Origin of the sequence: Streptomyces sp. NPDC005266, assembly GCF_040607655.1 — a bacterium.
In the GTDB taxonomy this organism is placed as follows: domain Bacteria; phylum Actinomycetota; class Actinomycetes; order Streptomycetales; family Streptomycetaceae; genus Streptomyces.
Window position 1 is genome coordinate 1 of sequence record NZ_JBEXHC010000007.1, and the last position, 57,124, is coordinate 57,124.

At 70.5% G+C, this 57,124-nt stretch carries 49 protein-coding genes and 4 pseudogenes (1 of these 53 cut by a window edge); 24 read left to right on the forward strand and 29 right to left on the reverse strand.

Annotation, left to right across the window (positions count from 1 at the left end; translation table 11 throughout):
- A partial coding sequence (locus ABZU99_RS15635; RefSeq protein ID WP_356047505.1) for a biotin/lipoyl-containing protein occupies positions 1-393 on the forward strand: 393 nt, incomplete at its 5' end.
- A 75-nt stretch (positions 394-468) separates the two neighbouring features.
- On the opposite strand, the gene ABZU99_RS15640 is transcribed toward ABZU99_RS15635, so the two are convergent.
- Positions 469-1,647, reverse strand: a complete 1,179-nt coding sequence (locus ABZU99_RS15640) for an alpha/beta hydrolase-fold protein (protein ID WP_356047507.1) — start codon at positions 1,645-1,647, stop codon at positions 469-471.
- Positions 1,648-1,897: 250 nt separating this feature from the next.
- Here ABZU99_RS15640 and ABZU99_RS15645 point away from each other — a divergent pair, with 250 nt between their 5' ends.
- A complete protein-coding gene (locus ABZU99_RS15645) occupies positions 1,898-2,491 on the forward strand; it encodes a helix-turn-helix domain-containing protein (RefSeq protein ID WP_355946690.1) in 594 nt (197 codons plus the stop codon).
- Between the two features lie 99 nt (positions 2,492-2,590).
- Here ABZU99_RS15645 and ABZU99_RS15650 read toward each other — a convergent pair whose 3' ends face one another.
- Positions 2,591-3,574: a DeoR/GlpR family DNA-binding transcription regulator gene (locus ABZU99_RS15650; protein WP_356047636.1), complete on the reverse strand. Its 984-nt coding sequence runs from the start codon at positions 3,572-3,574 to the stop codon at positions 2,591-2,593.
- Positions 3,575-3,698: 124 nt separating this feature from the next.
- On the reverse strand, positions 3,699-5,297 hold the full coding sequence (locus ABZU99_RS15655; RefSeq protein ID WP_356047510.1) for an NAD(P)H-quinone dehydrogenase: 1,599 nt from the start codon (positions 5,295-5,297) through the stop codon (positions 3,699-3,701).
- Between ABZU99_RS15655 and ABZU99_RS15660 the strand changes: the two genes are divergently transcribed.
- The 4 genes from ABZU99_RS15660 (at position 5,296) to ABZU99_RS15675 (ending at position 10,493) form a co-directional block, all read left to right on the forward strand.
- Positions 5,296-5,733 carry a gamma-glutamylcyclotransferase gene (locus ABZU99_RS15660; protein ID WP_355946684.1) on the forward strand — a complete coding sequence of 146 codons (438 nt, stop codon included), beginning with the start codon at positions 5,296-5,298 and terminating at the stop codon, positions 5,731-5,733. The genes ABZU99_RS15655 and ABZU99_RS15660 overlap by 2 nt on opposite strands.
- A gap of 82 nt (positions 5,734-5,815) precedes the next feature.
- On the forward strand, positions 5,816-6,637 hold the full coding sequence (locus ABZU99_RS15665; RefSeq protein ID WP_355946681.1) for a purine-nucleoside phosphorylase: 822 nt from the start codon (positions 5,816-5,818) through the stop codon (positions 6,635-6,637).
- Between the two features lie 641 nt (positions 6,638-7,278).
- On the forward strand, positions 7,279-8,979 hold the full coding sequence (locus tag ABZU99_RS15670; protein ID WP_355946678.1) for a phospho-sugar mutase: 1,701 nt from the start codon (positions 7,279-7,281) through the stop codon (positions 8,977-8,979).
- 347 nt (positions 8,980-9,326) lie between these two features.
- Positions 9,327-10,493 carry a mannosyltransferase family protein gene (locus tag ABZU99_RS15675; protein ID WP_355946733.1) on the forward strand — a complete coding sequence of 389 codons (1,167 nt, stop codon included), beginning with the start codon at positions 9,327-9,329 and terminating at the stop codon, positions 10,491-10,493.
- Positions 10,494-10,592: 99 nt separating this feature from the next.
- On the opposite strand, the gene ABZU99_RS15680 is transcribed toward ABZU99_RS15675, so the two are convergent.
- A complete protein-coding gene (locus ABZU99_RS15680) occupies positions 10,593-11,333 on the reverse strand; it encodes a PH domain-containing protein (RefSeq protein WP_356047513.1) in 741 nt (246 codons plus the stop codon).
- Positions 11,334-11,447: 114 nt separating this feature from the next.
- On the opposite strand from ABZU99_RS15680, the gene deoC reads away from it, so the two are divergent.
- The 3 genes from deoC to ABZU99_RS15695 are packed head-to-tail and all read left to right on the forward strand — an operon-like array spanning position 11,448 to position 14,775.
- Positions 11,448-12,458 carry a deoxyribose-phosphate aldolase gene (gene deoC, locus ABZU99_RS15685; protein ID WP_355946731.1) on the forward strand — a complete coding sequence of 337 codons (1,011 nt, stop codon included), beginning with the start codon at positions 11,448-11,450 and terminating at the stop codon, positions 12,456-12,458.
- A gap of 6 nt (positions 12,459-12,464) precedes the next feature.
- Entirely contained in the window at positions 12,465-13,898 is a 1,434-nt protein-coding gene (locus tag ABZU99_RS15690) for an aldehyde dehydrogenase family protein (protein WP_355946672.1), read from the forward strand.
- Complete coding sequence (locus ABZU99_RS15695; protein WP_355946670.1) at positions 13,891-14,775, forward strand: aldehyde dehydrogenase family protein; 885 nt, start codon at positions 13,891-13,893, stop codon at positions 14,773-14,775. Before ABZU99_RS15690 ends, ABZU99_RS15695 begins: the two co-directional genes overlap by 8 nt.
- Before the next feature lie 503 nt (positions 14,776-15,278).
- On the opposite strand, the gene ABZU99_RS15700 is transcribed toward ABZU99_RS15695, so the two are convergent.
- Positions 15,279-15,431 carry a hypothetical protein gene (locus tag ABZU99_RS15700; protein ID WP_355946668.1) on the reverse strand — a complete coding sequence of 51 codons (153 nt, stop codon included), beginning with the start codon at positions 15,429-15,431 and terminating at the stop codon, positions 15,279-15,281.
- Between the two features lie 104 nt (positions 15,432-15,535).
- A complete protein-coding gene (locus ABZU99_RS15705) occupies positions 15,536-15,907 on the reverse strand; it encodes a helix-turn-helix domain-containing protein (RefSeq protein ID WP_356047516.1) in 372 nt (123 codons plus the stop codon).
- Between the two features lie 76 nt (positions 15,908-15,983).
- On the opposite strand from ABZU99_RS15705, the gene ABZU99_RS15710 reads away from it, so the two are divergent.
- Positions 15,984-16,901: an NAD(P)-binding domain-containing protein gene (locus ABZU99_RS15710; protein WP_355946664.1), complete on the forward strand. Its 918-nt coding sequence runs from the start codon at positions 15,984-15,986 to the stop codon at positions 16,899-16,901.
- 128 nt (positions 16,902-17,029) lie between these two features.
- On the opposite strand, the gene ABZU99_RS15715 is transcribed toward ABZU99_RS15710, so the two are convergent.
- From ABZU99_RS15715 to ABZU99_RS15730, 4 genes and pseudogenes are all read right to left on the reverse strand, one after another.
- Complete coding sequence (locus ABZU99_RS15715; RefSeq protein ID WP_356047639.1) at positions 17,030-19,369, reverse strand: Tn3 family transposase; 2,340 nt, start codon at positions 19,367-19,369, stop codon at positions 17,030-17,032.
- Positions 19,370-19,604: 235 nt separating this feature from the next.
- A pseudogene (locus ABZU99_RS15720) lies at positions 19,605-20,054 on the reverse strand (DUF4158 domain-containing protein); the annotation flags it as partial.
- 248 nt (positions 20,055-20,302) lie between these two features.
- Positions 20,303-20,707, reverse strand: a complete 405-nt coding sequence (locus tag ABZU99_RS15725; protein WP_355946661.1) for a hypothetical protein — start codon at positions 20,705-20,707, stop codon at positions 20,303-20,305.
- A gap of 55 nt (positions 20,708-20,762) precedes the next feature.
- Entirely contained in the window at positions 20,763-21,992 is a 1,230-nt protein-coding gene (locus ABZU99_RS15730; RefSeq protein WP_356047518.1) for a helix-turn-helix transcriptional regulator, read from the reverse strand.
- A gap of 189 nt (positions 21,993-22,181) precedes the next feature.
- Between ABZU99_RS15730 and ABZU99_RS15735 the strand changes: the two genes are divergently transcribed.
- Positions 22,182-22,808: an ATP-binding protein gene (locus ABZU99_RS15735; RefSeq protein WP_355946655.1), complete on the forward strand. Its 627-nt coding sequence runs from the start codon at positions 22,182-22,184 to the stop codon at positions 22,806-22,808.
- 136 nt (positions 22,809-22,944) lie between these two features.
- Here ABZU99_RS15735 and ABZU99_RS15740 read toward each other — a convergent pair whose 3' ends face one another.
- Positions 22,945-23,751: a SigE family RNA polymerase sigma factor gene (locus ABZU99_RS15740; protein WP_356047520.1), complete on the reverse strand. Its 807-nt coding sequence runs from the start codon at positions 23,749-23,751 to the stop codon at positions 22,945-22,947.
- Between the two features lie 197 nt (positions 23,752-23,948).
- Here ABZU99_RS15740 and afsQ1 point away from each other — a divergent pair, with 197 nt between their 5' ends.
- From afsQ1 to ABZU99_RS15765, 5 genes are all read left to right on the forward strand, one after another.
- Positions 23,949-24,626 (forward strand): two-component system response regulator AfsQ1, encoded by a 678-nt coding sequence (gene afsQ1 / locus ABZU99_RS15745; protein WP_355946649.1) that lies wholly within the window; start codon positions 23,949-23,951, stop codon positions 24,624-24,626.
- A 115-nt stretch (positions 24,627-24,741) separates the two neighbouring features.
- The gene (locus ABZU99_RS15750) at positions 24,742-26,373 is read left to right on the forward strand and encodes a HAMP domain-containing sensor histidine kinase (RefSeq protein WP_356047640.1); all 1,632 of its coding nucleotides are present in this window, start codon (positions 24,742-24,744) and stop codon (positions 26,371-26,373) included.
- Positions 26,370-26,993: a hypothetical protein gene (locus ABZU99_RS15755; RefSeq protein WP_356047523.1), complete on the forward strand. Its 624-nt coding sequence runs from the start codon at positions 26,370-26,372 to the stop codon at positions 26,991-26,993. Before ABZU99_RS15750 ends, ABZU99_RS15755 begins: the two co-directional genes overlap by 4 nt.
- Before the next feature lie 112 nt (positions 26,994-27,105).
- Positions 27,106-27,681: a VanZ family protein gene (locus ABZU99_RS15760; RefSeq protein WP_355946643.1), complete on the forward strand. Its 576-nt coding sequence runs from the start codon at positions 27,106-27,108 to the stop codon at positions 27,679-27,681.
- Between the two features lie 504 nt (positions 27,682-28,185).
- Entirely contained in the window at positions 28,186-28,389 is a 204-nt protein-coding gene (locus ABZU99_RS15765) for a PspC domain-containing protein (RefSeq protein WP_355946641.1), read from the forward strand.
- Between the two features lies 1 nt (position 28,390).
- Here ABZU99_RS15765 and ABZU99_RS15770 read toward each other — a convergent pair whose 3' ends face one another.
- The 3 genes from ABZU99_RS15770 to ABZU99_RS15780 form a co-directional block, all read right to left on the reverse strand.
- On the reverse strand, positions 28,391-29,113 hold the full coding sequence (locus tag ABZU99_RS15770) for a hypothetical protein (RefSeq protein ID WP_356047525.1): 723 nt from the start codon (positions 29,111-29,113) through the stop codon (positions 28,391-28,393).
- 141 nt (positions 29,114-29,254) lie between these two features.
- The gene (locus ABZU99_RS15775) at positions 29,255-29,530 is read right to left on the reverse strand and encodes a hypothetical protein (RefSeq protein ID WP_355946635.1); all 276 of its coding nucleotides are present in this window, start codon (positions 29,528-29,530) and stop codon (positions 29,255-29,257) included.
- A gap of 124 nt (positions 29,531-29,654) precedes the next feature.
- Complete coding sequence (locus ABZU99_RS15780; RefSeq protein WP_355946632.1) at positions 29,655-30,821, reverse strand: adenosine deaminase; 1,167 nt, start codon at positions 30,819-30,821, stop codon at positions 29,655-29,657.
- A 115-nt stretch (positions 30,822-30,936) separates the two neighbouring features.
- Between ABZU99_RS15780 and ABZU99_RS15785 the strand changes: the two genes are divergently transcribed.
- Complete coding sequence (locus ABZU99_RS15785; protein ID WP_356047528.1) at positions 30,937-31,701, forward strand: alpha/beta hydrolase; 765 nt, start codon at positions 30,937-30,939, stop codon at positions 31,699-31,701.
- 169 nt (positions 31,702-31,870) lie between these two features.
- Here the strand turns inward: ABZU99_RS15785 and ABZU99_RS15790 are convergent, their stop codons facing one another.
- The gene (locus tag ABZU99_RS15790; protein ID WP_356047642.1) at positions 31,871-32,797 is read right to left on the reverse strand and encodes a LysR family transcriptional regulator; all 927 of its coding nucleotides are present in this window, start codon (positions 32,795-32,797) and stop codon (positions 31,871-31,873) included.
- 119 nt (positions 32,798-32,916) lie between these two features.
- Here ABZU99_RS15790 and ABZU99_RS15795 point away from each other — a divergent pair, with 119 nt between their 5' ends.
- The 3 genes and pseudogenes from ABZU99_RS15795 (at position 32,917) to ABZU99_RS15805 (ending at position 36,873) form a co-directional block, all read left to right on the forward strand.
- The gene (locus tag ABZU99_RS15795; protein WP_356047530.1) at positions 32,917-34,239 is read left to right on the forward strand and encodes an MFS transporter; all 1,323 of its coding nucleotides are present in this window, start codon (positions 32,917-32,919) and stop codon (positions 34,237-34,239) included.
- A gap of 270 nt (positions 34,240-34,509) precedes the next feature.
- Complete coding sequence (locus tag ABZU99_RS15800) at positions 34,510-35,373, forward strand: hypothetical protein (RefSeq protein ID WP_356047532.1); 864 nt, start codon at positions 34,510-34,512, stop codon at positions 35,371-35,373.
- Positions 35,374-35,533: 160 nt separating this feature from the next.
- Positions 35,534-36,873, forward strand: a pseudogene (locus ABZU99_RS15805) (tetratricopeptide repeat protein).
- Between the two features lie 160 nt (positions 36,874-37,033).
- On the opposite strand, the pseudogene ABZU99_RS15810 reads toward ABZU99_RS15805, so the two are convergent.
- Together ABZU99_RS15810 and ABZU99_RS15815 are read right to left on the reverse strand one after the other, a co-directional pair.
- A pseudogene (locus ABZU99_RS15810) lies at positions 37,034-38,271 on the reverse strand (IS701 family transposase).
- 615 nt (positions 38,272-38,886) lie between these two features.
- Positions 38,887-39,026: pseudogene (locus ABZU99_RS15815) on the reverse strand (ferredoxin).
- A 40-nt stretch (positions 39,027-39,066) separates the two neighbouring features.
- Between ABZU99_RS15815 and ABZU99_RS15820 the strand changes: the two are divergent.
- Positions 39,067-39,369, forward strand: coding sequence for a hypothetical protein (locus ABZU99_RS15820; RefSeq protein WP_356047534.1), 303 nt, complete (start codon positions 39,067-39,069; stop codon positions 39,367-39,369).
- 76 nt (positions 39,370-39,445) lie between these two features.
- Here the strand turns inward: ABZU99_RS15820 and ABZU99_RS15825 are convergent, their stop codons facing one another.
- Positions 39,446-40,120, reverse strand: coding sequence for a GNAT family N-acetyltransferase (locus ABZU99_RS15825; protein ID WP_356047536.1), 675 nt, complete (start codon positions 40,118-40,120; stop codon positions 39,446-39,448).
- A gap of 123 nt (positions 40,121-40,243) precedes the next feature.
- On the opposite strand from ABZU99_RS15825, the gene ABZU99_RS15830 reads away from it, so the two are divergent.
- The gene (locus ABZU99_RS15830) at positions 40,244-41,101 is read left to right on the forward strand and encodes a DUF5707 domain-containing protein (protein WP_356047538.1); all 858 of its coding nucleotides are present in this window, start codon (positions 40,244-40,246) and stop codon (positions 41,099-41,101) included.
- Between the two features lie 84 nt (positions 41,102-41,185).
- Here the strand turns inward: ABZU99_RS15830 and ABZU99_RS15835 are convergent, their stop codons facing one another.
- The 11 genes from ABZU99_RS15835 to ABZU99_RS15885 all read right to left on the reverse strand — a co-directional run bounded on the left by ABZU99_RS15835 (position 41,186) and on the right by ABZU99_RS15885 (position 54,722).
- Positions 41,186-42,463: a thymidine phosphorylase gene (locus tag ABZU99_RS15835; protein ID WP_356047644.1), complete on the reverse strand. Its 1,278-nt coding sequence runs from the start codon at positions 42,461-42,463 to the stop codon at positions 41,186-41,188.
- Positions 42,464-42,530: 67 nt separating this feature from the next.
- Positions 42,531-42,953: a cytidine deaminase gene (locus ABZU99_RS15840; protein WP_355946615.1), complete on the reverse strand. Its 423-nt coding sequence runs from the start codon at positions 42,951-42,953 to the stop codon at positions 42,531-42,533.
- On the reverse strand, positions 42,950-44,245 hold the full coding sequence (locus ABZU99_RS15845) for an ABC transporter permease (protein ID WP_356047540.1): 1,296 nt from the start codon (positions 44,243-44,245) through the stop codon (positions 42,950-42,952). The genes ABZU99_RS15840 and ABZU99_RS15845 overlap by 4 nt, the downstream gene beginning before the upstream one ends.
- An 88-nt stretch (positions 44,246-44,333) precedes the next feature.
- Positions 44,334-45,473: an ABC transporter permease gene (locus ABZU99_RS15850; RefSeq protein WP_356047542.1), complete on the reverse strand. Its 1,140-nt coding sequence runs from the start codon at positions 45,471-45,473 to the stop codon at positions 44,334-44,336.
- The gene (locus tag ABZU99_RS15855) at positions 45,470-47,116 is read right to left on the reverse strand and encodes an ABC transporter ATP-binding protein (protein ID WP_356047646.1); all 1,647 of its coding nucleotides are present in this window, start codon (positions 47,114-47,116) and stop codon (positions 45,470-45,472) included. The genes ABZU99_RS15850 and ABZU99_RS15855 overlap by 4 nt, the downstream gene beginning before the upstream one ends.
- Before the next feature lie 92 nt (positions 47,117-47,208).
- Complete coding sequence (locus tag ABZU99_RS15860) at positions 47,209-48,243, reverse strand: BMP family ABC transporter substrate-binding protein (protein ID WP_356047544.1); 1,035 nt, start codon at positions 48,241-48,243, stop codon at positions 47,209-47,211.
- Positions 48,244-48,374: 131 nt separating this feature from the next.
- Positions 48,375-49,598, reverse strand: a complete 1,224-nt coding sequence (locus tag ABZU99_RS15865; RefSeq protein ID WP_355946713.1) for an amidohydrolase — start codon at positions 49,596-49,598, stop codon at positions 48,375-48,377.
- A gap of 179 nt (positions 49,599-49,777) precedes the next feature.
- Positions 49,778-51,022, reverse strand: a complete 1,245-nt coding sequence (locus tag ABZU99_RS15870; RefSeq protein ID WP_356047546.1) for a hypothetical protein — start codon at positions 51,020-51,022, stop codon at positions 49,778-49,780.
- A 116-nt stretch (positions 51,023-51,138) separates the two neighbouring features.
- Entirely contained in the window at positions 51,139-52,071 is a 933-nt protein-coding gene (locus tag ABZU99_RS15875) for an N-acetylneuraminate synthase family protein (RefSeq protein WP_355946600.1), read from the reverse strand.
- Positions 52,072-53,274, reverse strand: a complete 1,203-nt coding sequence (locus ABZU99_RS15880) for an acylneuraminate cytidylyltransferase (RefSeq protein ID WP_355946597.1) — start codon at positions 53,272-53,274, stop codon at positions 52,072-52,074.
- Positions 53,275-53,405: 131 nt separating this feature from the next.
- Positions 53,406-54,722 carry a DUF6716 putative glycosyltransferase gene (locus ABZU99_RS15885; protein WP_355946710.1) on the reverse strand — a complete coding sequence of 439 codons (1,317 nt, stop codon included), beginning with the start codon at positions 54,720-54,722 and terminating at the stop codon, positions 53,406-53,408.
- A gap of 223 nt (positions 54,723-54,945) precedes the next feature.
- Between ABZU99_RS15885 and ABZU99_RS15890 the strand changes: the two genes are divergently transcribed.
- Complete coding sequence (locus ABZU99_RS15890; RefSeq protein WP_356047549.1) at positions 54,946-55,923, forward strand: glycosyltransferase family 2 protein; 978 nt, start codon at positions 54,946-54,948, stop codon at positions 55,921-55,923.
- Positions 55,923-57,124 carry the 5' portion of a polysialyltransferase family glycosyltransferase gene (locus ABZU99_RS15895; RefSeq protein WP_355946593.1) on the forward strand. It continues 211 nt past the right edge of the window, so only the first 1,202 of its 1,413 coding nucleotides appear in the window; its start codon is at positions 55,923-55,925; the stop codon falls past the right edge of the window. Before ABZU99_RS15890 ends, ABZU99_RS15895 begins: the two co-directional genes overlap by 1 nt.

Sequence of the window (57,124 nt, forward strand, 5' to 3'; positions counted from 1 at the left end):
CCCACCGGCGCCGACGAAGCCGAAGACACCGGCGCCCGCGAGACCGTCGTCGTCGAGGTCGGCGGAAAGCGCCTGGAGGTCTCCCTCCCCGCCTCGCTGGGAGTGGCCGCCGCACCGGCTGCCGCCTCGAAGAAGCCCAAGCGCAAGGCATCCAAGAAGTCCGGCTCCGCCGCCTCCGGTGACGCTCTGGCCTCCCCGATGCAGGGCACCATCGTCAAGGTCGCCGTCTCCGAGGGCGACACCGTGGCCGAGGGCGACCTCATCGTCGTCCTGGAGGCCATGAAGATGGAACAGCCGCTCAACGCCCACCGCGCGGGCACCATCAAGGGCCTGACGGCCGAGGTCGGTGCCTCCCTCACCTCCGGCGCGGTCATCTGCGAGATCAAGGACTGACGCTCCACCACCGCATGCGGCGGGGCCCCGGCGGGACGATCCGGCCGGGGCCCCGCCGCGTCGCGTCGGCTCGCCTCAGCGGCCCCTCACCACGTCCTGCGGGAAGGTCAGTCGGCCGCTCATCCACCGCAGGGCCGCGGGCAGCTCACGCCGCCAGGTACGGAAGTTGTGACTGCCCTTGTCCAGGATGATCGACTCCGCGCTCATCGGCGGCCGGACCGCGCCCAGGAACGCCCGGGTGGCACCGTAGTCCGACTCGCCGTGACGGCTGGAGGCCACCAGCACCGACACCTGCGGCTGGGGCAGGTTCCGCAGCCGCCACATCAGATCGTGCTCCCGCTTCCTGCGCTCCCCCTCCGGACCGCCGCCGAACAGATCGCCGGTGGTCGGGTCGTTGACCACCCGGTAGTCGGGCGACAGGGCCGCCGCGGCGCTGTAGACCCGCGGATGGCGCAGGGTCAGCTGGAGGGCGCAGGTGCCGCCCGAGGAGTAGCCCAGCACCCCCCAGGCGCTGGGGTCGTGGCCCACCCGGTAATGGTTCTCCAGCGCCTCGGGGAGGTCCCGGGCGAAGTACGTCTCGGCCTGCGGCCCACCGGGGACGTCCACGCACTCGGTGTCGCGCGGCGGGGCGATGGTGGGACGCACCATCACGATGATCGAGGGCTGCGTCGCCCCGGTGCGGATCAGCCCGCCGGCGGTCCGGGGCACCCGCAGATGCTGCGCCAGCAGATAGGACCCGCCGGGGTAGCCGCTGATCGCCACGATGACCGGGAAGCGCTGCCGGCCGTACTGGCGCTGGAAGTACTGCGGCGGCAGATAGACGTAAGCGGGGTTGGCCACCTGGCTGCGGCGGCCCAGGATCCGTACGGACTCGACCTTCCCGGCCGTCTCGGGGCGGCCACTGGGCAGCCCGCGCACCTTGTCCAGCCCCTGCGGCGGCGCGGACTGCACCAGCCCGCCCGACACGTTCGCCGCCTGCGCTCCGCCGCCGCCCAGGTCGGAGAGGGCGGCGGGAGCCTCCTCGCCCCCGCCCAGCAGCTCGTCCCAGGACCCGTAGAACTGGAAGTTGGCATTGACCGCGAGGGCCAGCGCGGCGACGATCGCGCCCTGCGTCACGGCGAGGGAGCCGAGCCGGCCCAGCCAGGCCCGCACGGTGCGACCGGCGAAGCGCGGCCACAGCCAGGCCGTGAGCGCCACGCACACCACGGCGACGGCGATCATCACATACTCGAGCGATCGACTGGTCAGTCCCATTGGTTCTTCCACTCCCGGGCACACCGCAACGCACGGTGCCTGCGCCGTGTTGGATGGCGATTGCGTGAAACGGCGTTGCCCGGCAAGGACGTTGTTTTCCGTTCCGTTCCCTGAATCGCGCCTGTCGTTACCCCCTTCGCTACCGTCCCGACATCCAGCCGCCCGGAGACCGCCCAGGACACCCCCCGGTCACGTAATGGCATGCTTGACCTACAGGCAGGTACGGCCGGGCACGACAGGGAGGACCGCGATGGCGATCGAGACAGCCACGGCGCAGACGCCACCGCGCCCCATGCGCGCCGACGCGCGCCGCAACTACGAGCGGCTGCTGGCGGAGGCCCGTACGGCCTTCACCCAGCACGGCACCGACGCCTCGCTGGAGGACATCGCGCGCCGCGCTGGCGTCGGCATCGGCACGCTCTACCGGCACTTCCCCAACCGCACCGCGCTGATGGGCGCGGTCTTCCAGGGCGAGATGTGCGCCCTGCTGGCGCACTCGCGCGAGCTGGCCAAGGCACCGCAGCCGTGTCATGCGCTGGTCGACTGGCTGCGGGCGATCGTCCACCACGCGAGTACGTACCGGGGGCTCGCCCAGGCCCTGATGGCGTGCTCGGCGGACGAGAGCTCCGAGCTGTCCCGCGGCTGCGGTCTGCCGCTGCGCGAGGCGGGCAGCGAGCTGCTCGCCCGCGCTCAGCGGGCCGGGGCGGTGCGGCCCGATGTGGTCATCGCCGATCTGATGCAGCTGACCAACGCGATCGCGCTGGCCGTGGAGCAGTCGCCGGACGACCCGGAGCTGGCCGACCGGCTGCTCGCCCTGACCTTCACCGGACTCAAGGCCCGCTGACCCACGGGCCGCACGGCACGGCCGACCGACCGCACGGTGCGACCCACCGACCGCACGGCCCACCGGCCCGAGGGCCGCTTCCCGCGCCCGCACGCCCTGTCAGCGGCGGCGTGGCGCCAGATCCGCCACCCGGCCCGGCTGTTGCTCCGTCAGCGGCGCCGCGCCGCGCAGCTGGGCGGTGCCGGGGCCGGGCGGATGCGGATGGTTACGGCGCGGCCCCGGCAGTGGCAGTCCCTCCTCGCTGCCGCGCGGCTGGGGCGGGCCGAGCCGCCCCGCCTGCCGCCCCGCCGAGCCGGCCTCGCCGCCGGCCGGGCCGGACCCCGCGCCCGGCCCGGCCACGGCGATCTGAACCCCTTGGTCCGCGAGGGCCTGGAGCTCGGTCAGGGCACGGTCGTCATGGGCGGGCGGCTCATCGGTGACCAGCCGGGTGATCACATCGGTGGGCACCGTCTGGAACATGGTGTCGGTGCCCAGCTTCGTATGGTCGGCGAGCACGACCACCTCCGCCGCGGCCTGGACCAGCGCCCGGTCGACGCTGGCCGAGAGCATGTTGGACGTGGACAGCCCGCGCTCGGCGGTCAGCCCACTGCCGGACAGGAAGGCGCGCGAGACGCGCAGCCCCTGCAGGGACTGCTCGGCGCCGCTGCCGACCAGGGCGTAGTTGGAGCCGCGCAGAGTGCCGCCGGTCATCACGACTTCGACCCGGTTGGCATGGGCCAACGCCTGTGCGACCAGCAGGGAATTGGTGACCACCGTCAGCCCCGGGACCCGCGCGAGCCGGCGGGCCAGCTCCTGCGTGGTCGTCCCGGCGCCGACCACGACGGCCTCGCCCTCGTCGACGAAACCGGCCGCGAGATCGGCGATGGCCGTCTTCTCGGCGGTCGCTAGATGGGATTTCTGCGGGAAGCCGGACTCCCTGGTGAATCCGCCCGGCAGCACCGCACCGCCGTGCCGGCGGTCGAGCAGTCCTTCTGCCTCCAGCGCCCGCACATCACGCCGTACGGTCACTTCGGAGGTCTGGACGACACGGGCGAGCTCCCGGAGCGACACGGCTCCGTTCGCACGCACCATTTCAAGGATCAATTGACGACGTTCAGCAGCGAACACGAAACTGACAGTAACGGCAACGACTGTCTGTTTTCAGCAGCTTGCACTAATTAGCAGAAGTTGTTCATCTGCGAGGCCGCAAGCTGCTATAAGGGCAGACCTACGCCTCTTCCTGGATCTTCCGGGTGTGCAACTGCCGCGCCACCTCGGCGATCGACCCGGACAGCGACGGGTAGACGGTGAACGCCTTGGCGATCTGCTCGACCGTCAGGTTGTTGTCCACCGCGATCGAGATGGGGTGGATGAGCTCGCTCGCCCGCGGCGCGACCACGACGCCGCCGACCACGATGCCGGTGCCCGGGCGGCAGAAGATCTTCACAAAGCCGTCCCGGATGCCCTGCATCTTCGCCCGCGGGTTGCGCAGCAGCGGCAGCTTCACCACCCGGGCGTCGATCTTCCCGCAGTCCACGTCGGCCTGGGAGTAGCCGACCGTGGCGATCTCCGGATCCGTGAAGACGTTCGCGGACACCGTCTTCAGATTCAGCGGGGTGACCGCGTCACCGAGGAAGTGGTACATCGCGATCCGGCCCTGCATCGCCGCCACCGACGCCAGCGCGAACACCCCGGTGCAGTCACCGGCCGCGTAGACGCCCGGCGCGCTGGTGCGCGACACCTTGTCGGCGATGATGTGCCCCGACTCCCTGAGCCTGACCCCGGCCTCCTCCAGACCGATGCCCTCCGTGTTCGGGATCGAGCCGACCGCCATCAGACAGTGGCTGCCGGTGATGACCCGCCCGTCGGACAGCGTGACCTCCACCCGGTCGCCCACCCGTCCCTCCTCGCCCGCCTTCGGCGAGGAGGGTCCCTGTTCCGATGCGGGTCCGGGGACTCGCTTGACGGCCGCCGCCCGCGACCGGGACATCACATTCATGCCCCGCCGCCGGAAGACGTCTTCCAGCACAGCCGCCGCGTCCGGGTCCTCACCCGGCAGCACCCGGTCCCGGCTCGACACCAGCGTGACCTTCGACCCCAGCGCCTGATACGCGCCCGCGAACTCCGCGCCCGTGACACCGGAGCCGACCACGATCAGCTCCTCGGGGAGCTCGTCGAGGTCGTACACCTGCGTCCAGTTCAGGATCCGCTCACCGTCCGGCAGCGCGTCCGGGATCTCCCGCGGATGGGCGCCGGTCGCCACCAGCACCGCGTCCGCGACCAGCGTCTCCTCGGTCCCGTCCACTGCCCGGACGATCACCTTCCGCGACCCGTCCGGCGCCTGCGACGGCTCCAGCCGCCCGTGCCCGCGCATCACCCGGCCGCCGGCGCGCGTCACCGAGGCAGTGATGTCATGCGACTGCGCCAGCGCGAGCCGCTTCACCCGGCGGTTGACCTTGCCCAGGTCCACGCCCACCACCTGGGCCGCCTGCTCCAGCGGCGGAGTGTCATCGGCGACAATGATCCCCAACTCCTCGTACGAAGAGTCGAACGTCGTCATCACCTCCGCGGTGGCGATCAACGTCTTCGACGGCACACAGTCGGTGAGCACCGACGCCCCGCCCAGACCGTCGGTGTCGACGACGGTCACCTCCGCGCCGAGCTGCGCGGCGACCAGCGCCGCCTCATAGCCGCCGGGTCCGCCACCAATGATCACGATCCGAGTCACATGCTCCATTGTCCCGCACCGGACGGATACCCTTCCCCCGGGGGTTCGGGACGCCACCCCCGGGGTCGCTCCACCCCTCTCCCGTACCCTCTGATCCATGTCGCTCTACGCCGCGTACGCCGGCAACCTCGACGCGCGGCTGATGTCCCGCCGCGCACCGCACTCACCGCTGCGCGGCACGGGCTGGATCACCGGCTGGCGCCTCACCTTCGGCGGCGAGCAGATGGGCTGGGAGGGAGCCCTCGCCACCATCGTGGAGGCCCCGCGCTCCCAGGTCTTCGTCGCCCTCTACGACATCGCCCCCATGGACGAGGACTCCATGGACCGGTGGGAGGGCGTCGGGCTCGACATATACCGCCGGATGCGGATCCGCGTCCACACTCTGGACGGCGAGGAGCCGGCCTGGCTCTACGTCCTCAACGGCTACGAGGGCGGCCTCCCCTCCGCCCGCTACCTCGGCGAGATCGCCGACGCCGCCGAATCCGCCGGGGCGCCCCACGACTACGTCATGGAACTGCGCAAACGCCCCTGCTAGCGCCGGCCGAATCACAACGATCCGAACACCGCCGACCGGGTCCGTCTACGCGCGTAGGCCGTTTCCGGCTACCCTCGTGCGCGTGAACGCATCAGTTACTTGGGACAACCAGGGCGACCCCCACGCCGCCGCCGACGCCGCCGCCACGCGCCTGCGCGAGCTGACCGGTGCGGAGACCCATGACGTCGCCGTGGTCCTGGGCTCCGGCTGGGTCCCCGCCACCGACGCCCTCGGAACCCCGGAACACGAGTTCCCCGTCACCGAGCTGCCCGGCTTCCCGCCGCCCGCCGTCGAGGGCCACGCCGGCAAGATCCGCTCGTACAAGAGCAACGACAAGCGAGCGCTGGTCTTCCTCGGCCGTACGCACTACTACGAAGGCCGCGGCGTCGCCGCCGTCGCCCACGGCGTCCGCACCGCCGTCGCCGCCGGCTGCAAGACCATCGTCCTCACCAACGGCTGCGGCGGCCTCCGCGAAGGCATGCGGCCCGGCCAGCCGGTGCTGATCAGCGACCACATCAACCTCACGGCCACCTCCCCCATCGTCGGCGCCAACTTCGTCGACCTCACCGACCTCTACTCACCCCGGCTTCGGGCCCTCTGCCAGCAGATCGACGCGACCCTGGAAGAAGGCGTCTACGCCCAGTTCCCCGGCCCGCACTACGAGACGCCGGCCGAGATCAACATGGTCCGTACCCTCGGGGCCGACCTCGTCGGCATGTCCACCACCCTGGAGGCCATCGCCGCCCGTGAGGCGGGCGCCGAGGTCCTGGGCATCTCGCTCGTCACCAACCTCGCCGCCGGAATGACCGGCGAGCCCCTCAACCACGAAGAGGTCCTGCAGGCCGGGCGCGACTCCGCCGCGCGGATGGGCAGCCTCCTCGCGCAGGTCCTCGACCGCCTGTGACCAAGGGCCCGCCCGTGGGGGCGGGCCCCCTGACGGCATCACCCCGTCCTGCGCGGGTACCCAGGGGGTGGCCGCCAACTGAACAGTGCGCGGGCCGTGGGCGCCTGCGGGGGCAGGGCCCCCAAGCGCCGGAGAGGCTGGGTGTTCGGGCATCCCGATGCCCTGCGGGCCTGCCCTCAATCGCCGGACGGGCTGGAATGCGGGCGATCCCCGGACCACAGAGGCCACCAGGGAACCGTGCACCGGGCCGGGGCGACGGGCCGGAGGCAGGGGCCCAGACCCCCAGCCGGAGGCCGCCCACCCGCCGAGTCCCGGACCTGGCGGGGCCTGGCCACCGGCCCGGAGGCCGCCGACGATACGGGAGGGGGCGGGGGTGCAGGGTGGGGGGCGTGGACGCTGACGTGTATTTGTGGCGCCGATCTCCGGCCCACCTCACGCTCCGCGGCACCGGGCGGAGGGCGCGGCGCTGCGCGTTCGTCGCCGAGCCGCCGTGAAGATACGGTCCAGGCCCCCGCCCCGGAGGCCGCCCCGCACCCGCACCCCGTACCAACCGACAGCGCACCCCCACCCCACCCGCACCCGGCAGCCACCGCAGCCACCGCAGCCACCCCAGCGACCGCAGCCACCCCCAGGAGGCCACCATGGAGCCCGACCTCATCTCCCAGGCCCGCACCTGGCTCGCCGAGGACCCCGACCCCGAGACTCGCGACGAGCTCCGCGCCCTGCTCGACGCCGAGGCGCTCGACGAGCTCGCCGAGCGGTTCTCCGGCACCCTTCAGTTCGGCACCGCCGGCCTCCGCGGTGAGCTCGGCGCCGGCCCCATGCGCATGAATCGCGCCGTCGTCATCCGCGCCGCCGCCGGTCTCGCCGCCTACCTCGCCCAGCAGGACGACACCCGGGGCGGCCTCGTCGTCATCGGCTACGACGCCCGCTACAAGAGCGCCGACTTCGCCCGCGACACCGCCGCCGTCATGACCGGCGTCGGCTTCCGCGCGGCCCTGCTCCCCCGGCCCCTCCCCACCCCCGTCCTCGCCTTCGCGATCCGCCACCTCGGCGCCGTCGCGGGCATCGAGGTCACGGCGAGCCACAACCCGCCGCGCGACAACGGCTACAAGGTCTACCTGGGCGACGGCTCCCAGATCGTTCCGCCCGCCGACGCCGAGATCGCCGCCGAGATCGCCGCGGTCGGCAGCCTGAACGACGTTCCCCGCCCGGACACCGGCTGGGAGACCCTGGACGACGGCATCCTCGACGCGTACCTGGCCCGCACCGACGCCGTCCTCACCCCCGGCTCGCCGCGCAACGCCCATGTCGTCTACACCCCGATGCACGGCGTCGGCCGCGACACCCTCACCGCCGCCTTCGCCCGCGCCGGCTTCCCGCCCCCCACGGTGGTCGCCGAGCAGGCCGAGCCGGACCCGGCCTTCCCGACGGTCGCGTTCCCCAACCCGGAGGAGCCGGGCGCGATGGACCTGGCGTTCGCGACCGCCCGCGAGCTGGCGCGGGACGCCGACGGCGACGGCGTGGACATCATCATCGCCAACGACCCGGACGCCGACCGCTGTGCGGTAGCCGTACCGACGGCCTCCGTGGGCGCCACCGCGACCACCGACGCGGGGTGGCGCATGCTCCGCGGGGACGAGGTAGGGGCCCTCCTCGCGACCCACCTCGTCCACAAGCGGGCCCGCGGCACGTTCGCGACGACGATCGTCTCCTCGTCCCTGCTCTCCCGGATCGCGGAGGACGCCCACCTGCCGTACGAGGAGACGCTGACCGGCTTCAAGTGGCTGGCGCGCGTGGACGGGCTGCGCTACGCCTACGAGGAGGCGCTGGGGTACTGCGTGGACCCGGGGGGCGTCCGCGACAAGGACGGCATCACGGCGGCGCTGCTGGTCGCCGAGCTGACGTCCGAGCTCAAGGAGCAGGGCCGTACCCTCTCGGACCTGCTGGACGACATCGCCGTGGCCCACGGTCTGCACGCCACCGACCAGCTGTCCGTACGCGTCGAGGACCTGTCCCTGATCGGCACGGCGATGAAGCGGCTGCGCGAACAGCCGCCGACCGAGCTCGCGGGCCTGGAGGTCATGTCCACGGAGGACCTGTCGCGGGGCAGCGGGAGCCTCCCCCCGACGGACGGGCTGCGCTACCACCTCTCCGGCGACGGAACCGTCCGCTCGGCCCGCGTGATCGTCCGCCCGAGCGGCACCGAGCCGAAGCTGAAGTGCTACCTGGAGGTGGTGATCGACGTCCCGGGGGCGGACGCGCTCACCACAGCCCGTACGACGGCGGACCGGGTGCTGGCGACACTCACAACGGATCTCTCCACGGCGGCGGGGATCTGACCGAGCGGGGTCCTGACCAAGCGGGGATCCGACCGAGCGGGGTCCTGACCAAGCGGGGATCCGACCGAGCGGGCATCCGACCGAGCGGGCATCCGACCGAGCGGGGATCCGACCAAGCGGGGATCCGACCGAGCGGGACCCATCCCCACCGCACGGGTGAATCACCTACTGCACCCGTCGCAACCGCCCACGGCACTCGCTCCCGGGCCGGGACAACCTGGTCATCTGAGTCCTCTGGCCCGGGAGTTGCCGCAGTGTCACCGAACGCGTCCTTGGCAGCAGCAACACCGCCCCCAGACGAAACGGCCGGCCCATCGGCCCCCGCCCCCGCACCCCCGCGCTCACCGCTGCGCCACGCCGCGCCGGCCATCCTCGGCTACGCCGCCGTCCGCCTCCTCGGCATCGCCGTGCTCACCAAATGGGCGCACCTCAAGGGCCACGGCGTCTGGCCGCAGTTGGCATACCAGTGGGACTCCAAGTGGTATCTGGGGATCGCCGACGACGGCTACGCCCATGTCCTGACGAGCCTGCACAGCAATCTGGCGTTCTTCCCGCTCTATCCGATGCTGGTCAAGGCCATCGCGGCGGTCACCCCCGGCTCCAGCGCCAGCGTCGGCCTGCTGCTCTCGCTCACCGCGTCGCTCATCGCCGCCTGGGGGATCTTCGCGGTCGGCGACCGGCTCCACGGCCGCCGGGTGGGCGTGGTCCTCGCGGTGCTGTGGGGGGCGACGCCGGTGGCGATCGTGCAGTCGATGGGCTACACGGAGTCGCTGTTCACGGCGCTGACGGCCTGGTCGCTGTACGCCGTGCTGACCGAGCGCTGGGTGTGGGCGGGGTGGCTGGCGTTGCTCGCCGGGCTCACCCGGCCGACCGGCGTCGCGGTCGCCGCGGCGGTCTCGATCACGGCGATGGTGGCACTCATCGCCCGCCGGCGCGCCAAGAACGGCGGCACATCCAGGAAGGAGAACGACGGCCCCCCGGCCAACGGCAAAGGCCCAGCCCCCACCGCACACCCCGCCCGCATCGCCCTGGGCGGCCTCCTCGCGCCCCTGGGCTGGCTCGGCTACCTCGGCTGGGTGGGCCACCGCCTGGGCCGCTGGGACGGCTATTTCGCGGCCCAGCGGACCTGGACGAACGAGTGGGACGGCGGCGCGGACACCCTCCGCGCGCTCCGCTGGATCCTCGCCTATGAGCCGCGTCCGCAGATGTTCCTGATCGTCGTCTCGCTCTGTCTGGTCGCCGCGCCGGTGCTGTACGCGCTGTCGCTCGCCGCGCGGCAGCCGCTGCCGCTCCTCGTCTTCACCGGGGTGCTGCTGCTGATCGTGCTGGGCAGCGGCGGTGTCTACTTTCCGCGCGCCCGCTTTCTGCTGCCTGGCTTCCCGCTGTTGCTGCCGGCCGCCGTGGCGATCGTACGGGCCTCCGCGAGGACGCGGGCGCTGGTGCTGGGCGGGGTGGTGCTGTCCTCGGCGTACCTGGGCGCCTATATGGCCCTGGTCTGGCCGAGCGCTCCTTGAGGGACCACGCGGCGCAAGGAGCTGCGCGGCGCAAGGAGCTGCGCGGCCTCAAGGAGCTACGCCTCAAGGAGGTACGCGGCCTCAAGGAGGTGCGCGGCCTCACCCCATGGCCAGCATGACCACCAACAGCACCGCACCGGCCAGCGTCGGGGCGATGACCTCGAACGCCCACCGCACCTCGGGAGCGCCCTGCGCGCCCGCCCGCCCGGCGTTGGTCTCGGCGAGCTCGCGCAGATTGCCGATCGCCGCGTCGGACGGGGCCAGCCGGTCCTCGTCGGCGTCCACCGCGACCCGCGTGGACGTACGGCCGAAGGGGTCCTCGGTGGCCGCCCGGGCCTGCCGCCGCGCGGCCCGCTTGCGCTGCCGCAGTGAGACCGGGATGGCCCACAGCTGGTACTTCGCCCCGCCCGCCAGCACCTCGCTGGTGTAGCCGGCGCGCAGCGCGTCGACCGAGGCCCAGGGCAGCGCGATGGTGCGGAAGGGGTTGCGTACGAGCAGCCGGTCCGCGCCCGCGTACACCGCCGGTCGTACGGTGAAGGCGATGACCACCGGCACCGCGAACAGCAGCCCGGCCAGCGCCAGCCAGGGGGTCCGCCCCTCGCCGCCGAGGATCGCGTCGATGCCGAGCCAGGCCCCGAGGGCCAGCAGCAGCACACCGCCCGCGATCCCGGCCGGGGACCGGTAGACGCGATCGGAGAATGTGTTCTCCTGGTCGGGTGCGGGCTCGGGCTCCTGGCCGGGCTCCTGGGCAGACCCCTGACCGGGCTCCTGGGCAGACCCCTGACCGGGCTCCCGCTCGGGCCGGTGGGAGGAGGAGGCTGAGTCGTCCGGGCTCGTCATGACGCAGATTGTGCACCACGTCCGGCGCAAAGGATTCCGGAGCGTCCGCGGTGAAGGATTCCGAGACCGGGGGATGACAGCCGCTACGCGCGTAGATATGCTCGTGTGGTGACCATGCCCACCAAAGTTCCCGCACACGGCAAAGAGGCCGCGGAGCGAATCGCGTCGATGGCCGACGTGACCGCCACCGATGGCGCGCTGCGCCGCTTCCTGCACGGCCTGCCGGGCGTCGACGCGGTCGGCCTGCAGGCCCGAGCCGCGACCCTCGGCACCCGCTCGATCAAGACCACGGCGAAGGCGTACGCCATCGACCTGGCCATCTCGATGATCGACCTGACGACCCTGGAAGGCGCGGACACCCCGGGCAAGGTCCGGGCGCTGTGCGCCAAGGGCGTCCACCCCGACCCCACCGACCGCACGGTCCCCAAGGTCGCGGCGATCTGCGTCTACGGTGACATGGTGGCCACCGCCAAGAAGGCCCTGGCCGACAGCGGCGGCTCCGACATCCAGGTGGCGGCCGTTGCGACGGCCTTCCCCTCCGGCCGGGCCGCGCTGCCGGTCAAGCTCGCCGACACCCGTGACGCGGTGGCCGCCGGGGCCGACGAGATCGACATGGTGATCGATCGCGGCGCCTTCCTCTCCGGGCGCTACATGGAGGTCTTCGAGGAGATCCGGAAGGTGAAGGAGGCGTGCGTCCGCGAGGACGGCAGCGGCACCGCCGCACACCTCAAGGTCATCTTCGAGACCGGTGAGCTCCAGACGTACGACAATGTGCGCCGTGCGTCCTGGCTGGCCATGCTCGCGGGAGCCGACTTCATCAAGACCTCCACCGGCAAGGTGGCCGTCAACGCGACCCCGCCCGTCACGCTCGTCCTGCTGGAGGCGGTCCGCGACTTCCGCGCCGCGACCGGCGTGCAGGTGGGGGTGAAGCCCGCGGGCGGCATCCGCACCTCGAAGGACGCGATCAAGTACCTGGTAATGGTCAATGAGACGCTGGGCGAGGAGTGGCTGTCCGCGGACTGGTTCCGCTTCGGCGCCTCCAGCCTGCTCAACGATCTGCTGATGCAGCGCCAGAAGTTGAGCACCGGCCGGTACTCCGGTCCCGACTATGTGACGGTGGACTGATTCGCCATGCCAGTTTTCGAGTACGCACCCGCGCCCGAGTCACGCGCGGTCGTCGACATCGCACCGTCCTACGGCCTGTTCATCGACGGCGAGTTCAGCGAGGCGGGCGACGGCAAGGTCTTCAAGACGCTCTCCCCCTCCTCCGAAGAGGTCCTGTCCGAGGTCGCCCAGGCCAACGCCGAGGACGTCGACCGGGCCGTCAAGGCCGCCCGTAAGGCCTTCGAGGGCTGGTCGGCCCTCCCCGGCTCCGAGCGCGCCAAGTACCTCTTCCGGATCGCCCGGATCATCCAGGAGCGCTCCCGCGAACTGGCCGTCCTGGAGTCGCTGGACAACGGCAAGCCGATCCGCGAGTCCCGTGACGCCGACCTCCCGCTGGTCGCCGCGCACTTCTTCTACTACGCGGGCTGGGCCGACAAGCTGGCGTACGCCGGCTGGGGCCCCAACCCCCGGCCGCTGGGCGTCGCGGGCCAGATCATCCCGTGGAACTTCCCCCTCCTGATGCTGGCCTGGAAGATCGCCCCAGCCCTGGCGGCCGGCAACACGGTCGTCCTCAAGCCCGCCGAGACCACCCCGCTCTCCGCGCTCTTCTTCGCGGACATCTGCCGCCAGGCGGGGCTCCCCAAGGGCGTCGTCAACATCATCACCGGTGACGGTTCGACCGGCGCCGAGCTGGTCGCCCACCCCGGCATCGACAAGGTGGCCTTCACCGGCTCGACCGAGGTCGGCAAGGCCATCGCCCGCACCGTCGCCGGCACGGACAAGAAGGTCACCCTCGAACTCGGGGGCAAGGCCGCGAACATCGTCTTCGACGACGCGCCCCTCGACCAGGCCGTCGAGGGCATCATCGGCGGGATCTTCTTCAACCAGGGCCATGTCTGCTGCGCGGGCTCCCGCCTCCTGGTCCAGGAATCCATCCAGGACGAGCTCCTCGACGCCCTCAAGCGCCGGATGCGCACCCTGCGCGTCGGCGACCCGCTGGACAAGAACACCGACATCGGCGCCATCAACTCCGCCGAGCAACTGGCCCGTATCCGCTCGCTGGCCGACGCGGGCGAGGCCGAGGGTGCCGAGCGCTGGGCGCCGGAGTGCGAACTGCCCAGTTCCGGCTACTGGTTCGTGCCGACCCTGTTCACCGGGGTCACCCAGGCCCACCGGATCGCCCGCGAGGAGATCTTCGGCCCGGTGCTGTCCGTCCTCACCTTCCGTACCCCGGAAGAGGCGGTCGCCAAGGCGAACAACACCCCGTACGGCCTCTCCGCCGGCATCTGGACGGAGAAGGGTTCGCGGATCCTGTGGATGGCGAACAAGCTCCGGGCGGGTGTCGTGTGGTCCAACACGTTCAACAAGTTCGATCCCGCCTCGCCCTTCGGTGGCTACAAGGAGTCGGGTTACGGCCGCGAGGGCGGCCGCCACGGCCTGGAGGCATATCTCGATGTCTGATCGACTCTCCGTGCTCAAGACCTACAAGCTGTTCGTGGGGGGCAAGTTCCCCCGGTCCGAGAGCGGGCGGGTGTACGAGGTGACCGCAGCTTCATCAGCCGCCGGCGCGGCGGGCAAGGGCCGCTGGCTGGCCAACGCCCCCCTGGCCTCCCGCAAGGACGCCCGGGACGCGGTGGTCGCCGCCCGTAAGGCCGTCGGCGGCTGGTCCGGCGCCACCGCCCACAACCGCGGCCAGATCCTCTACCGCGTCGCGGAGATGCTGGAGGGCCGCCGCGAGCAGTTCATCCACGAGGTCGCCGCCGGCGAGGGGCTGAGCAAGGCCAAGGCGGCCGCCCAGGTGGACGCGGCGATCGACCGCTGGGTCTGGTACGCGGGCTGGTCCGACAAGGTCGCCCAGATCGCCGGATCGGCGAACCCCGTCGCGGGCCCGTACTTCAACCTCTCCACCCCGGAACCGACGGGCGTGGTGGCCGTCCTGGCCCCCCAGGACTCGTCCTTCCTCGGCCTGGTCTCGGTGATCGCCCCCGCGATCGTCACCGGCAACACGGTCGTCGTCGTGGCGAGCGAGACCCACCCGCTCCCCGCCCTCTCCCTCGCCGAGGTCCTGGCCACCTCCGACGTCCCCGGTGGCGTGGTGAACCTGCTCTCCGGCAGGACGGCGGAGATCGCCACCCCGCTCGCCGCCCACCAGGACGTCAACGCGATCGACCTCACGGGCGCGAGCCCGGACCTCGCCGTCGAGTTGGAGAAGGCCGCCGCGGAGAATCTCAAGCGCGTCGTCCGTCCACAGCCTGTGGACTGGTCCGCCGACCCCGGCACCGGCCGACTGCTCTCCTTCCTGGAGACGAAGACGGTGTGGCACCCCATGGGCGTCTAGGGTCCGTCTTCACCTGGCCTTGGCAGGCCCGCGCTCCCCATGGCGTGGGCGCGGGCCTGTCGCGGACACGAGCGGTTAGTGCGTGAGCCCGAGGTCCCCGATGGCCAACGGCAACTGCGGGTCCGGTGTCTCGCTGGGCGCGGCGCGCTTGGCGACTGCGACGGCGCCTGCGGAGTCGGGGCGCTGTCGGAGAGTGCCTTGAACGGCTCGAGGAGCTCCGGAGCCGGTGTCACCGACTTCGGCGCCGGCACACGCGGAACGTCGGCGCGGTGCTCCGGCGTCTTGGTGCTACCGCAGTCCGGCACCCGCTTCACCATGGAGTTTCCGCTGATGAAGATGTTGCTGATCCACCCGCCGTAGGCCGGGAGGTACGACCAGCCGTCGTTGTCGTACTGGCCGTAGACGACTCGCTGTCCGTGCACCTGGCACTGCACGTGGATGGTCTACGTACCCCTTCAGCACATTGATCACTCGCGAGCTTGTTACCGCGAATTGACGGGCGTTCACTTCACGATCTGCTCTCGGCCCGTGGCCTGCTCCGCGAAATGCCCGATTACGCCCTTGGAAACGTAGTTCGAGGTGACTTGGACGCTGCCGGGTATCAGGTTGCCGTTCTCATCCGCGCAGCGCTGGACGCGAATGGTGTCTTCACCCATGGGCCAGACCATGACGTCCTCACCCGACTGACCCGACTGCCAGTTGAACTGGAAGTCATGCTTGTGAGACAGGCGAAAGCGGCGCTCCGGCCCTCGATTGCTAATTAGCCGTGTGAGGTCTCGGCTACGTCGACCACTTCGAAGCCTTCGCGACGCATCCGTTCACCCCCCCAGGCGCCGAGCGGCCCGAGCGCTTGACTGAGCGTGCGCCCGTGCTCGGTCAGGGAGTACTCCACCCGTGGCGGCACCTCGGCATAGACCTCCCGGTGCACGAGACCGTCCTCCTCCATCTCCCGCAGGTGCTGCGTCAGCATCTTCTCGCTCACTCCCGGCAGACTGCGACGGAGCTCGGCGAAGCGGCGTACGCGATGGGCGTCAAGTTCCCAGAGGATCAGTCCCTTCCACTTGCCACTCACTACGTCGAGCGCAGCGTCGATGCCGCAGATGTAAGGCCCGCGTCTCGGCGCTTTGGCCATCGCTGATCCCCCTTACGAAAAGGTAAGTACCGCAGAAAATAGTGGGTACTTCCGAGAGTAGTGGCGCTCTCCGAGTATGGGGGGTGTGAACGAACAACAGAACCACACCACCAGGCAAGACAGCGCTGTCACCGTGATCGGGCTTGGCCCGATGGGCCAGGCGATGACTCGCACCCTCCTCACCGCCGGCCACCCGGTCACCGTCTGGAACCGCACCGCCGGCCGGGCCGACGGCGTCGTCGCCGACGGAGCAACGCTCGCGGCGACACCCAGTGAAGCGGTCGAAGCGAGTGACCTCGTGATCCTCAGCCTCACCGACTACCAGGCGATGTACGACATCCTCGACAGCGCCACCGCATCGCTCGCCGGCCGGACGCTGGTCAACCTGAGCTCCGACACTCCCGACCGCTCACGCGAGGCAGCAACCTGGGCAGCGGGCCACGACGCCGCCTTTCTCACCGGAGGTGTCATGGTTCCCGCGCCGATGGTCGGCACGGAGGCGGCCCATGTCTACTACAGCGGCCCCGACGAGGTGATGGAGAACTATCGGGCGGTGTTGGCACAGCTCGGCACGCCAAAGCATCTGGGCGAGGATCCTGGCCTCGCCCAGATGATGTACCAAGCCCAGCTCGCGGTGTTCCTCACCACCTTGTCCGCATTGATGCACGCCACCGCGATGCTGGGCACCGCAGGAATGAAGGCCAAGGAAACACTGCCGGAGTTGCTCTCCTCCGCCGACTCGATCGGCGCCATTCTGAGGGCCGGCGAAGAGACCCCCGGCGCCGCACTGGATGCCGGAGAGCATCCCGGCGACCTCAGCACGGTCACCATGATGGGCGCGACGTCCGACCACATCGTCGAGACCAGCACGTCACTCGGCCTCGACCTCGCGCTCCCCCTGGCCGTGCAGGCCCACTACCGGCGCGCGATCGAGAACGGACACGGCAGCGACAACTGGACCCGCATCATCGACAGCATCCGAGGACCGCGCTGACCAAATGCGGGACCGATGGACACACTCCCAGCCGCGACTCCGCCCAGACCCCACCGCCTACTTGCGCCCTCGGCGGACCGTGCCCCGGATGCCGGTTCAACGTGGCTGCTACGAGGGCACTGGCCCCCTCAGGGCCGGTCCGGGCGCCGAGACCTCAGCGGGCGGTAGCCGGCCGGATCGAGCTTGGCGAGTTCGGTGTCGACTTCCACGGCGATCGTGCCGAAGAAGTTCACGTTCTCGGAGTGGGCCGGGGAGATGTGCGCGAGGAGTTCGTCGTCGACCGCCCGGCCCTCGGCCCGCATCTGCGCGATGGCCAGTCCGTAGTATTCCGTCGTCCAGGTCACCACCGAGTTGGTCAGCAGCGTCAGGCACCACGCCTGCTCGGTCTGCGCGGCCAGGTGGCGGTGGCGGATCGCGCCCTCGTGCGCGTACAGCAGGCTGCGGCGCAGGGAGTGCAGGGACTCGCCCTTGTTCAGCTGCCGGGCGATCTTCCTGCGGTAGGCCTCGTCTGCCAGATAGCGGGCGGCGTAGACCGTACGGCGAAGCGCCCCGTACTCCTTCAGCGCCGCCGCCAGAGTGTTCTGCCGGGAGGAGGCGGACAGCTTGCCCACGATCAACGAGGCGGTGGCGTGCCCGAACTTGATCGACCCCGCCAGCCGCAGCAGATCGTCCCAGTTCTCCTCGATCAGCCCCATATTGATCTTCTGGGTGAGCAGCGGCCCCGCCACCGGCCACAGGCTGTTGACGTTCCGTTGCGGGTCCATCCGGTACAGCGCGATCTTCCCCAGGTCGCGGATGCGCGGGGACAGCTGCATGCCCACCAGGTCGAACAGCGCGAAGTTGACCAGGGTGACGCCGTGCGTGTCGGTGGCGTGCTCGGTGACGGGCAGGTCGGTCTTGTTGCCCATGATCCCGTCCAGCACGTAGTGCGCCTCCCGGCGGGTGACCACGATGACCTTCGTGCCGAACGTGGTGTGCTGGTCCGAGACGTGGGTGTACGTCGACAGGCCCTGACCGGCGAAGTACTTCTTCATGGCCCGTGCTGTGGTCGACTTGCCCTTCACCGGGAACCGTTGCCCGTCCGAGGAGGACAGCGTGCCGCCGCCGAACGCCTGGGTCAGCGGGAGGCGGTGGTGGTAGTTGACGACCGCGGCGTTCGCCGCGGCCAGGGTCTCTTCACGGATGTACCACTCCTGGGTCCAGGCCAGGATGTCGTAGGAGATCCCGCACGCGTCCGCCATCCGGACCAGGCCCAGGTTCGTCGCGTTCGCGATCAGCACGGCCAGCAGGTTGCGCTTGAGCTCCGGCGAGCGGGTCTGCTTGCCGCCGGCGTGGGTGAGGCTGTCCAGGAAGCCGGTGCGGCGGTCGAGTTCGACCAGCAGCGAGGCGATCGGGGCCAGTGGCAGCAGCTCCGCGAGTTCTTCCTTCAGCTCGGCGGCCTCGGCCGGGATGTCCTCCGCCGACAGCGGCGGGATGATCAGCTCCCCGTCCGGCGACAGCCGCACCTCGCCGGTGCCCGCCTTCCGGTTGGCCAGCACTTTTTCCAGGTCGCCCATCGCGGCCGCCAGCTCTTCCTCGCACGCGTCCAGCGCGATCCGGGCGTCGGTCGGCTTGCCGACCAGCTGGCAGAACTGCTCCCGCTGTCCCTCCCACTGTGTGGGCGTGAACAGGTACGACGCCGGGTCGGCGTACCGGCGAGAGGACGGCACGTACACATCCCCCGACCGGAGTCCGTCGCGCAGGCTCAGCAGCACCGTCAGCTCCCAGAAGTGTCGGTACGCCGTGACGTCCCGGTCCCTGGCGGCCTGCTCCAGGTAGCCGGCCCACTTGGCGGGCACGAAGTCCGTCGGCGCGCCGTCGGGGACCTTCCGGGCTCCGTCCGCGTTCAGCTTCTTCAGGACCTGCACGGCCTCCATGAGGGCCTCGGTGCCCGTGCCGCCGGTGAAGCTGATCGCCTTCAGCACGTCCGGGGTGAACTGCCGCAGGTAGGTGTAGGAGTTGTCGAGCATCGCCAGGTGACCGTTGTCGCGCGGCAGCCTGCCGGTGGCCTGGGCGAGCGCGGCCCGCAGTCGGTCCATGCCGATGGTGTTCCGCAGCAGGCCGCCGACCATCTCGTCCTCGATCCCGATGTCGACCAGGACCGGCAGGATCTCGTCCAGCAGGGCCTGCCGCCCCTCCCCGGCCGCGGCGCGGGCCGCCAGCGCGTCCCGCATCTTGATGCGCGCCCGGCTCTCCCTCGCCGAGACGGCCTGGTCGAACAGGCTGATGACCTCGTCCAGCACATCGGCGGCGGACTGCGAGAGCACCGTCAAAAGGATCGGATGCCGCCGCTGCGGCTCGCGCCGGTCCAGCGACTGCGCGGTCAGTCGACGCCCGACCGTCGCCAGGAACCGGCGCCGCTCCGCGGGCAGACTCGTCAGGTCCAGAGTGTGGGCGTCCATGCCACGCAGGAAGCCCAGCTTGCCCAGCTCGGCCCTTGACCGCGTTCGCCGAGTCTCCGGTCGCGCCCTTGGACAGCCAGTTCAGACGTGTCGTTCCGATCGCCGAGTCCACGGCCAGCAGCCCGTCGAGCTCGCCCATCAGCTTCGGCGTCAGCAGATGCCGCACCCGCTGGTACGTCTCCCGCCCCGCCTCCGCCCGCGCCGTGGCCACCCGCTCCAGCAGCTTCACCACCCCGGGCCGCACCACCCGCGAGGACGCCAGATGCTCACAGGCCAGGCGGAACAGCAGCGACGGGGAATCGTGCTCCATCGCGCGAGCGAGCAAGAACTCGTCCAGCTCCTTCAGCTCCAGCGTCTTCACCGGCTTCCAGTTCAGATACCGGGTCACCTCACGCAGGTGCCCGGTACGGGTCTGCTTCCGCTCACCGTAGAACCGCAGTTCGCCCACCGGGACCTGAAGGTGCTCAGAGAGCCGGGCCACCGCCGCCGGGGGCGCCGAAGCGACATCGTCCGGGACGAACCCGAGCCACGGCAGGGTGCACAGCTGGACCGCCAGCCCGAGCCGGTCCTTCGGGCTACGGCCGCGGCCCGGATCAATGAAACCCACGTCCGCCGGCGTCAGCGTGAAGAACCGGATCAGCTCTTCCTTGTTGATCTCCGGAAAGCCGCGCAGCCGCGCCAGCTCGTCATCAGCGAACACACGGGTCGCCATCGAGAACCCCCACCACAAGCAGTCGCACACGGCGGTCTCTGTCGTATCGACGGCTTACCGCATCGCATGGTGAACGACCCGTCCGCTCCTCAAGACACGGCGCGAAGAGGGCTGCTGATCCCGCCGTCAGTGGCTGCGGGGTGCCCGGCGTTCAGTGCTGCCTCCCTCGATACGAGTGGCCCGGACGACACCGTTCTCCGAGAGGCATCGTCCCAGCTCAGCGATATCCGTTGTTTTTGCGGCCATTGCTACGGCGACCCCAACTGAAGGTGGTACAGCTCGACCTCGCCTGGGGTGAGGACGAGAACGGATTCGCTGGTGCTGCCGTCCTCACGGTGCACCAGGATCGCGAGCGCCCCTTGCTGAGCGCGGTGATCGTAGACAGCGTCGCGCTTGATCGGGGTGAGGTGCGTGACCATAGCCGCTACGGGGCGCAGGGTCGAGCCGTCGGCAGGGGCCGCCCATTCACAGCCGCCGCCGGGCGGCTTGAGGTGGTAGGTCGCCGCGCCTTCGCCGGGCAGAGCGACCACGACGCCGATCCGGCCGTCGCGGGCGGTGTCGCGGGCCAGGTCACCGAGGCGCGGGCAGAAGGGACCCGATGTTCCTAACCGAGGCCCCTGGGCGGGGAGATGAGGGAGGAGTCGTCCGGTCATGCCCCATGACGCTAGATGCCGAGCCAGCGGCGATTATGAATCGGAGGAATACGCTTTAGGCGTCGAGACGGAAGCGGTCGGACATACGACGCAGCTTCTCCCGGGCGGCGGTTCGTTCAGCGTAGACGATGCTCCGCAACGTGGACCGCGCGATGGGGTGGTTCCGGACGAGCTGGGGCGCGGTCCGCTCGGCGGTCTCCAGCTCGGTGAGGGCCTTGTCCCGGTTGCCGTCCCACAGCCAGGCGCGCGCCAGGTCCATGTGGTGATGTCCCCGACGGGAGTTGGGCAGCGCGGCGACCAGCTCAGGGCTGGTACGGCGGTTGATGTCCAGGGCCTTGGTCTGTTTGCCCATCTCCAGCGCGACGCTGATGGCATGGATCTGGACGTTGCCGGGAGAGAACGTCATGGAATGCCGGTCGTACACGGGCGGGCCCGTGTGTTCGCCGAGGCGGTCGGCGGCGGCCTTGGCATAGGCGATGCGGTCTTCGGCCTCACTCGCCCGTCCGCCCCTTGCCGCCGAAACCGCCGCCCGTAGCTGCAGGCTGCCCCATGCCCGTACGGCCAGCGGCTCTCCGCGCTCGTAGTCCCGCTGGATGTCTGCGAGAGCCTTGTCCGACAGCGTCACGGCGTCCGACCAGTCGGCGGTTGCCCACATGTCCCAGACCCGCATCCAGTCCACCACCGCGGGCAGCACCGGGTCACCGGAGAGTCGCGCGGACCAGGCAGCGCGTTCACACGCCATGGCGACCAACTCCGGGTGGCCGAGCGCATGTGCGGCCGTGTGCGTGAACTTGCAGCACACCGCGTACATCGCGTACGCCTCCTCCCGCTCATGGCCCGACGTCACCTCCCCCAGAGCGCGGGCCTCGCGGAAGAGATCCGGCAGTACCCGCAGAATGGCGACATTCGCCGCGGCGTCACGCAGCCGGTGCAGACGAGTCACCTCGCCCCACAACTGGCCGGAGGAACGGGGTGTGCCCTCGAAGACCGGCGCCAGGTCGTACCGGCGCAACTCCCGGAGGATCGACACGGCGGCCACCTGCCACTGGTTTTCTGCCGGAGAGCTGTTGTACGGCCGGCCGATCAGGTCGTTCGGGTGGATGTGCAGCTCCGCCGCCACCAGATTCAGCAGGCCGACCCGGTCCAACTCGATCAGGCCGTTCTCCATCTTCGACACCCAGCCTTGCGACTTGCCCAAGGCGGCTGCCAGATCGGCCTGCGGCATCCCCAGCCGCAGGCGCGCCCGGCGGACCCGGCGTCCGATCTCCTCGGCTTCCTCCAGCATCAGCGCACCCCCTGCGCCTCGGGCCTGCGGTGCTCATGCGTTCGGCCAGGCATCCGTGGCTCCGTCCGTTCAGGGTCGTCGTCCTCAGAACGGTACCGACGCCGTCCCGCGGCAGTGAACGAGAACGCCGCCTTTTGGCCCAGACCCGGCGGGTTCCGGAAGCAGCGTGATGCGTCAGACTGGTGTTCCGTGACCATCCATCCCGCCTCCGCTCGCGTCGTCCTGCTCTCCGGCCCCTCCGGCTCGGGAAAGTCGTCCCTCGCCGCCCGCACCGGGCTGCCCGTGCTGAACCTCGACGACTTCTACAAGGAGGGTGGGGACCCCACGCTCCCCCAGCTCGCGGGCGGCGGGGGCACCGACTGGGACTCGCCGCTGTCGTGGGACGCGGACGGGGCGGTCGCGGCGATCGAGGCGCTGTGCCGTACGTCACGGACGACCGTGCCGGTGTACGACATCGCCTCCAGCTCGCGTATCGGCGAGGAGCCGCTGGACATCGGCCGTACGGCGCTGTTCATCGCCGAGGGGATCTTCGCGGCCGACATCATCGGGCGCTGCGCCGAGCTGGGAGTGCTCGCGGACGCGATCTGTCTGCGTGGCCGCCCCTCCACCACCTTCCGGCGGCGGCTGCTGCGCGATCTGCGGGAGGGCCGTAAGTCCGCGCCCTACCTGGTGCGGCGCGGCTGGCGGCTGATGCGTGCGGAGCGCGGGATCGTGGCCCGGCAGACGGCGCTGGGCGCGTACGCCTGCGGCAGGGACGCGGCGATGGGACGGATAGCGGCCGCCGCGGCGGGCCACCACGCCCCGGCGCCGGTTTAAGGCACAAAAAGGCGTAAGACCGGACAATCCCCCGACCGTCCGGCCTTACTCCTCATTCCCCCGTGTTCCCCCGTGTTCCCCCGTGTTCCCCCGCGGTCCCCCGTGCTTCCCCCCGCCTCCGGTCGTGCCGTCGCCGTCAGGCGACCAGTTCGCCGAAGGACTCTTCCTCGTCACGGCCGAAGCTGAGGCTCTCGTCCTCGCGCAGCCGGCGCAGCGAGCGCCAGATGCTGCTTTTGACCGTTCCGACACTGATGTTGAGTATGTCCGCGATTTCCGGGTCCGTCCGGCCCTCGTAGTAGCGGAGCACCAACATCGTGCGCTGCAGCTCGGGCAGGCGGGCCAGGGCCTGCCAGAGCACGGCGCGCAGCTCGGTGCCGCGCATCGCGTCGTGGTCGCCCGCCGTCTCCGGCAGCTCCTCCGTCGGGTACTCGTTGAGCTTGCGCCGACGCCAGGCGCTGATGTGCAAGTTGGTCATGGTGCGGCGCAGATAGCCGCCGACCGCTGCCTTGTCGCTGATCCGGTCCCAGGCCCGGTAGGTCGAGAACAGCGCGCTCTGGAGCAGGTCCTCGGCCTCGAACCGGTCGCCGGTCAGGTGGTAGGCGGTTGCGTACAGGGAAGCGCGGCGCTCCTGGACGTAGGCGGTGAACTCCGCCTCGGAGCCAGTACGCCGCTCCCCCTCGGCCTCCCTGTACGAGCTTCCCCCGTTCCCCCCGCTTCCCCCGCTTCCCCCGTGTCCCCCCGGTCCCCCGTTTCCCTCGAGGCCGTTACCGGCCCCCTGGGCCCCCGTGATCGCGTCAATGGCCACCATGTACGGCGGCCGCTGACGCCCGGTGCCGCGAGCGCACCCCCGCCCGCTCACGGCACCGGACTTCTCGTTGGTCCGACCGGCGTCGTGAAGGCGCGTGCGAACTGCGCTCGTGTTGGTGCAGTGCAGTGTGTTCATCTCGCGCCCCCCGTCGGTGGTGCCTGGCCGGTCCGCTGCTGGCTGCCCCGGCCGGTGTTCCGCCCGGTGCACAGAAGACTTTGCCGGGCCAGTTTCATGGGGGTGTCTGTCGACTGTCACAGCCTCGTCACAGGGGATCCGGCTGATAAACCCCCGACGGTCGAACTGCAGGCCCCTTGTAGGCCAGAATGACCAACGTGCCTTTCCTGTTGCTGATCGAGGACGACGACGCCATCCGCACGGCCCTCGAACTCTCTCTGTCCCGCCAGGGCCACCGTGTGGCGACGGCGGCGACGGGTGAGGACGGCCTGAAACTGCTGCGCGAGCAGCGGCCGGATCTGATCGTGCTGGACGTGATGCTGCCCGGGATCGACGGCTTCGAGGTGTGCCGCCGCATCCGGCGCACCGACCAGCTGCCGATCATTCTGCTGACCGCGCGCAGCGACGATATCGACGTCGTCGTGGGCCTGGAGTCGGGGGCGGACGACTATGTGGTCAAACCCGTGCAGGGGCGGGTGCTGGACGCCCGGATCCGCGCGGTGCTGCGCCGTGGCGAGCGGGAGGCCAGCGATTCCGCGGCCTTCGGGTCCCTGGTGATCGACCGCGCGGCCATGACGGTGACCAAGGACGGGGAAGACCTGCAGCTCACCCCCACCGAGCTGCGGCTGCTGCTGGAGCTGAGCCGCCGGCCGGGGCAGGCGCTGTCGCGGCAGCAGCTGCTCCGGCTGGTGTGGGAGCACGACTATCTCGGGGACTCGCGGCTGGTCGACGCCTGCGTACAGCGGCTGCGCGCCAAGGTGGAGGACGTGCCGTCGTCGCCGACCTTGATCCGTACGGTCCGCGGCGTGGGCTACCGGCTGGACGCACCGCAATGAGGGGCGCACCCGGGGGCGGAGAAGTACAGAATTGAGCGCAGTGAGCGAAGAGTCCGGTCGCGCCCGGGGCTGGGCCGCGGGGCTCTTGCGGTGGCTGAGCCTGCGGCTGCGGCTGATGCTCGTCTTCGGTCTGGTGGCCCTGGCCGCCGCCGTGTCCGCGTCGGCCATCGCGTACTGGCTGAACCGTGACGCGGTGCTGACCCGTACCCAGGACGCGGCGCTGGACGAGTTCCGCAAGTCCCTCAAGGACGACACCGACCCGCTGCCCCCGCTGCCCACTTGTCCCGAATTGCAGGACGCCGCGGACCGCATGGCGGACAACACCCAGAAGTACGAGGTGTTGCTGATCTCCCGGGCGCGGGGCGGGGGCAGCTGCGTGGCGGCCTCGGCCGGGAATCTCTTCACGCTGAACGTGGTGCCCACGGTGCTGCGCCACGCCGTGGACGAGAAGCGGTCCGTCGGGGACGGGAACACCGCCCCGTACCACCTCTACTGGCAGCGGATCACGCTGAAAGGCACCCCGTACCTGGTTGGCGGGGCGAAGGTCAACGGGGGCGGGCCGGCCGGCTATCTGCTCAAGTCCCTGGACACCGAGCGCCAGGATCTGAACTCCCTGGCCTGGTCGCTGGGGATCGCCACCGCGCTCGCACTGATCGGCTCCGCGCTGCTCGCGCAGGCCGCCGCGGCCACCGTGCTGCGGCCGGTGCAGCGGCTCGGGGAGGCGGCGCACCGGCTGGGCGAGGGGCATCTCGACACCCGGCTCCAGGTCTCCGGCTCCGATGAGCTGGCCAATCTCTCCCACACCTTCAACCGGGCCGCCGAGCGGCTGCAGAAGCGGGTTGCGGAGCTGTCCGCGCGGGAGGCGTCCAGCCGGCGCTTCGTCGCGGACATGTCGCATGAGCTGCGGACCCCGCTCACCGCGATCACGGCCGTCACGGAGGTGCTGGAGGAGGAGGCCGACTCGCTCGACCCGATGATCGCCCCGGCGGTGCAACTGGTGGTGAGCGAGACGCGGCGCCTGAACGACCTGGTGGAGAACCTGATGGAGGTCACCCGCTTCGACGCGGGCACGGCCCGGCTGGTGCTCGACGACGTCGATGTCGCGGACCAGGTGACGGCGTGCATCGACGCCCGGGCGTGGCTGGACGCGGTGGAGCTGGGCGCGCCTCGCGGCATCGTGGCCCGGCTGGATCCGCGGCGGCTGGACGTCATCCTGGCCAACCTCATCGGGAACGCGCTCAAGCACGGCGGTTCGCCGGTGCTGGTCTCGGTGCGCACCGACGGCGACGAGCTGGTGATCAAGGTGCGGGACCACGGTCCGGGCATCCCGGAAGATGTGCTGCCGCATGTCTTCGACCGCTTCTACAAGGCGAGCGCCTCCCGCCCGCGCTCGGAGGGCAGCGGGCTGGGCCTGTCGATCGCGATGGAGAACGCCCATATCCACGGTGGCGACATCAGCGCCGCGAACTCCCCGGAGGGCGGGGCCGTCTTCACGCTGCGGCTGCCGATGGACGCCTCGCGGCTCACGGCGGACGAGGACGGGGACGGGACCGGGGACGGGGACGGGACCGGGAACGGGAACGGGACCAGGAACGGGAAGGGGAACGGGACCGGGAACGGGACCAGGGACGGGAAGGGGAACGGGACCGGGAACGGAGGCGGCGGAGGCGGCGGCGTTGGCGGCGGAGGCGGAGGCGGAGGCGGCGGAGGCGGCGGAGGCGGCAGGAACGAGGAGGGCACCCGATGAGCGCGCGCTGGAGCCGGACGACCCGGACGGCCGCCGCCCTGCTGACCGGCGCCGTCACGCTGCTGGCGGCCGGTTGCGGCATCCGCGGCACCTCGGTGCCGGTGGACGCCGGGCCCGCGCCCTCGCGCGCTTCCTGCCGGGCGCCGGAGTCCGGGCGGTCCGCCGAGGCGGCGGGCCGGGTCTCCGTACGCATCTATCTGCTGTGCACCTCGCGCGTCCTCTCCGTCAGCCGCAGCGCACGGCTGACGGACGAGAAGGCGCCGCCGGAACCCGTGCAGGTGGCCCGCGCGCTGCTGGAGCAGCTGGAACAGCCGCCCACGGCGGAGGAGACGGCGGCCGGCTTCTCCACGGCGGTGTCGGACTGGGTGTCGGTCTCCGGCCCGGCCAAGGACGATCCGGACCGGGCGCTGCGGCTGAACCGGCCGCCCGAGGAGCTGCAGTCCTTCGCGCTCGCACAGATCGTCTGCACCTTCGCGGACACCACGGCCGCGGACGCGGACCACAAGGTGATGCTCGGCGGCCCGGACAGCGAACGAGATCCGCTCAAGCGCTACGCCTGCACCGAGGAGATGCGCCGCCACCCCGAGACCGCGGTCACCTCCGGGGTCCTGGTGTCCTGATCTGTTACCGGCCGTACGCCCTGCGTTCCTGGTAGAAGACCACTCGGTAACAAGGTCTGACCAGCGGGGCGCGGCCGGAACCGCGCCGCCCGCGCACGGCGTCCTATCTGGCGTGCAGGGTCGTTTCGGCCGCAGAGCCGCCTTTCGCTACCGCGTCGTGGGCTTCGTCCTCCTCGTCGCACACCTTTCGTTCGTCTGCTGGCTGATCCTGCGCCCCGTGACCGTGCCCTGGGTGTCGGCTGCACCCCTGGAGCCGCTCGCCACCATCCGTGCCGATCTGGCACTCAGCCCCTGGTCGGCCGTCCGGTCGATAGGCGGCGGACTGCTGCTGCTCGCGCCCCTGGGCGTGCTGCTGCCGCTGGCGGGCGGCCGGATCGAGGGGTACCCGCTCGCTTCCCTGGTCCGGACGGTCTTCACCGGGGCCATGGCGTCCCTGACGGTCGCGCTGCTGCGCAGCGAGGTGACCGGGCAGATCCTGAACGTCGACGCGCTGCTCCTGAACACCCTCGGGGTCGCGCTCGCGCATGTGCTGGTGGTGCCCGCCGTCAGGGCGCGACTCCGCCGCCGGGCAAACCGGACCCGGGCGGCCGCCCTCCCCCGGAACGAGGCCGTCCAGACGGTGACCGCGAACATTCCCAGGGTCGGGATCGCCCCATGGAGCGACGCCTCGTCCGGCTGGCGAACCTGAGCGGATGCGGTGAAGTTCGCCGCTGATCCCTCGCCGTTCGGCCTGGCCGAGGGCTTGGACGCCGAGAAGGATCAGCACTTGACTTCGCCGTAACCGCTTAGCGCCACCGCCCCTGATCCGAACTCACCAGATCCCGGGTGAGGCGGTACGGGCGCCGGGCGGAGTCCGGGTCGAATGCCGAGCCCTTGAGGGGCGGGCGGCTTGTGGTGCGGAAGGCGGTGAAGCGGTCGTCCGGCACGCTGCTCGGGGCCGGGCTCGCGCAGGTGGGTGGCACCCGCCGTACGGGTGCGGCTCCGCCACCGGGCGGAGTGGGGTCGGGCGGGTGCCCTCCCCAGAGACGAGGGTCTCCGGAGCGGGACCCCGACGATGGCCAGGGTCGGGATCGCACCGTGGAGGGACGCCTCGTCCGGGCGGCGGACCTAGCGTTGAGGGCATCGGGAAAAGCTTCCCGGGTACCAGGAGTCAACGGTACGCAGCCGAGCGATATGACGAGGAGTCACCACCATGGCCGCCCCACTGGTTCGCCCCCGCCACAACAAGATGATCGCCGGTGTGTGCGCCGGTCTCGCCCGGCGTTTCGGGACGACCCCGACGACGATGCGGGTGATCTTCCTGGTCTCGTGTCTGCTGCCGGGGCCGCAGTTCCTGCTCTACATCGCGCTGTGGATCCTGCTTCCGGCGGAGGACGGCTACCGCGAGGCGTGGTGACTCAGCGCTTGTCCTTCGGCAGCTTCCCCAGCTTGTCCAGTTGCTTGTCGATGAGGGTGCGGGGCGGCGGGAAGTCCGTGAACCGCTTGAGGTCCACGCCCGCGAAGAAGGCGATGGTCGGGCCGGACCGTATGACCACGAAGTTGAGCGGGATCTTCGCGCCCTGGGCCAGGGCGGTCATCCGGTAGGCGAGGATGTCGTCGCCCGCCGGGTCGGCCCGGCGTGAGCGCACCTGGCCGTATTTGACGGTCTGGCCGCTGAGGGTGGTGGCGAACCCTCCCGAGCAGGCCGTCACGGCGGTCCTGAGGTCGCGCAGATACGATTTCGCACCTGCTGCCGTGCCATAGGTGCTGAGTCCGGCGGTGATGCCCTTGTACGGGACCTTCAGGCTGTTCACGCCGCGCCGCACGGTCTCCTTCGCGCCGGGGCTCGGCTTGTCCCCGGTGGAGTCGGCGAGCGGCTGGCATCTGCTCTCGCGGGCCTTCGGCCGGCCGCCGGCCCAGTTCCCGGCCTTGCGGCTGGTGACCCGGTAGCCCTTCAGATCGCCCTGGGCCAGCGCCGCCCGCTCCAGGCGGGACGCGGCCTTGGTGGCCCGCGGGCTCCGATCCGCGGACGGGGTGGCCTTGGCGTCCCCGCCATCGCCCGAACCGCCGCTGCAGGAGGTGGCCAGCACCAGGACGGGTGTGGCCAGCAGAGTCATCAGACCGGTCGCGCTTACCCGCATGAGGAGGTACTCCCGCCGTCGCTGCCAGTGCGTCGCGGCACCGGTGCACCGCGGCACATCTCGGCGTGATCCTGGCATACGGAACGGCCGGGCCGCACACCCTTGCGGATGTGCGGCCCGGCCGTGTGCCGAAGCGGAGGATCAGCCCAGCTTGAGGATGCTGCCGGTCGGCAGGCTGCTGAGCGCGGGGAGCTGGCCCAGCATGCCCTGACCCTGGGGCTTGGCGGCCGCGGGCTTGCCGGCGGGCTGCCCGGTCGCGGGGAGCTGCGAGGTGGGGGCGCCGCTGGGGGCGCCGCTGCTCGCGGAGCCTCCGGGGACCGGGGCGCTGCTGACCGCGGACGCGGTGCCGCCTCCGGCAATGACGGCGACAGCACCGAGGGCAATCGCGCCGAGGGTCTTGATGGTTCCCTGCTTCATCAGAAATCTGTCCTTGAGACGGGGGCTTGACCGATACGGAAACGTAGCCATGTATTTCGGCTGCCCGCAAACGCGGGAAATCGCTTCCCGAAGATCGGCCGAGCCCTTTGATCCGTCCGTACGATCAGCTGTCCTTGGCGGCAGAACCCCTGGTCACAGCCGATTCGGAGGCCACCTGCCGGAACAGCCATTCGGACTTCAATTCAGCATACCCAGGCTTGATCACGTCATTGATCATCGCGAGACGTTCACCAAAAGGAATGAAGGCTGATTTCATGGCATTGACCGTGAACCACTGCATGTCGTCCAGCGTGTAGTGGAACGTTGATACAAGATGCTGGAATTCAGCACTCATACTCGTACCACCCATTAGACGGTTATCCGTATTAACAGTGGCGCGGAAATGCAGCCGACGCAGCAGCCCGATGGGGTGCTCGGCGTACGAACTGGCCGCACCCGTCTGGAGGTTGGAGGTCGGGCACAGCTCCAGCGGGATGCGCTTGTCCCGGACGTACGAGGCGAGCCGGCCGAGCGAGATGGAGCCGTCGTCCGCGACCTCGATGTCGTCGATGATGCGGACGCCGTGGCCGAGCCGGTCGGCACCGCACCACTGGAGCGCCTGCCAGATGGACGGCAGCCCGAAGGCCTCGCCCGCGTGGATCGTGAAGTGGTTGTTCTCCCGCTTCAGATACTCGAAGGCGTCCAGATGGCGGGTGGGCGGGAAGCCCGCCTCGGCGCCCGCGATGTCGAAGCCGGCCACGCCGAGGTCCCGATAGCGGTTGGCGAGCTCGGCGATCTCCAGCGCGCGGGCCGCGTGGCGCATCGCGGTGAGCAGGGCGCCGACCCGGATCCGGTGGCCGTTCTCGCGCGCCCGCCGCTCACCCTCGCGGAAGCCCTCGTTGACCGCCTCGACGACCTCCTCCAGGGTCAGCCCCTGTTCGAGGTGTTGCTCGGGGGCGTAGCGGACCTCGGCGTAGACGACGCCGTCCGCGGCGAGGTCCTCGGCGCACTCGGCGGCGACCCGGACCAGCGCGTCCCGGGTCTGCATGACGGCGCAGGTGTGCGAGAAGGTCTCCAGGTAGCGCTCCAGCGACCCGGAGTCGGCGGCTTCGCGGAACCAGAGCCCGAGCTTGTCCGGCTCGCTCTCCGGCAGCGCGTCGTACCCCGTCTCCCGGGCGAGGTCGATGATCGTGCCGGGGCGCAGCCCGCCGTCGAGGTGGTCGTGCAGCAGCACCTTGGGCGCGCGACGGATCTGTTCGGGGGTGGGTTGGTGGTTGTGCTCGCTCGTCATCTGCGCACCATAGCCCCTACGCGCGTAGAACGGGGGCGATACCTCGGGGGATAGATACGGAACAGTGACCCGCAGAGGTAGTGGAGTACACCACTCCTTCTGCGATCGTTTTGCCATGGCTCAGCAAGCGTTGCCCGAACGGGGCGCACGGCTGGGGCGGCCGATGGGCGCGGCCGCCGCGCGAGAGACCGTGCACGGGGTGGTGTTGCTGCTGCCCGGAGCGGATCCCGCCGGAACCCGGCGGCCCTCCCGGCTGTCCACCGCGGCGGTGCTGCCGCTCGCCCGCCGCATGGTCCGGGCGGGCCGGAGCGAGGGACTGACCGCCCATGTCGTCCACTACCGGTACCGCGGCTGGAACGGGGCCGCCGCCGACCCCGCCACTGACGCCGAATGGGCGGCGGAGGACATCGTACGGCGCTACGGCGACGTCCCCATCTGCCTCGCGGGCCACGGCATGGGCGCCCGCGCCGCCCTCCGCGCCGCCGGCCACCCGGCGGTCAGCTCGGTTCTGGCGCTCGCCCCATGGCTGCCGGAGCCGGACACCCAGCCCTCACCCGAACCGGTGAAACAGCTGACCGGACGGCTGGTGCTGATCGCCCACGGCACCAATGACGAGCGGGCCCACCCCGAACTGTCCTACCGGCTGGCGGAGCGGGCCAAGAAGATCAACCGGGATGTGTGCCGCTTCGAGGTCCACACGGACGGCCACGGTCTCCACCAGCACCGCTCCGAGGTCCAGGCGCTGGCTGTCGACTTCCTCCTCGGCTCCCTCTTCGCCGCGGGCTACTCCCGCCCGGTCGCCGACGCGCTGGCGGCTCCGCCGCCGCTGGGTCTGCGGATGCCGCTGGCGGTGGGGTTCGGGGCCAACCTGCGGCGCTGAACGGATGGGCCGGGACCCCGGGGCCGCCGGACCCGGCGGGCCCGGGACGCGCACCACCGGAGGTCCCTGAGCGGATGCGGTGAAGTCAAGTGCTGATCCTTCTCGGCGCCCAAGCCCTCGGCGCCAGGCCGAACGGCGAGGGATCAGCGGCGAACTTCACCGCATCCGCTCAGTCGAGGAGTTGGCCGCGGCGGCTCAGCAGGAAGCGTTTGAAGGCCGCCACCGGGGGCGTGTCGTGATGACCCTCCAGCCAGGCGACACCGATCTCCCGGGCGGCGCGCGGGGAGGTGACCGTCAGTTCGGCCACGCCGGGGCGGGGGACGGCGGGCGGAGGCAGGAGGGCTACGCCAAGGCCCGCGGCCACCAGGCCACGGATGGTTTCCGCCTCCTCGCCCTCGAAGGCGATCTTCGGAGTGAAGCCCGCCTCGGCGCAGAGCGTGTCGGTGATGCGGCGCAGGCCGTAGCCCGGTTCGAGGGTGACGAAGAGCTCCGAGGCGGCCTCGGCGAGGCGGACGCGGCGGCGGCCGGCGAGGCGGTGGTCCTCCGGGACGACCAGCCGCAGCCGCTGTTCGTCGAGGCGGCGGGCGACGAGGTCGGGGGCGTCGGGGACGGGCGAGGTCAGGCAGAGGTCGAGGCCGCCCGCCCGCAGCCGTTCGATCATCGCCTCGCCGTAGTTCTGGACGAGTTGGAAGCGCACGCGCGGATGGTCGACGCGGAAGGCGCGGATCAGCTCCGGTACGGTCTCGGATCCGAGGGTGTGGAGGAAGCCGAACGAGACCCGCCCGGCCGCCGGATCCGCATCGGCCCGTACGGACTCGGCGGCGCGGTCGACCTCGGCGAGGGCCCGTTCGACGGACCGCAGAAACGTATGGCCCGCCGGGGTGAGCGCCACCGTGCGGCCGCGGCGGGCGAAGAGGGCGACGCCCAGGTCCTCCTCCAGCCGGACCATGGCGCGGCTGAGGGTCGACTGGGGCACCCCGAGCTCCTGCGCGGCCCGGGTGACGTGCTCGTGGCGGGCGACGGCGGCGAACTGGGCGAGGCGCGGCGTCAGGGCCGCAGCCCAGGACTCGGCCTCGATATCGGCCGTCACCGGAATGTCGTTTTCGTAACTGATGCGCGACACGGACGACCCTGACCTTTACTCATGCCCTACTGGATTGATTTTCTCAATTCCATGCATTGGACGCATCAGCTGATGATACCTACGGTGGAACCATGCCTGCTGCAGATACCGAGGCGTCCACGGGAACACACCCTGTGGACGCCCCCGGCTCCGATTCCTCCGCCCCCGCCCCCGCCGCCGAGCAGTTGAGCCCTGGCCGGCCCGGTTACCTCCGGATGCGGCTCGCCCTCTTCACCGCCGGGCTCGCGACCTTCGCCCTGCTCTACTCGACCCAGGCGCTGCTGCCCGCGATCTCGGACGAGCTGCACGTCCAGCCGGATCAGGCCAGTTGGAGCGTCTCCGCGGCCACCTTCGGACTGGCGCTTGCGGTGCTGCCGTTGAGCGCGCTGTCCGAGCGATTCGGGCGGCGCGCGATGATGACCGGCTCGCTCACGGTCGCGGTGGTGATCGCCCTCCTGGTGCCGTACGCCCCCGACCTGAACTGGCTGATCGGGCTGCGCGCCATCCAGGGCGCGGCGCTCGCCGGGATCCCGGCCTCCGCGATGGCGTACCTCTCGGAAGAGGTGCACCCCAAGGCGCTGGTCGGCGCGATCGGGCTGTTCGTCGCGGGCAACAGCGTCGGCGGGATGAGCGGCCGGATCCTCACCGGCTGGGTGGCCGACGCCTGGGGCTGGCGGATGGCGCTGGCCGCCGTCGGCGCGATGGCGCTGCTGTGCGCGGTCGCCTTCCGGCTGCTGCTGCCCAAGGCGCGGCACTTCACCCCGGCCGCGGTGAGCCCGCGGGCGCTGGCCCGCATCGTCACGGGGCATCTGGCCAATCCGCTGCTGTGCCGGCTGTACGCGATCGGCGCGCTGTTCATGACGGTCTTCGGCGGGGTCTACACGGTCATCGGCTACCGCCTGGTGGCCCAGCCGTTCGGCCTCTCGCAGAGCATGATCGGCTCGATCTTCCTGATCTACCTGGTCGGCACGGTCTCCTCGGCGGCGACCGGCAAGCTGGTCGGCCGGCTCGGCCGGCGCGGCGCGCTGTACGTGGCCGTGTCCACGACGGCGGCCGGGCTGCTGCTGACTCTGCTCGACTCGATCGCCGCGGTGCTGCTCGGCCTGGTGCTGATCACCGCCGGCTTCTTCGCGGGCCACGCGGCGGCGTCCTCGGCGGTGAGCCGTACGGCCAGGACCGGGCGCGCCCAGGCCGCGGCGCTCTACCAGGCGTCGTACTACGTGGGCAGCAGCGCGGGCGGCGCGCTCGGCGCGCTCGCCTTCCACGCGGCCGGCTGGGGCGGCACGGTCGCCATCGGCCTGGCGGCGGTCGCCGGCGCGGCGGCGATCACGCTGTACGCGACGCGCAAGGCGAAGGCCGAGCGGTGCGCGGAGTCCGCGCGGCGGGAGCTGCGCGGGGTGCCCGCCCGCGCGTAACGCCTCGCCGCGAGCCCGTACGTACGACCCGTACGACCCGTACGACCCTCGCGACCCGCACAAGCCCGAAGGGGCCGCCCTGCCACTGTCCGGCGGGGCGGCCCCTTCGCTCGTCCCCGGCGGGCGGGTAAAGGCCAAGTGGGCGGCGTCAGCGGTTCGTTAGCGGCGCGTTAATGGAACGGCAGCCGTCATCGGCAGGCTGAGTATCAGACCGAGCGAGCACCTCGCCGGCGCTACTCCACTCCACTGTTGACGAAGAAGGTTCTTCCCATGCGTGCCATCCGCTCCCGCGTCCGTACGTTCGCCAGCGCCGGTCTGCTCGTGTCCGCGGCTCTGCTGGCCACCGCCTGCCAGCCGTCCGACGCCGCCGACTCGGGATCCGGCAAGTCGTCGTCCTCCGCCCCGGCCGCCCCCGGCAAGGCCGGGGGCAGCAAGGCCACCAACGGCACCTTCGTCGGCGCCCTGACCTACGTCGCACCCGGCAAGTACTCCGTGAAGAACAAGATGTTCTACGTGGCCGAGGACACCCAGATCCTCGGCGCCGGGACCATCTGCGGCAGCGCCCAGGGCCAGTCCACCACCAAGTGCACCTTCGACCAGCTGGACAAGGCGGTCAAGAAGGGCGGCGTCACGGCCGAGGTCAAGGTCACCAAGGGCATCGCCGACCGCATCGTGGAAGACCCGTCGGCGGGGTCGTCGGGCGGGACGGGCGGGTCGTCGAACGGCTCATCGGGCGGCTCGTCCAACGGCGGCGGCTCCAAGGGCTCCACGGGCGGCACCTCGAACGGCGGCTCGTCCAACGGCGGCACCTCGAACGGCGGCTCGTCCAACGGCGGCACGTCGAACGGCGGGGCCTCAAACGGTGGCTCCTCCAACGGCAAGGCCACCAATGGCACGTTCTCGGGCGCCCTGACCTACCTCGCGCCCGGCAAGTACATCGTCCAGAACAAGGCGTTCTTCGTCGCCGACGACACCGAGATCGTGGGCGCCGGCACCATCTGCGGCGACCCCGAGGGCCAGACGTCCAACGACTGCACCTTCGACCAACTCGACGCGGCGGTCAAGAAGGGCGGCGTCCACGCGGACGTCACCGTCGTCAAGGGCATCGCCACCCGCATCGCCGAACAGCCCTGAGCCAACGGCCCAGGCACGCCCGAAGGGGGCGTCACGCCGCAGCCCGGCGCGACGGCCCCCTTCGGGGCGTTTGCGCCATTCAGCAGGCGCTCCGCAGCTCCGGCAACCGCAGCAGATTTCAAAAGCTTCAAAAGCTCTGCGGGCGTGGAGGGTTGAGGGCATGGACAACCGGGTGCCGAACCAGGGCCTTGAGCGGCTTTACCGCGAGACAGGGTGGACGTTGCGCCAGTTCGCGCAAGCCGTGAACCGCGTCGGCACGGAGCGCGGGACCCCGACGGCGTACAGCCCACAGACCGTTCACGCGTGGCTCAAGGGGCATGTCCCGAATGAGGAACGGCGCCTGCTCATCTTGGAAGCGCTGACACGCAAGCTGCATCGGCCGATCACGCACGTGGAGGCGGGATTCCCTGTGACTGCCGATGATTCGAACGCCCGCCCGAGTACGGTGGAAGGGCTGGTCGACCTCGGGAGGCAGGATATGGACCCCTCACGTCGCAGCATCCTCGGCATGAGTCTCTTCTCCGTCGCGGTGACCGTGCCCAACTGGCCCGATGTAGTGGGTCGATTAGAGGCCGCCCAGACCGGCCGGACGCGGCGTATCGGGGTGAATGACGTCAACACGGTCATAGCCATGACCGAGCGCATCTCGGAGCTTGACGACCAGTTCGGCGGTCGCCACGCACGCCCGATGGCCGCCGCGTTTCTCGTCAACACCGTGACGCCCTACCTCAGTGCCGACGCCCCGGAACCGGTCCGTAAGGCGATGATTTCAGCCGCGTCCGACCTCTGCTATTTCACGGGATACATGGCAGTGGATGAAGGGCTGCAGGGCCTGGCTCAGCAGTACTACCTCAAGGCGCTGGAACTGGCCGGGGCGGCGGACGACCATCTGACGTATTGCACGACGCTGCGCGGGATGAGCGTGCAGGCGGTTGATCTGGGTCATGGGCACACGGCCATGCGGTTGGCTGACTCAGCGGCTGCGGCATCTCCACAGGCAGGGCCGCGCATGAGGGCGTTTCTCGCAGGGCAGCAGGCGCATTCGGCGGCTCAGCTCGGCGACCGAGCCAACGCACTGCGGTATCTCGCCGAGGCGGAATCAGCCATGGAAGAGGCCGAGTCCAGAGAGAAGGCTTTCGGTTCCTACGACCCCTCATCCCTGCATTACCACATCAGCCATGTGCGACATGAACTCGGCGATTTACCGGGGGCGGTGGAGGCCATGCAGGAATCCGACCGCCTGTGTTACGACGTCTATCGACGGTCACGGGTGAAGGAGCGCCTCACCCTGGCCGAGTTCCAGATGGGACTCGGCCACCTGGAGGCGGCCTGCGCCACATGGCACGAGGCGCTGGATGAGTACGCCTTGGTGCAAAGCGGCCGGGTCGATCAACGCATCCGCACGATGTTCGGGCTGATCCAACCCCACCTCAAAACACGACGGCACGGGAACTTCACGAGCGCGCTCGCACCGTTGCGCCGGCCTCAGTAGCCACTTGACCCAGGCCCAATACCGGTGGCTTACCCGCACCCGGTGGATGTGGGACACCCGTACGCGGCACATGTGCCGATCCGGCGTCCCGGTCCACCGCTGAGCGGCGACCGATCGGCCAAAGTCGCCGGCATGGGGATCTGGTACTCCAGCCGTAGAACGTGATCTTCATGTCTGATTCGCGGCTTGTCGGCGGTAATGGCTGGCCTGGGCTCGGGCCTGGTGGCGGCATCGCCAGGCGGACCAGCGGAGCCGGTGGGCCACGTCGTGCACAGGCCGGACGACAAGTTCGTGAACAGGCACTGGATTTCGTTGCAGGTGAGCGGGATCAGCCCGTGGGGGGCGGGATGGCGGTCGTGTTCGTCGGCGCGCACGACAGCGAGGAAGGCGTGGGCGAGCATGGCCAGGGTGACCCAGCGGGACCACGAGGTGAAGCGGGGTAGCTGGTGCTCGTCCAGTCCGGCCAGGCCCTTTCCGGCCTGAAAGGTTTCTTCCACCCGCCACCTTGATCCGGCGACGCGGACCAAGGTGGCCAGGGGCACCGGGGCGGGTGAGAAGCAGCGGTAGTAGGCCAGTTCACCGGTGGTGCGATTACGGCGGATCAGCAGCCGGCGACTGCCGGGCCGTTCTTCGGTCAGGTCGATGACGGCCCACTCGTAGAAGCGGTGCCCCTTGGCGCCGGCCCCTGCCGACACCTTCTGCCAGGCCCGTCTGGGCACCTTCGCGGCCAAGGCGTCCGCGCGGAACTTTCCCGCACCGGTGGTGACTTCGGCCGAACAGGCGACGGCGAGCACGTAGCCAACCTTGCGCTCTTCCAGCGCGGACCGCAGCTTCGGGTTGCCGCCGTAGACCTCGTCGCCCGTGACCCAGCCCACGCGGTGCCCGGCGTCCAAGAACCGGCCGATCATGCGGGCGGCCAGCTCCGGCTTGGTCGCGAATACGGTGTCGTCGCCGAGCCCGGCTGCCTGGCAGCGGTTCGGGTCGCACGTCCACGAGCGCGGAACGTACAGTTCACGGTCCACCGCCGCGTGCCCGCGGCGGCCCGCGTAGACGAGATAAACGGCGACCTGCGCGTTTTCGATTCTGCCGGCGGTGCCGGTGTACTGGCGCTGGACACCGACGGTGTGCGTGCCCTTCTTCACATCCCCGGTCTCGTCGACCACCAGCACCGCGTCCTCGTCGTGCAGCTGCTCCAGTACGTACTCACGCACGTCATCACGCACGGCGTCGGCGTCCCACCTGGCTCGGCCGAGCAGGTGCTGCATGCCGTCCGGACTCGCCTCCCCGGCCCACTCGGCGATCGACCAGCAGTTCTTGCGCGGCAGGTCCGACATCAGCCCGAGCACCAACTTCCCCGCTCGACGCCTGGGTTCGACCCGGCTGAATCGTCCTGCGATCCGGTCCATCAGGCTCTCGAACATCGCCTGCCACCGGGCAGGCACTACGCTGTGACCTGCGGCTACTACAAGATCGTTAGTCTTCACACGCCGATGATCAGCGGTGGCCGCGTCTGTCGGCGAACTGGAGCAGCCAATGACCTCGTCCAGCCCCGGTCACCCACGACCTCCTCGAAACCTTCGGGGACGTAGGAGATGAGACAGGTGTCCATCAGATGGACCGTCGCGGCGGTGGCATGCACGACCCTGCTCGGGTCGGTCACCGGGTGCGCCGGCCAGGAGAAACGTCTGGCACCTGTCTCGTCCTCGGCCGTGATCGGTCACTGGAGGGGTGACTGCGGCGCCACTCTCGATGTGGCGAGGAACGGTCACTTCACGTTCGCCGAATTCCCGTCAGGAGAGGGACCGCACGACGAGCGGCGGCTCAGCGGGAGCGGCCAGTGGTACCTGTATCGCGGAGGGAAGGGCGCCCCGCCCCCTTCCCTCGACCTGAAACACCACAGGACCCTCTTCTCGCTCCTCTTCACCCGATCGCCCGACGGTGCCCTCACCAGGATGCGGTTCGAGGAAGAAGATCGCACCTGCTGGTTCACGCGGAAGGGATAGCCGGTCGGCCGTGGCCCGTCAGTCGAGTACGCGCAACGAGCGCGACGGGCACAGGTCGACGGCCCGCAGTACTCCTCGAAGAGGTCCTCGGCCGGTTCCTCGACCAGGACGACGACCAGACCCTCTTCGTCCTGGTCGAACACCTCCGGGCTGAGCATCGCGCACTGGCCGGAGCCCAGGCACCGGTCGCGTTCGGCGGTGACATGTGACGACGTCCAGGACGTCGACCGGCACCTGTGGCCGGGCACGGCGGCCGAAGGCGTCCAGGCAGTGGCGGACAACTGGTCCCGATTCCGCAACCACGTCGAATCCCTCGGCGATGACCACCTTCTTCAGCCTATGGGTCCCATCGCCGGTCCCTACGCTCACGAGAGCTACCTGCAGCTGGCTCACCACGCCTTGGACGAAGCTGCCCACCACAGTGCCGAACTCGGCCTCCTTCGCGATCTCTACTTCCACAGCTTCACCATGGAGCACCGGGCGATCCACCCGATGACCTGACCCTCGCCAGGCTCCTGACAGGCAGCCTGATCACGATCTAGGGCTGGAGTACTAGGCCGGACGCGGACGATGGATCTCAGGGGGTGTCCAGGCTCGCCGACAGATTCTTTGCCAGGACGATGCTGTCGTAGTTGGTGACGCCCCACTGCCACGTCCCGATCGGCGTGTATCGGCGTCGGCGGTACCAGGCAAGGAGGTCATCCGCCGCCGCGGAAGTGTCGATGACGGTGTGCGACGAGCCGAGCGTAGCGATGCTGGCCTCTGCCAGCGTCAAGAGCCGGTGTCCCAGCCCGCTTCCCCGCTGTGACGGATCCACGGCCAACCGCCAAAAGGACCCCGCCCCCTCGGGTGCGGGGTACCCGGTGGGCGTGGTGTGAGGGGCTGACACGGTGGCCGTCCCGACCAGGTCGTCACCTTTGGTGGCGACCCAGCACTCGCCCTTGCTCCGTCTGTGTCGGGTGTCCTGTGGAGACTGGTAGGAGGCGAAGAAGACCGCCCGGCTGCCGCGTGGTCCGCGTACGCACGGTGAAGGAGGAAGGTCAGCTCCTCGACCGAGTCGCCGTCGTGAAATCGCCTCATCTAGACCGATCCCCGCGTACCTGTCCGTTTCGAATGAATGCTCATATGGGCAGTCAACAGCAGGGGCCACAGTCCCTGGCCGTGGCTGCCCTACGACAGGCACGGCGGCCACGCCGTGGTCCGAAAGCGCGACGGGCCAGCGCCCTTGGCAAAGCGTCCGCAAAGACTTCACCGGCCGTACAACTGGCCGCGAAGAGGGCGTGTCTGATCTCGCGAGTCAACAGACTCCCAGGTCACTCAGGCCCCGCGTGACGACATCCGCACCGTGGGGCCCCTTCTCCACAATGGGGAACACATGCACATGCGTGCCACCATGGCCGCCGCGACCGTCTCCGGCGCGCTGGCCCTCGCTGCTTTCGCCGTGCCCGCCGCACAGGCCGATCAGGGGACGGCCAGGCCGGACGCCGCCTCGCGCTTCGGCATCCAGTCGTCGAAGGCAGGGTTCCGCGCCACCGGCGCCACGGCCGCGCCGACCATCAGCAAGGTCACGATCAACGGCGGCAAGGACATCGTCGTCGGCACCACGTCGCCGAAGACGGTCACCGTCTCGGTGACGGCCTCGCATCCCTCCGGTATTTCCGACGCCTTCGTCGACCTGTGGCACGGCACGGACCCGGACAACGATTTCGACGGCTACCTGGTCCCGAATGAGGACGAGGCGACCTGCACCGCGTCCAGCGCCACCACGTCCACCTGCAAGCTCACCATCACGGTCGACCCGCAGGTCGACCTGGTGAACTCCCTCGCGGGATCCTGGCATGTGACGGCCAGCGCGCTCGCCGGTGACGGGAGCGACTACTACTGGAACGACTTCTACGGCACCGCCAAGGTGCAGCGTCTGTCGAAGCTGACCGTCAACGCCTCGCCGGAGCCGGTCAAGAAGGGCCGGACCATCACGGTCACCGGCGCGCTGACCCGCGCGAACTGGGACACCTCCGCCTACGCGGGCTACACCAAGCAGTCCGTGAAGTTGCAGTTCCGCAAGGCGGGGAGCAGCACCTACTCCACGGTCAAGACGATCACGTCGAGCAGCACGGGCAGCCTGAAGACGACGGTCACCGCGTCCACGGACGGCTACTGGCGCTACGCGTTCGCCGGCACCTCGACGACCCCGGCCGTGAACGCCACGGGCGACTTCGTCGACGTGCAGTAGTCCCTCACCCCAGCCCCTCACCGCCCAGGCCGAAGGGGCCGTCCCGCCGCTGTGCGGCGGGACGGCCCCTTCCCGCGTGATCCGTCAGGCGATGCGCTCCAGGACGATCGGGGACGGGGCGAACGCGGTGTCCGCCGGGGCGTACTCCACGGCGCCCTCCAGTGCCTCCAGCGCGTAGCCGAACTTCTCGGGGGTGTCCGTGTGGAGGGTCAGCAGCGGCTGGCCCGCCGTCACCCGCTCGCCCGGCTTGGCGTGGATCTCCACGCCCGCGCCGGCCTGCACCGGGTCCTCCTTGCGGGCGCGGCCCGCACCGAGGCGCCAGGCGGCGACGCCGACCGCGTAGGCGTCGAGGCGGGTGAGGACGCCGGTCTCGGCGGCCGGGACGACGTGGCGCTCGCGGGCGGTGGGCAGCGGGGCGTCCGGGTCGCCGCCCTGGGCGGCGATCATGCGGCGCCAGTGGTCCATGGCGGAGCCGTCGGCGAGGGCCTTGGCCGGGTCGGCGTCGGGCAGGCCTGCCGCGTCGAGCATTTCGCGGGCGAGGGCGAGGGTCAGTTCGACGACGTCGGCCGGTCCGCCGCCCGCCAGGACCTCCACCGACTCGCGCACTTCGAGGGCGTTGCCCGCGGTCAGGCCGAGCGGGGTGGACATGTCGGTGAGCAGGGCGACCGTACGGACGCCGTGGTCGGTGCCCAGGCCGACCATGGTGGTGGCCAGTTCGCGGGCGGCGTCGATGTCCTTCATGAAGGCGCCGGAGCCGACCTTCACGTCCAGCACCAGCGAGCCGGTGCCCTCGGCGATCTTCTTCGACATGATCGACGACGCGATGAGCGGGATGGACTCGACCGTGCCGGTGACGTCGCGCAGCGCGTAGAGCTTCTTGTCGGCCGGGGCCAGGCCGTCGCCCGCCGCGCAGATGACGGAGCCGACGTCGCGCAGCACGTCCAGCATCTCCTCGTTCGAGAGCAGGGCGCGCCAGCCCGGGATGGACTCCAGCTTGTCGAGAGTTCCACCCGTGTGGCCGAGGCCGCGGCCGGACAGCTGCGGTACGGCGGCGCCGCAGGCGGCCACGAGGGGCGCCAGGGGCAGGGTGATCTTGTCGCCGACGCCGCCGGTGGAGTGCTTGTCGGCGGTCGGCCGGAGGAGGGACGAGAAGTCCATCCGCTCCCCGGACGCGATCATCGCGGCGGTCCAGCGGGCGATCTCGGCCCGGTCCATGCCGTTGAGGAAGATCGCCATCGCGAGCGCGGACATCTGCTCGTGGGCGACCTCGCCGCGCGTATAGGCGTCGATGATCCAGTCGATCTGAGCGTCGCTGAGGCGGCCGCCGTCGCGCTTGGCGCGGATGACGGAGATGGCGTCCATGGTGGGGAAGGCGGGCATGGCGGGGTGCGGGGCCTTTCGTTGGGTGTCAGCCGTCGGCGCCGGTCGGTCAGCCGTCGGCACCGAGGCGTTCGAGGTCGGCGGGGCCGAAGGCGTCGGGGAGGAGCTCGGCGAGCGGACGGATGCCGGTCGCCGTGTCCACCTGGAGCTCCGGGCCTCCGTGCTCCCACAGCAACTGGCGGCAACGGCCGCAGGGCATCAGCACGGCGCCGTCGCGGTCGCAGCAGGTGAAGGCGGTGAGCCGGCCGCCGCCGGTGGCGAAGAGGGCGGAGACCAGTCCGCATTCGGCGCACAGCGCGACGCCGTACGCCGCGTTCTCCACATTGCAGCCGCTGACCGTGCGGCCGTCGTCCACGAGCGCGGCGGCGCCGACCGGGAAGCGGGAGTACGGGGCGTAGGCCCGGGACATCGCGTCCCGGGCCTGCGCGCGCAGCGACTCCCAGTCGGGTGCCGCCACCGCGGGTGTGCTCATGTGCCCTGTCCCTTCCGGTAGGGCTTGTTGTTCGCCTTGGGCATCCGCAGCCGCTGCGAGGCGAGCCCCATGACCAGCAGCGTCACGATGTACGGCGTGGCGCTGACCAGGTCGTTGGGCACCGTGTCCGTCAGGGCGTACCAGAGGACCAGGGCAACGGCCGCGGCGCCGGACACCGCGCCCGCGACATAACTCTTGCGGAAGATCCGCCGGCCCGCCAGCAGAGCGAGGCCGAGCGCGATCAGCAGCAGCAGGGCGTGGACGGTCGCGCCGCCGTTGCGCAGCTGGAGGGCGTCGGAGTAGCCGAAGAGGCCGGCGCCCATGGCGAGCCCGCCGGGCCGCCAGTTGCCGAAGAGCATGGCGGCGAGGCCGATGTAGCCGCGGCCGCCGGTCTGGCCCTCGTTGTAGATGTGCGAGCGGACGAGGGCGAGGAAGACGCCGCCGAGCCCGGCGAGGCCGCCGGAGACGACGACGGCCGCGTACTTGTAGAAGTAGACGTTCACGCCGAGGGATTCGGCCGCCGTCGGGTTCTCGCCGCAGGACCGCAGCCGCAGCCCGAACGAGGTCTTCCAAAGGACGAAGAAGCTGCCGGCGACCAGCAGGACCGAGACGATGGTCAGCGCCGAGATGTTGGTGACCAGGCCGCCGAGGACGCCCGCGATGTCCGAGACCAGGAACCAGTGGTGGTTCTCCAGGTCGGCCAGCCAGTCGGAGAGGCCGGGCACGGTGAACGACGGGATGTCGTCGACCTGCGGGGACTGCTTGGGGGAGCCGCCGATGTCGGACAGCGGCTCGAACCAGCGCTTGGCCAGATAGGTGGTGGCGCCGAGGGCGAGGATGTTGATCGCGACACCGGAGATGATGTGGTCGACGCCGAAGGTGACGGTGGCGACCGCGTGGACGAGGCCGCCGACGGCACCGCCGAGGACACCCGCGAGCACACCCACCCAGGGGTTGCTCTGGTAGCCCGCCCAGGCACCGAAGAAGGTGCCGAGGATCATCATGCCCTCAAGGCCGATGTTGACCACTCCGGCCCGCTCGGCCCACAGCCCGCCGAGCCCGGCGAGGCCGATCGGCACGGCCATGGAGAGCGCGGCGCCGATCTGGCCGGAGGAGGTGATGTTGTTGAAGTCGCCCTGCTGGGCGGCGGAGGCCAGTGCCCGCAGGACGGACAGTGCGACCAGTGCCCCGGCGACGATCAGCAGGATCGTGGCGAGGGACATCCGGGAGGCGGGCTTGTTGCCCTTACCCGGCGTGGTCGTGCTCTTGGTGGTGGTCACCGTGGCACTCATGGCGTATCTCCGTTCGCTTCTCCGCCCGCTCGGCACGAAGGCGCGGCCATCGTTGTCGTCTGCGGCCCGGAGGCCTCGCGTGCGTCGCTCACGCCACCTCCGTCGTGTCCTGCTTGTCCGTGCCCTGGCCCTTGGCGGCCTTGGCCTGGGCGGCGAGCTCCGCGCCGACCCTCTGCTGCTGGCGCTTGAGCCCGTAGCGGCGCACCAGCTCGTACGCGATCACGACGCACAGGACGATGACGCCGTACATCACGCCGACGATCTCCTTGTCGTACCCCTCGAACTCCAGGCGGTTGGCGCCCCGTTCCAGGAAGCCCCACAGCACGGCGGCCAGGCCGATGCCGACGGGGTTGTTGCGGCCGAGCAGGGCGATGGCGATGCCGGTGAAGCCGAGGCCGGCCGGGAAGTCGGAGGTGAACTGGTGGGTGTCGTTGAGCAGGGTCGGCATGCCGACCAGACCGGCCATCGCGCCCGAGAGCACCATGCTGGTGAGCACCATGCGCTTGACGTTGACGCCGCTGGCCTGGGCGGCCGACTCCGAGCGGCCCACCGCGCGCAGGTCGAAGCCGAACCGGGTGCGGCCCAGCAGGAACCAGAAGCCGAGGCCCGCGAGCACCGCGACGACGATGAAGCCCCAGACGGGGTCGAGGTCGCCGCCGGCCGGGATGGTGAAGAAGTGGCTGGAGGCGGGCAGCGGCTCGGTGGCCACGATGTTGGTCTGCTTGTCGAGGACGCCCAGGCGCCCGTCGACCAGCAGATAGCTGATGAGGATGCCCGCGAGCGCGTTCAGCATGATGGTGCTGATCACCTCGCTGACGCCGCGGTAGACCTTCAGCAGTCCGGCGATGGACGCCCACATGGCGCCGACGAGCATGCCGACCAGGATGATCAGCGGGATCTGCACCAGGCCCGGCAGGTTCAGCGCGCCGCCGACAGCGGCGGCGAAGAAGGCGGCGAGCCGGTACTGGCCGTCGACGCCGATGTTGAAGAGGTTCATCCGGAAGCCGATGGCCACCGCGAGCCCCGCCAGGTAGTACGTCGTCGCCTTGTTGAGGATGTAGACCTGGCTGTCGGACTTCAGGCCGTACTCGAACATGACGCCGAAGGCGTTGAACGGCTCCTTGCCGGTGGCCAGCAGGACGAGCGCGGTCACCAGGAAGGCGGCGACGAGCGCCAGCACCGGGGCCGCGACCGCGAGGAGCACCCGCTCCTTGTCCATCTTCTTCATCGGTCCTCTCCCCCAGCCGTGGTCTCAGCCGTGGCCTCAGCCGTGGCCTCAGCCGTGGCCTCGGCGTCGGCCGCGCCCTCGAGATGGCCGGAAGCCGCGCCGGTCATGGCCGAGCCCAGCTCCTCCGGGGTGATCGTGGCGGGGTCGGCGTCGGCGACCAGCCGGCCGCGGTACATGACCCGCAGGGTGTCGGACAGGCCGATCAGCTCGTCCAGGTCGGCGGAGATCAGCAGGACGGCCAGGCCCTCACGGCGCGCGGTGCGGATCTGGTCCCAGATCTGCGCCTGTGCGCCGACGTCCACACCGCGCGTGGGGTGCGCGGCGATGAGCAGCTTGGGGTGGTGGCTCATCTCCCGGCCGACGATCAGCTTCTGCTGGTTGCCTCCGGACAGCGAGGCCGCGGTGACCTCGATCCCGGGGGTGCGCACGTCGTACTCGGCGACGATCCGCTCGGTGTCACGGCGCGCGGCGGCCGGGTTGAGCAGCCCGCTCTTGCTGTTGGGCTCCTCGGTGACATGGCCGAGGATGCGGTTCTCCCACAGCGGGGCCTCCAGCAGCAGCCCGTGCCGGTGGCGGTCCTCGGGGATGTAGCCGATGCCGTCCTCGCGCCGCTTGCGGGTGGGCGCGTGGGAGATGTCGGTGCCGTCGAGGGTGATGGTGCCGGCGTCGGGGTCGCGCATGCCCATGATGGCCTCGACCAGTTCGGCCTGGCCGTTGCCCTCCACCCCGGCGATGCCGAGGACTTCGCCCATCCGGATGGTGAAACCGATGCCGTCGAGCACGGCCCGCTCCACGCCGTCCACATCGGTGGCGGTGAGCCGCAGTCCGTCGACGGTGAGCATGTCGGTGTCGGTGACGGTGGACTCGCGGGTCTCCGGGGAGGGCAGCTCGCTGCCGACCATCAGCTCGGCGAGCCGGCGGGGGGTGGTCTCGGACGGGACGACCGAGGCGACCGTCGTACCGCGGCGGATGACGGTGATGTCGTCGGCGACGGAGAGGACTTCGCCCAGCTTGTGGGAGATGAACAGGACGGTCAGGCCCTCGGCCTTGAGCTCGCGGAGGTTGTCGAAGAGCGCGTCGACCTCCTGCGGGACGAGCACCGCGGTCGGCTCGTCCAGGATGAGCGTACGGGCGCCCCGGTAGAGGACCTTGAGGATCTCCACGCGCTGACGGTCCGCCACACCGAGGTCCTCGACGAGGACATCGGGGCGGACGTTCAGCCTGTAGGCGTCGGAGATCTCCTTGATCCGGGCACGTGCCCTGCCGCCGATGCCGTGCAGCTTCTCCGCGCCGAGGACGACGTTCTCCAGCACGGTGAGGTTGTCGGCGAGCATGAAGTGCTGGTGCACCATGCCCACTCCGCGGGATATGGCGTCCCCCGGGGAGTGCAGTTCCACGGTCCGGCCGTCGATCGCGACGGTGCCCTCGTCCGGGCGCTGCATCCCGTAGAGGATCTTCATCAGGGTCGACTTGCCGGCGCCGTTCTCGCCCACGAGGGCGTGCACGGTGCCGCGGCGCACGGTGATGTCGATGTCGTGGTTGGCGACAACTCCGGGGAACCGCTTGGTGATTCCGTGGAGTTCTACGGCGACGTCCGTGACATCGCCGGCGGGAGCGCCCTTGGGTGGGCTGGCGGCTTTGATGGCGCACTCCTGAGGGGCGGGGGCGAGATGTGCGACGGACCTGGGGGATCGGCGTCCGCCCAGGTCCGTCGAGAGCCGGCCGGCGGCCGGGATCAGTCCTTGTAGGTGTCGGCGACCTTGATGGTGCCGTCGATGATCTTCTTCTTGGCCGCCTCGATCTTCGGCTTGATGTCGTCGATGAAGCCGCCGGAGTACGAGAGGGAGACGCCGCCGTGCTTGAGGTCGTAGGACCGGACGCCGTGCTCGGGCTTCTTGTCCTTGACGACGCTCTTGACGAAGTCGTAGACCGAGCCGTTCACGTTCTTGACCATGGAGGTCATGATGGTGTGCTTGTACTGGGCCAGGCCCTTGTCGTAGTACTGGTCGCCGTCGACGCCTATCGACCAGGTGCCCTTCTTCTTCGCGGTCGCCTCGATGGCGCCGGCACCGGAGCCGCCGGCCGCGGAGTAGATCACGTCGGCCTTGTTGGCGAGCATGCCCTCGGCGATGTCCTTGCCGCGGTCGGGCATGCCGAAGCCCTTGTTCGAACCGATCTGGACCCACTGGACCTCAAGGCGCGCCTTGGGGTTGGTGTCCTTCAGGCCCTGCTGGAAGCCGCCCGCGAACTTCTTGATCAGCGCGTTGTCGGTGCCGCCGATGAAGCCGACCTTGTTGGTCTTGGTCTTGAGCCCGGCGGCCACACCGGCGAGGTAGGAGCCCTCGTGCTCGGCGGAGACCAGGCTGGCGACGTTCTTGAGGTCGACGACCGAGTCGACGATCGCGAAGTCGGTGTCCTTGTACTTCTTGGCGGCCTTGGTGAGCGAGGGGGTCCACGCGTAGCCGACGCCGACGACCGGGTTGTACCCCGCCTCGGCCAGGCTGGCGAGCTTGTCGTAGCGGTCGGCGTCGGTGTCGCCGTCCTTGGCCGTCAGCTCCTTGCCCTTGACCTTGAAGTCCTTCAGGGCCTTGTCGTAGCCCTTGGCGGCGGAGTCGTTGAACGAGTGGTCGCCACGGCCGCCGACGTCATAGGCCAGGCCGACGCCGGCGTCCTTGCTTCCTTCCTCGGAGCTGCTGCCACACGCGGTGACGGACATTGCGAGAGCCGCGGTGGCAATGCCCGCGACAACTATCGTGGATACCCGGCGCACGAGGGTCCCCTCTGACTCGAAGCGCCTCCTTTGGCGCTGGCTCCGCCGCATCGTAACGCGCGTAGATGTCAGATAAAGGCCCCTACGGAAGCCGTTATAGGATCGTCGCGAACCTATCCTGTCCGCCAGGTCTACAGAACGTTGCGCTCCAGCAAAGCCGCGGCCGTGAAAAGCTCCACGCCCACCGCGATGGCGCCCTCGTCCACATCGAAATCGCCCGCGTGCAGATCGCGCCGGGTGGTGTCGCCGACCCTGCGGACGCCCAGCCGGGCCATCGCACCGGGCACCCGCTCCAGATACCAGGAGAAGTCCTCGCCGCCGAGGCTCTGCTCGGTGTCCTCGACCGCGTACGAGCCGCGCCGGGCCACCATCGCGTCGCGCAGCAGCTCAGCCGAGCTCCCCTCGTTGACCACCGGCGGGACGCCCCGGATGTAGTTGATCTCCGACTTGGCGCGGTGCAGGGTCGCGATCTCGTCCACGGCGGCGTGCACCAGATCGGGGGCCTCGCGCCAAGCGGGCAGATCCAGACAGCGAACGGTTCCGGACAGCTCGGCATGCTGAGGGATCACATTGCAGGCGTGGCCCGCCTCGATCCGCCCCCAGGTGACGGCGAGCCCCGAGCGGGCGTCGACCCGGCGGGCCAGCAGCGCGGGCACCTCGGCGGCCACCTTGGCGGCGGCGGTCACCAGATCGGTGGTGAGGTGGGGGCGGGCGGTGTGGCCGCCCGGCCCGTCGAGGGAGATCTCCAGCCGGTCGCAGGCGGAGGTGATCGGCCCGACGCGCAGCCCGATCCGGCCGACCTCGACCTTGGGGTCGCAGTGCAGCGCCAGGATCCGGCCGACGCCGTCCAGCACGCCCGCCTCGATCGTGTCGGTGGCGCCGCCCGGCAGCACCTCCTCGGCGGGCTGGAACAGCAGCCGCACCGGACGGGCCAGCCGCCCCTCGCGGGCCAGCTCGGCCAGGACCAGACCGGCGCCGAGCACCACGGTGGTGTGCACATCGTGGCCGCAGGCGTGGGCGCGGTCGGCGACGGTCGAGCGGTAGGGGACGGTCTTGGTGTCCGGGATGGGCAGCCCGTCGATGTCCGCGCGCAGCGCCAGCAGGGGCGCCACGCCATCGCGGGGGCCGATGTCACAGATGAGGCCGGTGCCGGTCGGCAGCACCCGCGGCTCGAGGCCCGCCTGCTCCAGCCGCGCCTTGATGGCGGCGGTGGTGCGGAACTCGCAGTTGCCGAGCTCGGGGTGCATGTGCAAGTCCCGCCGGAAGGCGATCAGTTCGGCGCGCAGCCCTTCGGGGAGCGTGCCGGGCAGCGCCGCGTCGGCGGGCGGTGGGGCAGGGGTCTCGTCGATGGACATCAATTGCTTCACCTAAAGAAGCGTAGAACGCGAGACGGGCCCACCGAATGTCGATCAACAAAACTTCAACCGAATCGGGGAGGGAAAAGCGCCCCTCCCGGCGCATGACCTTCCTAGTCAGGGGGTATAACAGCTCGTTTCCCCGTGATAAGCGCCACAGGGCCGTACGAGCGAAGCTGTCAGGAAGCTGCCACGGGTGCGCCGGGCCCGTGCGCCGTGGCGGGGCCCGGTGCCGCGGAGGGGCCCGGCGCCGCGGACGGACCCGGCGCCGCGGACGGACCCGGCGCCGCGGACGGACCCGGCGCCGCGGACGGACCCGGCGCGACCGGTGGCGCCGGAGGCGCCGACCGCGTCGAGCCCAGCCGGTGCACATCCCGGGCCGTGCCGGTGACGCCCGACAGGAACCCCTGGGCACGCGGTGAGGCGTCGCTGGTCAGCCAGGCGGGGTCCACATCGCAGACGGCGACCTTCACGCCCGTGCCCGCGAGCGCCAGCGGCAGCGTGTGCACGACGGTCGACGGGAAGCTCACGATCGTATGGCCGATGGGGCCGCGGCGCGCTATCAGCTCCAGCGGCAGATCGGGCCGTACGATCTCCAGCCCCACCGTGGCGGAGACGCGGTGCAGCTTCTCGGCGCTCTCGCGGCGGTGGGCGAAGTAGCGGGTCGCGCCATGGGCGCGGGCCAGGGAGGCGACCGCCTCCAGATAGCGCTCCGGGTCGACGACGCCGGTCTCGACCAGGGAGGTGCCGACCAGATCGGTGCCGCGGGTGAGCCGGGGCGGGCCGAAGCGGGCCCGGGTCCAGGCGAAGTCGTTGGCGGTGACGGTGACGCCGGGGGGCGGCTCGACGGGCATCGAGCTGAACACCTCGACCTGGCGCTTGGCGCCCGGGGTGAGCCTGCGGCGCGCGGTGGCGGACACCGGCGCGAAGACCATGTCGCGTGCTCCCCTGCCGTTGCCGCGCCGGTGCCAGCGCTCCAGCCGCTCCCCCTTGGCCAGCTGGGAGATGAACTCCATGGTGGCCGTGCCGTCGTCCACGACGACCAGGTCCCGGGCGCGGGCGAGGGTGAGCAGCAGCTGCACATAGCGGGAGAAGGGATCGCCTATGACGATCCGGCCGGCCCGGCGCAGCGGCCCGCGCAGCCCGCCGATGGTCTTCAGCGGGGCGCCGGCCCCGCCGCGCGCGTCCTCCCACCGCACCGCGAAGCCCTCGTCCCGGGCCAGCTCCGCCATCCGGCGCAGCTGGCCGCGGGTCATCGGATCGTGCGGGGCGAGCACGACCACGGTCAGGTCCAGCGCCGTGGGCTCCTGGGCCCCGGCGCGCCGGGCATCGGTGTACGCCCACTCCAGCACGTTCAGCAGCTGGACCGGGCTCTCGACGAAGGCAAGCGTGACAAGGGGGGCAAGGGGGGCAACGGAGGGCATCGCACCGTCCAAAGGCAGGGCCCGGAAGCGGCGGACAGCCCCCGAGGGATCGGGGGAGTCCGCCGCTTCCGGGCGCGGGCCGGTCTCACCGGCCGGTGGATTCACGGCAGAGTGCCTCAGACCGCGACGGGCTCGCGGTCGGCGGCCTCGTTCTCGGCGACGACGCCCGCGACGCGGCGGAGCTTCTTCATCGGGCCGAGCTCGCTCTCGTAGACCTTCTTGACGCCATCGCCCAGCGACTCCTCGATGGTGCGGATGTCACGCACCAGGCGCGTGAGACCCTGCGGCTCGACGGAGGCGGCCTGGTCCGAGCCCCACATGGCGCGGTCCAGGGTGATGTGGCGCTCGACGAAGCTCGCGCCGAGCGCGACGGCGGCCAGAGTGGTCTGCAGACCGGTCTCGTGGCCGGAGTAGCCGATCGGCACGTTGGGGTACTCGGCCTGCAGCGTGTTGATCACACGCAGGTTGAGCTCCTCGGCCTTGGCCGGGTAGGTGGAGGTGGCGTGGCACAGCAGGATGTTCTCGCTCCCGAGCACCTCCACCGCGTGACGGATCTGCTTGGGGGTGGACATGCCCGTCGACAGGATGATCGTGCGGCCGGTCGCCCGCAGGGCGCGCAGCAGCTCGTCGTCGGTCAGCGAGGCGGAGGCCACCTTGTGGGCCGGGACGTCGAACTTCTCCAGGAAGGCGACGGCCTCGGTGTCCCACGGGGAGGCGAACCAGTCGATGCCGCGCTTCTTGCAGTGCTCGGAGATGGCGCGGTACTCGTCCTCGCCGAACTCCACCCGGTGGCGGTAGTCGATGTAGGTCATCCGGCCCCAGGGGGTGTCGCGCTCGATGTCCCACTGGTCACGCGGGGTGCAGATCTCCGGGGTTCGCTTCTGGAACTTGACCGCGTCACAGCCGGCGTCGGCGGCAGCGTCGATCAGCTTGAACGCGTTCTCCAGGTCGCCGTTGTGGTTGATGCCGATCTCACCGGTGACATAGACCGGGTGGCCGGGGCCGGCGATCTTGCTGCCGAGGGTGCGAAGGCGATTGTTGGAGCTCACTTAAGACAGTTCCTTTCCGAGAATCCACGAGGCGATCTCGCGGATCGCGCCGTCTCCTCCGGGCGTGGAGGTGACCGCACGTGCGGCGCCGCGCACGACGTCGTGCGCACCTGCGACCGCCACGGGCCAGCCGACAAGGCCGAAGCACGGGAGGTCGTTGACGTCGTTGCCGACGTAGAGCACGCGCTCCGGCGCGATGCCCTGCTCCTCGCACCACTGCTTCAGTGCGAGATCTTTGCGGTCGATGCCGTGGAGCACGGGGACCTGCAGCTTGCGGGCCCGTGCGGCGACGACCGGGTTCTTTTCCGTGGACAGGATCAGCAGCGCCAGCTCAGCGCGGCGCAGGGCAGCGATCCCGAGCCCGTCGCCGCGGTGCACGGCGACCATCTCGCGTCCATCGGAGTCGACCAGCACCCTGTCGTCGGTCTGGGTGCCGTCGAAGTCGAGTACCACCGCGTCGATGTCGTCGCGGGTGGGGAGGGCCCCCGGCCGCTCGGCGTCGAGCAGCGGGGCGAGCGCGCGGGCGCGGGCCAGATCGTGCGGGTCGTCGATCTCCAGCACCCGGGCGGCGTCGGTGCGCACCAGGTCGGTGCGGCCGAAGAAGCGGTGACCGGCCGCGCGGAAGCCGCGCGCGTCCATCGCGTAGGCGGCGCCGGTCTCCAGGAAGTCCTGGGGGCGGTCCTGGCGGCGCGGACGGTACGACTTGTCGTGGTTGACCCCGTCGCCCCCGTCGGCCTGCGGGTCCTCGCCCTCGCGCCAGACAAAGCCGTGGAAGGGGGCCACGGTCAGGGCGCTGTCCGCGCCCTGCTCGGCGACGGCCGCGGCGACCCCGTCGATGTCCTCGCGGACGATGAAGGGGCTGGTGCACTGGACGAGGAGGACCACGTCCACCGCCCGGCCGTGCGACTCCTGGTACGCGTCCATGGCGTGGATGACCGCGGCCTCGCTGGTCGCGGTGTCGCCCGCGATGTCGGTGGGCCGCTGGATGACCACGGCGCCCGCGCCGCGCGCGGCGGCGGCGATGCCGGGGTCGTCGGTGGAGACGACCACGTCGGTCACCAGCCGGCTCGCCCGGCACTCCAGCACGGCGCGCGCGACGAGCGGCACGCCCCCCACGGCGGCGAGGTTCTTGGCCGGGACCCCCTTGGACCCGCCACGGGCGGGGATCACGGCGAGCACACACCGGTCGGTCGAGGGGGTCATCGCGGCTCCTTCGGGGCTTTCGAACGTCATGTGGGCTGTCACAGCCCGTTCTTCGCTCGCTTCCGCGTCCACGCGGCGCAGAGGAGCGGGCATCGTCGCCGTCTGCGGCCCGGCGGCCGCGCGTACGTCGCTCACAGCTCCCCCATCCGCCGGATGACGGGAGCCACGCGCTGGACGCCATGGCGGTACGCACCGCGGGCCGCTTCCCGCATCGTGTTGCGCACGACCCGGCGCAACCCGCTGACCTGGGCCTCGTCCTCGGCCGAGGCGCCGGGGCGGGGGCTGCCGTCGGGCTCGAAGCCGTAGCGGGCCAGCCGGCCGGGCAGATAGCCGGGCGCGGTGACCGGGGTGTAGTACGGGGCGAGCGGCGGCAGGGTGTCCGCCGCGGCCAGCTCGGCGACCCGCTCGCGCGCGGCGTCGAACCAGGTCTCGTACGGCCCGTCGGCGGCGACGCCCTGGCGGCTGAGCCAGGTCGGGTCGGGCTCGGGCCGGTATCCGGCGTCCAGCTCGTCCCAGGAGGCGAGGCAGCCGGAGCCGAGGAAGTGGTGGTTGCCGAGCGTCTCGCGCACCCCGAGGTCGGTGAGGACGGCGGTCGGGATGGAGCGGTGCAGCGACTCCAGGGCGGCCGTGGAGCTGACCGTGACCAGCAGGTCGGTGGTGTCCAGGACCTCCCCCATGTTCCCGTAGGCGAGCCGGAGGTTGGACGGCAGATCGCCGAACTTGGCGATCAGCTTCTGGTACGGAAGCTCCTCGATGTGCGTGGTGTGCTCGCCCGGCTTGCTGCGCAGCTTGACCAGGACCTCGCGGTCGGGGTGGCGGCGGGCGTGGTCGACGGCCCGGCGCAGCAGATACATACGGTCGGCGCGGTTGTCCGGGACGGACGGCTGGACGGCGAAGACGACCGTGCCGCCGGGGTACTTCCGCCCCTCGCGGGCCTTCTCGTCGTACCGGGCGCCGCCGAGGAACGGAAGCGCGCACTCCACGACGCTGTCCGCGCTCGTGCCGACGCCCCTGTAGACGTCACGGAAGCGCTCCGCGTCATGGCGGGAGTTGGCGAGCACCACATCCGCGCCATGGCGCAGCAGCAGTCCGTCGGCGAGCTTCTCGTAGACGACGCCCACATAGCCGGTGACGACCACGGGGCGGCGATCGGCGTCCCGCCAGGCGTGGCGCAGGCCGTGCAGCATGGCCTGGACGGCCCCGCCGACCAGGGAGAGCACGATGACGTCGTAGCGTTCACGGTCAACGGACCGGACGAATTCGGTGCCCGTCACCTCGCGCATGGCATCGGCGCGCACGCCGACCTCGGCAAGCTGCCGGACGGTCGGGGTGGCGCGGCCGCGCAGCAGGAAGCCGTCCAGACGGCGGCCTGACTCCGGGCTCTCGGGGACGAGGCGGTGCGCGGTGAGCGCGCCCCATTTCCACCGGGTGTCGGAGTCGGCGAGCACGGCTACTCGCACGGGAGAATTGGTACGTGAGGGCACGTCGGAGACGCTAGGAAGCTATTTCGATTCACGGCCCAACGCCGGAGCAACAAAGGGTTAACAGCATGTCGACGATTGGCGAACCGGCAGGCGGGAACAGCGGGTTAACCGTTCCGACGTTCTTCGTTCACCTTTACGTACCCTTCAGGTCAACACGAATGCCGGCCGGCAACCTAGCGTCACCCGCGTGGTTAAGCTCTCCGTCATCGTGCCGTTCTACAACGTGCAGACCTATGCCCCCGACACGCTCAGAAGCCTGCGCGCGAACGCGCGGGAGGACTTTGAATTCATTCTCGTCGACGACTGTGCCACCGACGGGACGCCGGAGATCCTGGAGCGCGCCGAGCGCGAGCTTCCGGGGGCCGTCCATGTGCGGCATGAGAAGAACGGTGGGCTGGCCACCGCCCGGAACACCGGACTCGACAAGGCCACCGGTGAGTACATCACCTTCCTCGACGGCGACGACTGGCTGGCCCCCGGCTACTACGAGCAACTGCTCGCGGCCATCGAGGACTTGGGATGTGACTTCGTCCGCGTCGACCATGTCCAGTGCACCGCCCGCGCCCGCTCGATCATCAGGGCGCCGCACGGCCTGCGCGATGTGGTGATGAACCCGCGGGACGCGATCCTCCCCGCCGACCGCTCCACCTCCGTCGACTATCCCTACGCCTGGGCCGGCATGTACCACCGCCGGCTGGCCGACCAGGGACTGCTGCACTTCACCCATGGGCTGCGCACCGCCGAGGACCGGCCGTGGATCTGGCGGCTGCACCGCGAGGCGCGCAGCTTCGCGGTGCTGGGTATGCACGGGGTCTTCTACCGGCGCGGCGTCTCTTCCTCTCTTACCCAGATCGGCGATGTGCGGCAGCTCGACTTCATCCGCGCATTCGATCAAGTAATCGAGGAGACGGCACGTGATCGAGATGCCGATACGCTGCTGCCCAAGGCCGTGCGCACCTATTGCGCGATCATTGCCCATCACCTCGGCAATATCGAAAGATTCGAACCGCAAGTGGCTCGCAAACTCCGCTCCATGTCGGCGGCGGCGATGAAGCGAATGCCCCAGGACGTACTGAAGGACGCGCTGGATTCCATGGACTACGAGCGTGCCGCACGCCTGCGGCGGGTCAAGCGCCGCCCGGCGGGCACGGAGGTTGCCGCCTGATGTCCGCGTACACCCCCCTCGCCGCGCGCAAGCGCACCCAGATCTTCCTGGCCTCCACCCTCTACGGGGCGGCGACCCTGGCCGCCGCCATCGACGCCGCGAGCATCGGGCCGGCCGACCGCCGGCTGCTGCTCATCAGCAACAACGCGGCCACTCCGGAGACCACGCCGTCCGTCGACGAGATGCCCGGCTTCGAACGGCTGCGCTCGCGCTTCGACCGGGTGCTGTCCTGGAACGAGACGATCAGCCCCTTCCATCCCGGCGGCTGGTCCCCGCGGTCCGACGACGCCCCGTTGTGGGAGCGCCATCTGCGGCTGCTGTGGAACCTCGGCGACGACGACATCGAGCTGGTACTGGAGTCCATCCAGGTCAACCCGGCGATGGCGGTCGCCAATGTGTTCCAGGGCGCGCCCATCGACATCTACGCCGACGGGCTGATGAGCTACGGCCCGACCCGTAACAAGCTCGACCCCTTGATCGGCACCCGCATCCGCCGCCTGCTCCATCTGGACCTGGTGCCGGGGCTGCGGCCGCTGCTCCTCACCGAGTTCGGCGTCGAGCCCGAGGTGCTGCCCACCGAGGTGTTCACCAAGGTGCTCGCCGAGGTCGCCGACGCCGCCCCGCGCGGCGTCGTGTCCGCCAGCGAGCGGATCGCCACCGGCACGGGCCCCGCCCTGGTGCTGGGGCAGTATCTTTCCGCGCTGGACATCCTCACTCCGCAGGAGGAGGAAGAGCTGCATGTGCGGATGTTGCGCGGCGCCGTGGCGCTCGGCCACCGCACCGTCGTCTTCAAGCCGCACCCCACCGCCCCGGCCCGCTGGTCGCGGATGCTGGAGAAGAAGGCCGCGGAGCTGGGCGCGGAGCTGACCGTCATGGACACCCCGGTCCTCGCCGAGGTGCTCTACCAGCGGATGCGCCCGGGCCTGGTGATCGGCTGCTTCTCCACCGCGCTGCTCACCGCGTCCGTCTTCTACGGGCTGCCGGTCGCCCGGATCGGCACCGAGGTGCTGCTGGAGCGGCTCAGCCCGTACCAGAACAGCAACCGGATCCCGGTCACCATCGTCGACGCGCTGCTCCCGGATCTGGAGGACCACAAGGCCGTGGCCGCCGGTGCGCAGCCGGTGGACGAGCGGGCGGGGAAGCGGCTGACCGGTCTGGTCGCCGCGGTCGGCTTCTGCATGCAGGCGAAGATCTACCCCGA

Coding starts and splice junctions, on each gene's coding strand:
- ABZU99_RS15640 (WP_356047507.1), bottom strand. CDS start 1,647: ATGGGACTGACCAGTCGATCGCTCGAGTATGTGATGATCGCCGTCGCC.
- ABZU99_RS15645 (WP_355946690.1), top strand. CDS start 1,898: ATGGCGATCGAGACAGCCACGGCGCAGACGCCACCGCGCCCCATGCGC.
- ABZU99_RS15660 (WP_355946684.1), top strand. CDS start 5,296: ATGTCGCTCTACGCCGCGTACGCCGGCAACCTCGACGCGCGGCTGATG.
- ABZU99_RS15655 (WP_356047510.1), bottom strand. CDS start 5,297: ATGGATCAGAGGGTACGGGAGAGGGGTGGAGCGACCCCGGGGGTGGCG.
- ABZU99_RS15670 (WP_355946678.1), top strand. CDS start 7,279: ATGGAGCCCGACCTCATCTCCCAGGCCCGCACCTGGCTCGCCGAGGAC.
- ABZU99_RS15680 (WP_356047513.1), bottom strand. CDS start 11,333: ATGACGAGCCCGGACGACTCAGCCTCCTCCTCCCACCGGCCCGAGCGG.
- deoC (WP_355946731.1), top strand. CDS start 11,448: ATGCCCACCAAAGTTCCCGCACACGGCAAAGAGGCCGCGGAGCGAATC.
- ABZU99_RS15690 (WP_355946672.1), top strand. CDS start 12,465: ATGCCAGTTTTCGAGTACGCACCCGCGCCCGAGTCACGCGCGGTCGTC.
- ABZU99_RS15695 (WP_355946670.1), top strand. CDS start 13,891: ATGTCTGATCGACTCTCCGTGCTCAAGACCTACAAGCTGTTCGTGGGG.
- ABZU99_RS15700 (WP_355946668.1), bottom strand. CDS start 15,431: ATGGGTGAAGACACCATTCGCGTCCAGCGCTGCGCGGATGAGAACGGC.
- ABZU99_RS15705 (WP_356047516.1), bottom strand. CDS start 15,907: ATGGCCAAAGCGCCGAGACGCGGGCCTTACATCTGCGGCATCGACGCT.
- ABZU99_RS15710 (WP_355946664.1), top strand. CDS start 15,984: ATGGGGGGTGTGAACGAACAACAGAACCACACCACCAGGCAAGACAGC.
- ABZU99_RS15725 (WP_355946661.1), bottom strand. CDS start 20,707: ATGACCGGACGACTCCTCCCTCATCTCCCCGCCCAGGGGCCTCGGTTA.
- ABZU99_RS15730 (WP_356047518.1), bottom strand. CDS start 21,992: ATGCTGGAGGAAGCCGAGGAGATCGGACGCCGGGTCCGCCGGGCGCGC.
- ABZU99_RS15740 (WP_356047520.1), bottom strand. CDS start 23,751: ATGAACACACTGCACTGCACCAACACGAGCGCAGTTCGCACGCGCCTT.
- ABZU99_RS15750 (WP_356047640.1), top strand. CDS start 24,742: ATGCTCGTCTTCGGTCTGGTGGCCCTGGCCGCCGCCGTGTCCGCGTCG.
- ABZU99_RS15755 (WP_356047523.1), top strand. CDS start 26,370: ATGAGCGCGCGCTGGAGCCGGACGACCCGGACGGCCGCCGCCCTGCTG.
- ABZU99_RS15765 (WP_355946641.1), top strand. CDS start 28,186: ATGGCCGCCCCACTGGTTCGCCCCCGCCACAACAAGATGATCGCCGGT.
- ABZU99_RS15770 (WP_356047525.1), bottom strand. CDS start 29,113: ATGCGGGTAAGCGCGACCGGTCTGATGACTCTGCTGGCCACACCCGTC.
- ABZU99_RS15775 (WP_355946635.1), bottom strand. CDS start 29,530: ATGAAGCAGGGAACCATCAAGACCCTCGGCGCGATTGCCCTCGGTGCT.
- ABZU99_RS15780 (WP_355946632.1), bottom strand. CDS start 30,821: ATGACGAGCGAGCACAACCACCAACCCACCCCCGAACAGATCCGTCGC.
- ABZU99_RS15785 (WP_356047528.1), top strand. CDS start 30,937: ATGGCTCAGCAAGCGTTGCCCGAACGGGGCGCACGGCTGGGGCGGCCG.
- ABZU99_RS15795 (WP_356047530.1), top strand. CDS start 32,917: ATGCCTGCTGCAGATACCGAGGCGTCCACGGGAACACACCCTGTGGAC.
- ABZU99_RS15800 (WP_356047532.1), top strand. CDS start 34,510: ATGCGTGCCATCCGCTCCCGCGTCCGTACGTTCGCCAGCGCCGGTCTG.
- ABZU99_RS15830 (WP_356047538.1), top strand. CDS start 40,244: ATGCACATGCGTGCCACCATGGCCGCCGCGACCGTCTCCGGCGCGCTG.
- ABZU99_RS15835 (WP_356047644.1), bottom strand. CDS start 42,463: ATGGACGCCATCTCCGTCATCCGCGCCAAGCGCGACGGCGGCCGCCTC.
- ABZU99_RS15840 (WP_355946615.1), bottom strand. CDS start 42,953: ATGAGCACACCCGCGGTGGCGGCACCCGACTGGGAGTCGCTGCGCGCG.
- ABZU99_RS15845 (WP_356047540.1), bottom strand. CDS start 44,245: ATGAGTGCCACGGTGACCACCACCAAGAGCACGACCACGCCGGGTAAG.
- ABZU99_RS15850 (WP_356047542.1), bottom strand. CDS start 45,473: ATGAAGAAGATGGACAAGGAGCGGGTGCTCCTCGCGGTCGCGGCCCCG.
- ABZU99_RS15865 (WP_355946713.1), bottom strand. CDS start 49,598: ATGTCCATCGACGAGACCCCTGCCCCACCGCCCGCCGACGCGGCGCTG.
- ABZU99_RS15870 (WP_356047546.1), bottom strand. CDS start 51,022: ATGCCCTCCGTTGCCCCCCTTGCCCCCCTTGTCACGCTTGCCTTCGTC.
- ABZU99_RS15880 (WP_355946597.1), bottom strand. CDS start 53,274: ATGACCCCCTCGACCGACCGGTGTGTGCTCGCCGTGATCCCCGCCCGT.